General features: G+C 66.9%; 40 protein-coding genes and 1 pseudogene (2 of these 41 cut by a window edge). 16 read left to right on the forward strand and 25 right to left on the reverse strand.

What is annotated here, in order from left to right; translation table 11 throughout:
* A protein-coding gene (locus LKE50_09160; protein MCH3968756.1) for a hypothetical protein crosses the window boundary here: on the forward strand, positions 1 to 634 show its 3' portion. Its footprint begins 437 nt before the window's first position; the window shows 634 of its 1071 coding nt (coding positions 438-1071); its start codon lies beyond the left edge, outside the window; it ends in the stop codon at positions 632 to 634.
* Positions 635 to 690: 56 nt separating this feature from the next.
* Here the strand turns inward: LKE50_09160 and carB are convergent, their stop codons facing one another.
* Positions 691 to 3897 carry a carbamoyl-phosphate synthase large subunit gene (carB, locus tag LKE50_09165; protein ID MCH3968757.1) on the reverse strand — a complete coding sequence of 1069 codons (3207 nt, stop codon included), beginning with the start codon at positions 3895 to 3897 and terminating at the stop codon, positions 691 to 693.
* The gene (gene carA, locus LKE50_09170; protein ID MCH3968758.1) at positions 3898 to 5184 is read right to left on the reverse strand and encodes a glutamine-hydrolyzing carbamoyl-phosphate synthase small subunit; all 1287 of its coding nucleotides are present in this window, start codon (positions 5182 to 5184) and stop codon (positions 3898 to 3900) included.
* Positions 5185 to 5338: 154 nt separating this feature from the next.
* On the opposite strand from carA, the gene LKE50_09175 reads away from it, so the two are divergent.
* The gene (locus LKE50_09175) at positions 5339 to 6355 is read left to right on the forward strand and encodes a hypothetical protein (GenBank protein MCH3968759.1); all 1017 of its coding nucleotides are present in this window, start codon (positions 5339 to 5341) and stop codon (positions 6353 to 6355) included.
* A 52-nt stretch (positions 6356 to 6407) separates the two neighbouring features.
* Here LKE50_09175 and LKE50_09180 read toward each other — a convergent pair whose 3' ends face one another.
* From LKE50_09180 to LKE50_09195, 4 genes are all read right to left on the reverse strand, one after another.
* Positions 6408 to 6959, reverse strand: coding sequence for a YqhA family protein (locus LKE50_09180; GenBank protein ID MCH3968760.1), 552 nt, complete (start codon positions 6957 to 6959; stop codon positions 6408 to 6410).
* A gap of 146 nt (positions 6960 to 7105) precedes the next feature.
* Positions 7106 to 8128, reverse strand: a complete 1023-nt coding sequence (locus tag LKE50_09185) for an aspartate-semialdehyde dehydrogenase (protein MCH3968761.1) — start codon at positions 8126 to 8128, stop codon at positions 7106 to 7108.
* Positions 8129 to 9454 (reverse strand): aspartate kinase, encoded by a 1326-nt coding sequence (locus tag LKE50_09190; protein ID MCH3968762.1) that lies wholly within the window; start codon positions 9452 to 9454, stop codon positions 8129 to 8131.
* A gap of 8 nt (positions 9455 to 9462) precedes the next feature.
* Positions 9463 to 10596 carry a homoserine dehydrogenase gene (locus LKE50_09195; protein MCH3968763.1) on the reverse strand — a complete coding sequence of 378 codons (1134 nt, stop codon included), beginning with the start codon at positions 10594 to 10596 and terminating at the stop codon, positions 9463 to 9465.
* 108 nt (positions 10597 to 10704) lie between these two features.
* Between LKE50_09195 and thrC the strand changes: the two genes are divergently transcribed.
* Complete coding sequence (gene thrC, locus LKE50_09200) at positions 10705 to 12183, forward strand: threonine synthase (protein MCH3968764.1); 1479 nt, start codon at positions 10705 to 10707, stop codon at positions 12181 to 12183.
* Positions 12180 to 13094, forward strand: coding sequence for a homoserine kinase (gene thrB / locus LKE50_09205; protein ID MCH3968765.1), 915 nt, complete (start codon positions 12180 to 12182; stop codon positions 13092 to 13094). The genes thrC and thrB overlap by 4 nt, the downstream gene beginning before the upstream one ends.
* A gap of 58 nt (positions 13095 to 13152) precedes the next feature.
* Here the strand turns inward: thrB and LKE50_09210 are convergent, their stop codons facing one another.
* The 5 genes from LKE50_09210 to LKE50_09230 all read right to left on the reverse strand — a co-directional run bounded on the left by LKE50_09210 (position 13153) and on the right by LKE50_09230 (position 18222).
* A complete protein-coding gene (locus LKE50_09210; GenBank protein ID MCH3968766.1) occupies positions 13153 to 13536 on the reverse strand; it encodes a VanZ family protein in 384 nt (127 codons plus the stop codon).
* Between the two features lie 113 nt (positions 13537 to 13649).
* On the reverse strand, positions 13650 to 15092 hold the full coding sequence (locus LKE50_09215) for a hypothetical protein (GenBank protein MCH3968767.1): 1443 nt from the start codon (positions 15090 to 15092) through the stop codon (positions 13650 to 13652).
* A 394-nt stretch (positions 15093 to 15486) separates the two neighbouring features.
* Positions 15487 to 16326 (reverse strand): HAD hydrolase family protein, encoded by an 840-nt coding sequence (locus LKE50_09220; protein MCH3968768.1) that lies wholly within the window; start codon positions 16324 to 16326, stop codon positions 15487 to 15489.
* Positions 16327 to 16331: 5 nt separating this feature from the next.
* Positions 16332 to 17843 (reverse strand): citrate synthase, encoded by a 1512-nt coding sequence (locus LKE50_09225; GenBank protein ID MCH3968769.1) that lies wholly within the window; start codon positions 17841 to 17843, stop codon positions 16332 to 16334.
* 85 nt (positions 17844 to 17928) lie between these two features.
* Positions 17929 to 18222 carry an ACT domain-containing protein gene (locus LKE50_09230; GenBank protein MCH3968770.1) on the reverse strand — a complete coding sequence of 98 codons (294 nt, stop codon included), beginning with the start codon at positions 18220 to 18222 and terminating at the stop codon, positions 17929 to 17931.
* 161 nt (positions 18223 to 18383) lie between these two features.
* Here LKE50_09230 and LKE50_09235 point away from each other — a divergent pair, with 161 nt between their 5' ends.
* Positions 18384 to 19571 (forward strand): iron-containing alcohol dehydrogenase, encoded by a 1188-nt coding sequence (locus tag LKE50_09235; protein MCH3968771.1) that lies wholly within the window; start codon positions 18384 to 18386, stop codon positions 19569 to 19571.
* Between the two features lie 122 nt (positions 19572 to 19693).
* On the opposite strand, the gene LKE50_09240 is transcribed toward LKE50_09235, so the two are convergent.
* Positions 19694 to 20176, reverse strand: a complete 483-nt coding sequence (locus LKE50_09240) for a CarD family transcriptional regulator (GenBank protein ID MCH3968772.1) — start codon at positions 20174 to 20176, stop codon at positions 19694 to 19696.
* Positions 20177 to 20326: 150 nt separating this feature from the next.
* Complete coding sequence (locus LKE50_09245; GenBank protein MCH3968773.1) at positions 20327 to 21784, reverse strand: VanZ family protein; 1458 nt, start codon at positions 21782 to 21784, stop codon at positions 20327 to 20329.
* A gap of 767 nt (positions 21785 to 22551) precedes the next feature.
* Here LKE50_09245 and LKE50_09250 point away from each other — a divergent pair.
* Together LKE50_09250 and LKE50_09255 are read left to right on the forward strand one after the other, a co-directional pair.
* Entirely contained in the window at positions 22552 to 23790 is a 1239-nt protein-coding gene (locus LKE50_09250; GenBank protein ID MCH3968774.1) for a hypothetical protein, read from the forward strand.
* Positions 23791 to 23889: 99 nt separating this feature from the next.
* The gene (locus tag LKE50_09255) at positions 23890 to 24645 is read left to right on the forward strand and encodes a Fic family protein (GenBank protein ID MCH3968775.1); all 756 of its coding nucleotides are present in this window, start codon (positions 23890 to 23892) and stop codon (positions 24643 to 24645) included.
* Between the two features lie 241 nt (positions 24646 to 24886).
* Here LKE50_09255 and LKE50_09260 read toward each other — a convergent pair whose 3' ends face one another.
* The 6 genes from LKE50_09260 to LKE50_09285 form a co-directional block, all read right to left on the reverse strand.
* On the reverse strand, positions 24887 to 26143 hold the full coding sequence (locus LKE50_09260; GenBank protein ID MCH3968776.1) for a hypothetical protein: 1257 nt from the start codon (positions 26141 to 26143) through the stop codon (positions 24887 to 24889).
* A gap of 340 nt (positions 26144 to 26483) precedes the next feature.
* Positions 26484 to 27194 carry a metallophosphoesterase gene (locus LKE50_09265; GenBank protein ID MCH3968777.1) on the reverse strand — a complete coding sequence of 237 codons (711 nt, stop codon included), beginning with the start codon at positions 27192 to 27194 and terminating at the stop codon, positions 26484 to 26486.
* Positions 27195 to 28139 (reverse strand): DegV family protein, encoded by a 945-nt coding sequence (locus LKE50_09270; protein ID MCH3968778.1) that lies wholly within the window; start codon positions 28137 to 28139, stop codon positions 27195 to 27197.
* 165 nt (positions 28140 to 28304) lie between these two features.
* On the reverse strand, positions 28305 to 32201 hold the full coding sequence (locus tag LKE50_09275) for a S8 family serine peptidase (protein MCH3968779.1): 3897 nt from the start codon (positions 32199 to 32201) through the stop codon (positions 28305 to 28307).
* Between the two features lie 166 nt (positions 32202 to 32367).
* Positions 32368 to 35895, reverse strand: a complete 3528-nt coding sequence (locus LKE50_09280) for an FtsX-like permease family protein (protein ID MCH3968780.1) — start codon at positions 35893 to 35895, stop codon at positions 32368 to 32370.
* Between the two features lie 6 nt (positions 35896 to 35901).
* Entirely contained in the window at positions 35902 to 36603 is a 702-nt protein-coding gene (locus LKE50_09285; protein MCH3968781.1) for an ABC transporter ATP-binding protein, read from the reverse strand.
* A 193-nt stretch (positions 36604 to 36796) separates the two neighbouring features.
* Here LKE50_09285 and LKE50_09290 point away from each other — a divergent pair, with 193 nt between their 5' ends.
* Both LKE50_09290 and LKE50_09295 read left to right on the forward strand, forming a co-directional pair.
* Positions 36797 to 37378, forward strand: coding sequence for a DUF1003 domain-containing protein (locus LKE50_09290; protein ID MCH3968782.1), 582 nt, complete (start codon positions 36797 to 36799; stop codon positions 37376 to 37378).
* A gap of 7 nt (positions 37379 to 37385) precedes the next feature.
* Positions 37386 to 37775 carry an acylphosphatase gene (locus tag LKE50_09295; protein MCH3968783.1) on the forward strand — a complete coding sequence of 130 codons (390 nt, stop codon included), beginning with the start codon at positions 37386 to 37388 and terminating at the stop codon, positions 37773 to 37775.
* A gap of 133 nt (positions 37776 to 37908) precedes the next feature.
* Here the strand turns inward: LKE50_09295 and LKE50_09300 are convergent, their stop codons facing one another.
* Entirely contained in the window at positions 37909 to 41301 is a 3393-nt protein-coding gene (locus tag LKE50_09300; GenBank protein MCH3968784.1) for an ABC transporter ATP-binding protein/permease, read from the reverse strand.
* 651 nt (positions 41302 to 41952) lie between these two features.
* Here LKE50_09300 and lepB point away from each other — a divergent pair.
* From lepB to LKE50_09330, 6 genes and pseudogenes are all read left to right on the forward strand, one after another.
* A complete protein-coding gene (gene lepB, locus LKE50_09305) occupies positions 41953 to 42558 on the forward strand; it encodes a signal peptidase I (protein ID MCH3968785.1) in 606 nt (201 codons plus the stop codon).
* A 691-nt stretch (positions 42559 to 43249) separates the two neighbouring features.
* A pseudogene (locus tag LKE50_09310) lies at positions 43250 to 43447 on the forward strand (hypothetical protein).
* 4358 nt (positions 43448 to 47805) lie between these two features.
* Positions 47806 to 48819, forward strand: coding sequence for a hypothetical protein (locus LKE50_09315; protein MCH3968786.1), 1014 nt, complete (start codon positions 47806 to 47808; stop codon positions 48817 to 48819).
* A 180-nt stretch (positions 48820 to 48999) separates the two neighbouring features.
* Positions 49000 to 50277: a hypothetical protein gene (locus LKE50_09320; protein ID MCH3968787.1), complete on the forward strand. Its 1278-nt coding sequence runs from the start codon at positions 49000 to 49002 to the stop codon at positions 50275 to 50277.
* A gap of 153 nt (positions 50278 to 50430) precedes the next feature.
* Positions 50431 to 51387, forward strand: coding sequence for a class B sortase (gene srtB / locus LKE50_09325; GenBank protein ID MCH3968788.1), 957 nt, complete (start codon positions 50431 to 50433; stop codon positions 51385 to 51387).
* A complete protein-coding gene (locus LKE50_09330; GenBank protein ID MCH3968789.1) occupies positions 51384 to 52946 on the forward strand; it encodes an ATP-dependent DNA helicase in 1563 nt (520 codons plus the stop codon). Before srtB ends, LKE50_09330 begins: the two co-directional genes overlap by 4 nt.
* On the opposite strand, the gene LKE50_09335 is transcribed toward LKE50_09330, so the two are convergent.
* Positions 52943 to 53272 carry a type II toxin-antitoxin system PemK/MazF family toxin gene (locus LKE50_09335; GenBank protein MCH3968790.1) on the reverse strand — a complete coding sequence of 110 codons (330 nt, stop codon included), beginning with the start codon at positions 53270 to 53272 and terminating at the stop codon, positions 52943 to 52945. The two genes, LKE50_09330 and LKE50_09335, sit on opposite strands and share 4 nt — an antisense overlap.
* The gene (locus LKE50_09340) at positions 53272 to 53565 is read right to left on the reverse strand and encodes an AbrB/MazE/SpoVT family DNA-binding domain-containing protein (GenBank protein ID MCH3968791.1); all 294 of its coding nucleotides are present in this window, start codon (positions 53563 to 53565) and stop codon (positions 53272 to 53274) included. Before LKE50_09340 ends, LKE50_09335 begins: the two co-directional genes overlap by 1 nt.
* Before the next feature lie 194 nt (positions 53566 to 53759).
* On the opposite strand from LKE50_09340, the gene LKE50_09345 reads away from it, so the two are divergent.
* Positions 53760 to 54362, forward strand: a complete 603-nt coding sequence (locus tag LKE50_09345; protein MCH3968792.1) for a hydrolase — start codon at positions 53760 to 53762, stop codon at positions 54360 to 54362.
* A 64-nt stretch (positions 54363 to 54426) separates the two neighbouring features.
* On the opposite strand, the gene LKE50_09350 is transcribed toward LKE50_09345, so the two are convergent.
* From LKE50_09350 to LKE50_09360, 3 genes are all read right to left on the reverse strand, one after another.
* Positions 54427 to 55356, reverse strand: a complete 930-nt coding sequence (locus tag LKE50_09350; protein ID MCH3968793.1) for an HAD family hydrolase — start codon at positions 55354 to 55356, stop codon at positions 54427 to 54429.
* Between the two features lie 77 nt (positions 55357 to 55433).
* Positions 55434 to 56171 (reverse strand): response regulator transcription factor, encoded by a 738-nt coding sequence (locus LKE50_09355; protein ID MCH3968794.1) that lies wholly within the window; start codon positions 56169 to 56171, stop codon positions 55434 to 55436.
* On the reverse strand, positions 56056 to 57671 hold the 3' portion of the coding sequence (locus LKE50_09360; GenBank protein MCH3968795.1) for a sensor histidine kinase KdpD. Its footprint extends 1327 nt past the window's final position; 1616 of the gene's 2943 nt are visible here — the last part of the coding sequence; its start codon lies beyond the right edge, outside the window — the gene reads right to left on this strand; it ends in the stop codon at positions 56056 to 56058. Before LKE50_09360 ends, LKE50_09355 begins: the two co-directional genes overlap by 116 nt.

The raw sequence follows: 57671 nt of genomic DNA on the forward strand, positions 1-57671 counted from the left end.
GGAGCTACACGTCGATGACTGCGTTGCAACGGTCTGGGACGGCCTGCCCTCAGCCCAGGAGGCATTCACAAAGTCGTTCTATGCAAGAGTGGACACGCCTGTTTATGAGGTCTACCGCAATGGAATCATGCATGGGATGATTACCGACTATGACAATGTCATAGTCGCCTCTAAGGCCTGGTGCATGCTCTTTGCCATCGGAGACTGGGTCGATGCCAAGACCATCAAACAAGAGAATAGTAAGAAGGAACCTCGGACTCCGACTCAAGTGCTCAAGGGCCTCTCGGAAGCACGGAACCGCAAAGCTGACACCGACAAGAAGCTCGCTGCCTGGAAGAAACACCGTGTGAAACTCGAAAGCCCAATTGGACCTGACATCGAGCTTATCAAGGACTGCAACGCCTTCTTTGCAGCCTGGCAATCGAAAAACTACGGATCGCTCGGCTCCTATCTCACGAATTCCGATTCCAGAACACCTGGCAAGCAGGCAGGTGAGGCAAAGAACTGCTATCACCTCCATCCGATTGAGAGATTCGAGGTCGAGGAGATTGACAGGCAGGCCCCTGAGACATCTGGTAATCGATGTCGGCACAGGTCGAACTGGCTCACGCGTACGCACGGACACCTGATATGACGACGGGCCGCCGGCATCGCTGCCGACGGCCCGTCCATTTGGTTGTTCTCCCCGCCTTACAGGTCCTGCAGGGCCACCACGTCGAGGTCGCCCTCACGGGCGGTACGGATGGCCTCCACCATGGCCTGCGCGCACGAGAGCGTCGTGGCGTTGGTCACACGGTAGCGCACGGCCAGGCTGCGCAGGCGATAGAAGTCCTCGCGCGTGCCGGCACCTCCGGGGATGTTGATGATGAGGGAGATGTCCCCCGCCGAGACCATCGTGGCGATGTTGGGGCGCATCTCGCAGGCGCGCCTCACGCTCGTGCAGTCCAGCCCCGCAGACCTCAGCGACTTGGCGGTGCCGCTCGTGCCCACCAGCTTGAAGCCCATCTGGGCCAGGTCGCGGGCGATCGAGACGACGGCGCGCTTGTCGCGGTCGATGACCGAGACGAAGACCGTGCCCTTGAGCGGCAGGCCATACGAGATGGCGAGCTGCGTCTTGGCATAGGCTGCCGGGAATGTCTTGGCAACGCCCATGACCTCGCCCGTCGACTTCATCTCGGGGCCCAGCGTCATGTCCGCGCCCGGGAAGCGGTCGAACGGGAGGACGGCCTCCTTGCAGGCGAAGTAGTCGAACGTGCGGTCCTCGGGAGGCAGGTCGAGGTCGGCGATCTTCTCGCCCGACATGATGCGGGCCGCCATGCGGGCCAGGGGCACGCCCGTGGACTTGCTCGAGAAGGGCACCGTGCGGCTCGCGCGGGGGTTGAGCTCGATGACGTAGAGGCGGCCGTTGTGGACGGCGTACTGCACGTTCAGGGCACCCACCACGTGGTTGGCCACGGCGAGCTTGTGCGTGGTCTCGCGGATCTCCTGGACCATGCCGTCCGCGAGCGAGTACGGCGGCATGCAGCAGGCGGAGTCACCGGAGTGGATGCCGGCCTCCTCGATCTGCTCGAGGACGCTTCCCACGTAGCAGGTCTCGCCGTCGCAGAGCGCGTCGACGTCGAGCTCCACGGCGGAGTCGAGGAAGCTGTCGAGGTAGATGGGATGGTCGGACGAGACGCGCGTGGCCTCCTCCATGTAGCTCTTGAGATGCTTGGCGTCGTAGGCAATGACCATGCCGCGACCGCCCAGGACATAGCTCGGACGGACGAGCAGCGGGAAGCCGATCTGGTCGGCCACCTTGAGCGCCTGCTCGTAGGTGTTGGCCACGCCGCTGCGGGGATAGCTGATGTTGAGGTCGTCGAGCAGGCTCGAGAACCGGTCGCGGTCCTCGGCCAGGTCGATGGCGTCAGGCTGGGTCCCCATGATGGGCACGCCGGCCGCCTGGAGCCTCGCGGCGAGGTTGATGGGAGTCTGCCCGCCCAGGCTGCAGATGACGCCCTCGGGGGCCTCCACGTCGACGATGTCCATGACGTCCTCGAACGTGAGGGGCTCGAAGTAGAGGCGGTCGGAGGTGTCGTAGTCGGTCGAGACCGTCTCGGGGTTGCAGTTCACCATGACCGTCTCGTAGCCCTTGTCGTGCAGGGCGTAGGCGGCGTGGCAGCAGCAGTAGTCGAACTCGATGCCCTGGCCGATGCGGTTGGGGCCGGCCGAGAGGATCATGGCGCGGGGCCGGTCGGTGTCGCGGCGCTCGGAGGGACCCTCGTCGTAGCACTTGTAGTGGTAGGCCGTGCGGGCCGGGAACTCGCCGCCGCAGGTGTCGACCGTCTTCACGCACGGGGTGACGCCGAGGGCCTTGCGATAAGCGCGGACCTCGAGCTCCGTGGAGCCCACGAAGTGCGCGACCTGCTCGTCCGAGAAGCCCATCTGCTTGACGGCGCGCATCTCGGGCGCGGTGATGGCATCGAGCTGACGCTCGGCGAGCCACCCCTCCACGGCCACGATGTCCGAGAGGCGCATGAGGTACCAGTCGTCGATGCCCGTAAGCTCGTGGATGTCGTCGATGGACCAGCCGCGGCGCAGGGCCTCGACCACATAGAAGATGCGCTCGGGCGTGGGCACCGAGACGCGCTGGCGGAAGTTGTCCTCGTCGAAGAGGTCGGGGTCGTCGGCGCCGAGCATGTTCTCGCCGATCTCGAGCGAGCGGGCTGCCTTGTTGAAGCTCTCCTCGAAGGTGCGGCCGATGGCCATGACCTCGCCGACGGCCTTCATGCGGGTGGAGAGGACGTCAGAGGTCCCCTTGAACTTCTCGAAGGCGAAGCGCGGGATCTTGACCACGCAGTAGTCGATGGAGGGCTCGAAGCAGGCAGGCGTCGCACCCGTGATGTCGTTGGTGATCTCATCCAGGGTGAGGCCCACGGCGAGGCGTGCCGCCACCTTGGCGATCGGGAAGCCCGTGGCCTTGGAGGCGAGTGCCGAACTGCGGCTCACGCGAGGGTTCATCTCGACCACGATGACGCGGCCGTCGTCGGGGTTCACGGCGAACTGGACGTTGGAGCCGCCCGTGGCCACGCCGACCTTCTCGAGGATGGCGAGGCTGTAGTCGCGCAGGCGCTGGAGCTCGGTGTCAGAGAGGGTCTGGGCCGGTGCCACGGTGATGGAGTCGCCGGTGTGGACGCCCATGGGGTCGAGGTTCTCGATGGAGCAGATCACGATGCCGTTGCCCGCGGCGTCGCGCATGACCTCCATCTCGATCTCCTTCCAGCCTTGGATGGACTCCTCCACCAGGACCTCGGAGTTGGCCGAGAGGTCGAGCCCTTGGGCCACGATGGAGCGCAGGTCGTCCATGTCGTAGGCGATGCCGCCACCGGCACCTCCCAGCGTGAAGCTCGGGCGGATGATGACCGGGAAGCCCAACTCGCCCACGATGCGCTCGGCGTCCGCCACGGAGTAGGCGAAGCCGCTCTTGCAGATCGAGAGGCCGATCTCGGACATGGCCTGGGCGAAGAGCTTGCGGTCCTCGCCCACGCGGATGGAGTCGATGTTGCAGCCGATGACCTCGACGCCGTACTTGTCGAGGACGCCCGCCTCGTCGAGCTCGATGGCACAGTTGAGGCCCGTCTGGCCGCCCATGTTGGGGAGGAGGGCGTCAGGCCGCTCGCAGGCGATGACCTTGGCCACGGCGTCGGCCGTGATGGGCTCGACGTAGGTGCGGTCGGCCACGGAGGTGTCGGTCATGATGGTGGCCGGGTTGGAGTTCACGAGCACGACCTCGTAGCCGAGGGCCTTGAGGCTCTCGCAGGCCTGGGTGCCCGAGTAGTCGAACTCGCAGGCCTGGCCGATGACGATGGGGCCGCTTCCGATGACCAGGATCTTGTGCAGGTCGTTACGCTTCGGCATCTAGAAGCGCCTCCCCTCTCGGACGTCGATGGCAAGGTAGTCGGGCACGCCCTCCATGAGGCGACGGAAGGCCTCGAAGAGGTAGACGGCATCGTGCGGGCCGGGGCTCGCCTCGGGGTGGTACTGCACGCAGAAGCAGGGGACGTCGAGGAACTGGATGCCCTCGGGCGTGCCGTCGTTGAGGTTCACGTGGGTGAGGCGGATGCGGCCGAAGCGGTCGTTCGCCACGACCGGCGCGATGCGGCGCTCGCTCCAGAAGCGGAGGTCGCAAGGATCGGCCGCAGCCCAGGCGGAGGCCACGTCGGCCCCGCCGGACTCCTCGGCGACGAGCGTGCCCAAGGTCGAGAAGTCCAGGCCGTAGTTGTGGTTCTGGGCCGTGACCTCGACCATGCCCGAGAGGAGGTTCATGACGGGCTGGTTGCCGCCGTGATGGCCGTACGGGAGCTTGTCGATGGTGGCGCCCGTGGCCTGGCAGATCATCTGGTGGCCCAGGCAGATGCCGAACAGGGGCACCTTGCCGATGAGCGAGGCCGCCACGGCCGCAGGCTCGGGGACCTCACGAGGGTCGCCAGGGCCGTTCGAGAGGAAGACGCCGTCGGGCTCGAGCGACATGATCTCCTCCGCGGAGGTGTCCCAGGGGACGACCGTCACGTCCAGGCCGGCGTTGGCCAGGCCGTGCACGATGCCGCGCTTCTCGCCGCAGTCGAGCGCGACCACATGGAGGCGCTTGCGAGGGTTGTCGGGGTCGAGGCGGGGGTCCACGTCATAGCGGTCGGCGCACGAGACGTCGGCCACCCAGTTGTGCGAGGAGATCGAGGGGCTGGTGCGCACACGCTCGACGAGGTGGGCGGGATCGAGGTCCACCGTGGATATCGCGGCGCGCATGGTACCCTGCTCGCGCACGCGGAGCACGAGCTCGCGGGTGTCGACGCCCTCGATGGCCACGATGCCGGCCTTCTCGAGGAAGTCGGGGAGGCTCTGCTCGGACTGCCAGTTGTTGGGGGTGTGGCACATGTCGCGCACGACCACGCCCGCCAGCGCCGGGCGCTCGGCCTGCATGTCGGCCGCGCAGACGCCGTAGTTGCCGATCTGTGGATAGGTGAAGAGCACGATCTGTCCGGCATAGGAGGGGTCGGTGATGACCTCCTGGTAGCCGGAGAGGCTCGTGTTGAATACGATCTCGCCAAAGGTCTCGCCCTGGGCGCCTACCGAGAGGCCCTCCAGGCAGGTGCCATCCTCCAGGGCTATGAGCGCGTGGGGGGTGTCGTGCGCCAACAGTGAATTCACGGGTTTTGTCCCTCTCTTCCCTTGCAGGTATCCCGTACCGGCTTAAAGGTCTGGGACAGTATACGCGCATCTGCATGGCGGCGGGGCCCTCCTTCGTAAGGCCGACACAACGAGTCCGTATACTGCCCAAGAAAAGCGTCCATAAGGAGACCCAGTGCCGACAGACCATCTTGACCAGACCGACCACACGAGCGATTCGTCAGCGGATGCGGCACGGCAGGCAGCGGGGTCGCAGGACGCCCGTGCCACCGATGCGGCCGACACCACCCAGGTGCCGGTGCAGAAGGTCATCATCAAGGAGGTCCCCAAGAAGGAGACGGGCCTTTCGGTCTCGCAGATCGTGGCGCCGGCGCTGGCGGCCCTCACGAGCTTCCTCATGTCGTCGCAGATCGGCATCGCCGGCTCGGTCATCGGCGTGGTCGTGGGCTCCATCGTGGCCACGGTCTCGTCCCAGGTCTACAAGCACGTGCTCAACGCCTCGGCCGAGAAGATCCGCGACATCGCCTCGACCGACGACGCTGGCACCCCCGACGTCACCACGCGCCTGGCCGACGCCGCCCACGAGACGGACGCGTCGCAGTCCCCCTATGTCACGGCATCCGCCGACCAGACCACCAGGCTCAAGCGCGCCGACCCCTCCCGGATCGCCTCGGAGGCCGATGCGACCCAGGTCGCCGCGGAGAACGGCGCGACGCGCGTGGCACCGGCCAGCGTCCGTGCCGCCGCCGCGACGCGCGAGAGCAAGGCCACGACCCGCAAGGTCATGATCGTGGGCATCATCGTGGCCATCGTGGCCGTCCTGGCCACGGCACTCGTCATCAACCTCGCCACCTCGGGCGAGGGCATCGGCACCAAGACCGACCCGATCTTCTCGCCCGCGTCCACGACGGCCCAGACGGCGGCGGCCAGCACCGACCATGCCGCCGCCACGAAGGGCGCGCCCTCGGCGAGCGCCTCGGCGACCTCGCAGGAGGCGGCCACCGGCTCTCAGACCCAGGAGGCGGCGACGGGCTCGCGGGATGACTCCACGACGGGCTCCTCGGCGCAGACGCAGGGCACGACGGCCAAGACCCAGGAGTCAGCGACCACCTCGGCGGCCAGCACCGCGGCCGCGTCCACATCCGTATCGAAGACGGCGTCGGGAGCCGCAGCCGAGACGTCCTCGAACTAGTCGAGAAGGGCCTCCCGGCCGGCCCTGCGTGCCCCTCGGGCGAAACGTGTCCCTATCGCTCGGCCTTGAAGACGAACTTCACGAAGAACGTGAGCGCGAAGATGATGACCCCGATCGCAAGCCCGAGGACGAGCAGGTCCTGGACGGGCTCACCCTTGAGCACGAGGCCCAGGAAGTAGACGGCCAGCATGACCACGATGACGGCGATGAGACGCTCCTTGAGGTCGTCGAAGTCATGGAACTCGAGCCAGCTGGGCAGGGGCACCTTGTCGGTCACGAAGAGCGTGAACATGCCCAGCGACAGGATGTAGAGCGCCACGGCGAGCAGGAACAGGTCGGCGTACTCCACGTACTCGGTGGCCAGCACGACCGGTCCCTCGGCCTCGGCCACGACCTCGATCGTCGAGACCATGACGTCGAGGAACGTCTCTACGGCGAGCACGACCGCGCAGATGAACAGGCCCACGGCCGGCACGCCCGCGATGAAGCGGGTCCAGCCGGCGACCTTGCGGGCGACCTTCTTGGCCTCGGGGTCGTTGCCGGCATCCCCCTGCAGGACCTCGTCGCTCGGCTCGGGGTTGATGTCGTCGTCGTTCTCTACCATGAGGGCTCCCATCGGTGATATCCCAGAAACGCACCCATCCTACCCCTTGCCGGGGCCGGACGGGTGCGTCATGAGGCTGTTTCTCTTGCCTGGGCCGGCGTGCGGCGACTCGCGGGGGCGAGGCGCGCCCACAGGTAGACCGGGTCCTAGACCAGGTACTCGGCGATCTGGACGGCGTTGGTGGCGGCGCCCTTCCTGATCTGGTCGCCGCAGCACCAGAACGTGAGGCTGCTCACGCCCTCGGGGGCCGAGATGTCCTCGCGGATGCGCCCCACGTAGACGAGGTCCTGGTCAGAGGTGTCGAGCGGCATGGGATAGGCGAGACGGGCCGGGTCGTCGACGACCTTCACGCCCGGGGCCGCCTCGAGCGCGGCACGTGCCTGGTCGGGGGTGATCGGACGGTCGAACTCGCAGGTGATCGACTCGGAGTGCGACCTCATCACGGGGACGCGCACGCAGGTGCAGTTGACCGCGAGGTCGGGCAGGTGCATGATCTTGCGCCCCTCGTTGCCCATCTTCATCTCCTCGGAGGTGTAGGCGTTGTCGCCGAAGCCCCCGATCTGCGGGATGACGTTGCAGGCGAGCTGGTAGGAGAACGCCTTGGGGGCATCGACCTCACGCCCCTCGCCGATGGCGGCCGTCTGGGCCTGGAGCTCGCGGAGGCCCGGGATGCCGGCGCCCGATGCGGCCTGGTACGTCGAGACGATCATGCGCCTGAGGCCCGCCACCTGGTGCAGCGGCCAGGCGCAGACCAGCCCGATGATGGTGGCGCAGTTGGGGTTGGCGATGATGCCGTGGTGACCCGCGATGTCCGCGGCGTTGATCTCGGGGATGACGAGGGGGACGTCCGCGTCGAGGCGGAACGCGTGCGAGTTGTCGACCACGGTGGCGCCCGCCGCCACGGCCTGGGGCAGGAGCTCCTTGGCGAGGTCGTCGCCCACGGCGCCCAGCACGATGTCCATGCCCTCGAAGGCGGCAGGGGTCGCCTCCTGGATGGTGACGTCCTCGCCGCGGAAGCGCACCGTCTTGCCGGCGGAGTGGGCCGACGCGAGCGGCACGAGCCTGGCGACCGGGAAGTCCCTCTCCTCGAGGCAGGTGAGCATCTGGGTGCCCACGGCACCCGTGGCCCCCAGTATGGCGACGTTCACCTTGCGCGCTCCCTCGCTCATCTACTGCACCTTCTTCTCTTCGACAAACGCCCCATAGATGGCCTTGATCGCAGGCTCGAAGTTCTTGTTGTCCACGCCCAGGATGATGTTGATCTCCTGGGAGCTCTGCGTGATCATGCGCACGTTGATGCCGGCGTCGCCCAGGGTCTTGAAGAGGCGGCCCGACGTGCCGGGGCGTGCGCTCATGTTGCGGCCCACGACCGAGATGAGGGCGAGCTCGTCGATGACCTTGACCTCGTCGGGCTGGACCTCCTTCTGGATGTCGGCCACGATCGAGTAGATCTTGTCCTTGACGTCGGCGCCGTTGACCACGATGCCGAACGAGTCGATGCCCGTGGGGACGTGCTCGATCGAGATGCCGTAGCGCTCGAAGATCGAGAGGGTGCGCCTGAGCGTGCCCACGGCGTCCGACATGTGGGTCTTGGCCACGTGCACGGAGAGGAAGTCACGCTTGCCGGCGACGCCGGTGATGAGGGGCTCGTCCTCCCCCTCCTCGGCCGTCTCGCGGATGATCGTACCCTCGGCCTCGGGATGGTTGGTGTTGAGGATCGCGATGGGGATGTTGGCCTCCCTCACGGGGAAGACCGCCTCCTCGTGGAGGACGTTGGCGCCCATGTAGGACAGCTCGCGCATCTCGTCGAAGGTGATGCGCCTGATGGCGCGCGGATGGTCGACGATGTGCGGGTCTGCCGAGAGGAACCCCGAGACGTCGGTCCAGTTCTCATAGAGGTCGGCGTCGAGGGCGCGGGCGATGATGGAGCCCGTGATGTCGCCTCCCCCGCGTGAGAGCAGGCGGATCTCGCCGTCGACGGTGGCTCCGTAGAAGCCGGGCATGACGAACTCGCCGGCGCGGACCACGGCCTCCTGGACCCGGTCGACCGTGCGGGACATGTCGATGGTCCCGTCATGGTGGAAGACCACCACGTCAGCCGCGTCCACGAAGGGAAGCCCCAGGTACTCGCTCATGAGCTGGGCGGTGAACCACTCGCCGCGGCTCACGATGTACTCCTTGGACCAGCCCTTGATGCCAGCCGCGAACTCGTCGAAGCGCTCGGACATGGGATACGACAGCCCGAGGTCGTCCGCGATGTCCACGAAGCGCTTCTTGATGTCGTTCAGCAGCGGCTCGCAGTCCACGTGGTAGGTGCGGTGCGCCACCACGAGGTAGAGCAGGTCGGTGATCTTGTTGTCCTGGGAGTCGCGCTTGCCCACGGCCGACACCACCACGAAGCGACGCGAGGGGTCAGCCTCGATGATGGCCTTGACCTTTCTGAACTGGTCCGCGCTTGCGACGGAGGAGCCGCCGAACTTGGTGATCTTGATCATGTTGTCCCCTAGAGAGTCGTCGGAATGCAGGCCATGAACGCCGACGGGTCGTCGGCGACGATCGTTCGCATGAGCTTGTGGGCGGCATCGGCCGTGAGTCCCTTGTAGCGCTTCGAGCCGATGCCGAAGGCGGTGCCCCCCTGCGGGAAGGCGGCCGTGGTGCGGATGACGTAGTCGCCCGTGAGCAGCTCCGGGTCATACGTGATGGAGGGGTCGAGGTCGAAGGTGAGCTGGTTGCCGTCCCTGCAGTCCAGGAGGTCCTGCACGCAGGCGTTGCCCGTGGGCAGGCTCCCCGCGCCCTGGCCGTAGAACTTGAGCGGCCCCACCGTGGCGCCCTCGAGCGTGGCGATGTTGAAGTTGTCGGGGACGTTCGCCTCGAGCGAGTCCGACGGCACGAGCACCGGCTCGACGGCCACGGCATAACGCCCGTCCCGGCAGATGCCGCGCGCGAGCAGCTTCACGCCGTAGCCCTCGTAGGCATAGTGGGCGAGGTCGGCGGCCGTGAGGTTGCGGATCCCGAAGACGGGCAGGTCGCGAATGCAGTCGCAGCCGAAGGCGAGGCTCGCCGTGATGATGCACTTGTTCGCGACGTCGATGCCGTCGATGTCGGCCGAGGGGTCGCGCTCGGCATAGCCGAGCTCCTGCGCGCGTGAGAGGGCCTCCGAGAAGTCCTCGTCGTTCTTCTTCATCTGGTCGATGATGAAGTTGGTCGTTCCGTTGAGGATCCCCGAGAAGGAGTCGATGGCGTCGATGCGCTTGACCTTGGCGATGCTCGCGAGCCAGGGGATGCCGCCGCCGCAGCTGGCCTCGACGTACAGGCCGGCGCCGGACGCCTTGGCGGCGCCCACGAACTCGCCCAGGTGGGCGGCGACGACGGCCTTGTTGGCGGTGACCACCGAGATGCCCCGCTCGAGTGCCTGCATGATGAAGGTATGTGCCGGCTCCTGGCCGCCCATCGCCTCCACGATGACGTCGAGGCCGGGCTCGGCAAGGATCTCGTCGTAGGACGAGGTCTTGCGAGGCTCGTCACATTCCTTGGGAAGACAGAGGATCTTGGCGATCTCTATCCCGAGGTCGTGGGTCTCGACGATGCGGCCGATGCCGCTGCCGACGGTGCCATAGCCAAGGAGTGCGATGCGCATGCTGTGCCTTTCGGTACGGGTCTGGACTTGCCGGTTCGTGACGTGCGGGTATCATGAGTGCAAATTGGGCGTTCCTGCGCCCCCGTGACGAGGAGCGGACAGGTGACAATGTTCTACCACAGCACACGGTCGTGCAACCAGAACGTAACAAGCAAGAAAGCTATCCTCACAGGCATCGCGCCGGACGGCGGCCTCTATGTGAGCGACGCCGTGGGAGAGGTGCGCCTCGACCTCGCCGCCGTGTGCGCCCAGGGCTTCCACGCCAACGCCCGTCTCGTGCTGGGCACCCTCCTTCCCGACTACACGGCCGACGAGCTTGCCACCTGCGTCGACGCCGCCTATGGCGACCAATGGTCTGCGCCCGAGATCACGCCGGTCACGCCTCTGGGTCCCGACTGGCTCCTCGAGCTCTACCACGGTCCCACGAGCGCCTTCAAGGACGTGGCGCTCCAGATGCTCCCCCAGCTCATGCGCGTGGCACGTCCCACGGACGGCCCGCAGGTCATGATCGTGACCGCCACCTCCGGAGACACCGGCAAGGCGGCGCTCGCGGGCTTCGCCGACGTCGACGGCTTCGGGGTCACCGTGTTCTACCCGGCCGGCAAGGTCTCCGACATCCAGCACCTCCAGATGGTCACCCAGCCGGGCTCCAACGTGTCGGTCTGCGCCGTCACGGGCACGTTCGACGACGCCCAGACGGCCGTCAAGCGCTGCTTCGCCGACCGTGACCTGGCCGGGCGCCTGGCAGGGACGGGCGTGGCCCTCTCGTCAGCCAACTCGATCAACGTCGGCCGCCTGGTACCCCAGGTGACCTACTACTTCGACGCCTACGCGCAGCTCGTCCGCTCGGGAGCCGTGAGGCCCGGCGACGACGTCGACTTCTTCGTGCCCACCGGCAACTTCGGTGATGTGCTCGCCGGCTTCTACGCCAAGCGCATGGGCCTTCCCGTGCGCCGCCTCGAGGTCGCCTCGAACGCCAACGACGTCCTCTACGACTTCATCCGCACCGGCATCTACGACCGCCGCCGCCCCTTCGTGAAGACCATCTCGCCCTCGATGGACATCCTCGTGTCGTCCAACCTCGAGCGCCTGCTCTACTACGTGTCCGACGGTGACGCGGAGCTCGTGTGCCACCTCATGTCCGACCTGTCCGAGAAGGGCGCCTACACGGTGCCGTCACATGTCATGGACCGCCTCCGCGAGACCTTCGGCTGCGGACGGGCCGACGACCAGGCCACCGAGCGGACCATCCGCTCCACCTGGGCCGACGAGCACGTCCTCATCGACCCGCACACCGCCGTGGCAAAGACCGTGCTCGATGCCACGCCGGCCGGCGACTGCGCCCGCGTGTGCCTCTCGACGGCAAGCCCGTACAAGTTCTCGGCCGACGTGGCGTCGGCCCTCGGCGTCGACACGCAGGGCATGGACGGGTTCGCCTGCATGGACGCCCTGGCGGAGCTCACCGGCATCACGCCGCCGGCCGCCCTGTCGCAGCTGCGCGACGCGCACGCGCGCTTCTCGGACACCTGCGCCGCCGACGGCGTCGCCTCCTACGTGGAGTCCGCCTGCGCAAGGACGTTCGCATGACCCCTGGGAACGACGGCACGACAGAGGCTCCCCTCCAAGGCCTGCGCGTGGGCGTGCCCGCCACGTCGGCCAACCTCGGCGTCGGGTATGACTGCCTGGGCATGGCCCTCGACCTGGTGGCCACCTTCTCGTTCGAGCGCGCCGGCGAGGTCGCCATCACGGGCTGCGAGGAGCGCTTCCGTGGCACGGATAACCTCGTCTGGACCACGATGCTCACGACCTATGCGGCGCTTGCGGCCGACCCGGTGCCCGCGCACATCGACATCGACTCCCCCATCCCGCTCTCGGGCGGCCTAGGCTCGTCTGCCACCTGCGTCGTTGCCGGCGTGATGGCCGCCATGGAGCTCTGCGGCTCAGGCTACGACCGCATCCGTGCGCTCGACATCGCCACCCAGATCGAGGGGCATCCCGACAACGTGGCCCCGGCCGTCCTCGGTGGGCTCGTCAGCTCGTTCGTGGACGACGGCGACGTCTGCTCCACGCGCTATGACGTGGCACCAGAGCTCCGCTTCGTCGCTATCGCGCCCCCCTACGAGGTCCGCACCGATGACGCACGTCGCGTCGTGCCCACCACCGTCGACACGTCCACGGCCGTCTGGCAGATGGGCCGCTGCGTGGCCACCGTCCATGCGCTCGAGACGGGCGATGCGGCCCTTTTGGGCCATGCCTGCGCCGACCGGCTCCACGAGCCCTACCGCGCGCGGCTCATCCCCGACTACGACGTGCTCCGCACCACGGCCCTCGAGGCCGGCGCATCCGCGTTCTTCATCTCGGGCTCGGGCTCGACCTGCATCGCCGCATGCGACGGGGACACCGAGGCCACGTCCGTCAGCCAGGCGTTCGCGGCCTGCCGTCCCGGCTTCTGGTGTGCCACGCTGCACGCCGCCAACGAGGGCGCACGGATCCTCTAGGCTGGCGCCTGCACCCACCGGCTCGCACGCGGGGCCCTGGACCCCACGAGGCCTAGCCTTAGCCTGCCGCCTGCGCCCTCCGCCGGGCCCTCAGGGCCCTCACGCCGCACGCGATGGCCACGCCGCAGCAGGCACCGCTGATGTCCAGGAGCACGTCGGCGACCTGGCCGGCCCTTCCCGCCACCGACAGCTGGATCGTCTCGTCGATGGAAGGCGTCCCCACCACGAGCACGGCGAGGCCCACGATGCTGCGCGGGCTCACGCGGCTCGGCCTGAGCGCGACCGTGCCGAGGATGCCCAGGACGAGGTACTCCGTGAAGTGCGCGGTCTTCCTCACGATGAAGTCCATGGTGGAGACGTCGGTCACGCCGAGGCCGGCGAACAGCCCCGACAGCACGCGCACGAAGGCGAGGCTCTCGGCATCCGAGTCCGGGCCGCTCACGAGCGAATGTCCCCATATGAAGCAGACCCACAGCACGACGAGGGCCACCCGCACGATGCGGATGGCCCTGGAGCGTGTGGGGTCCTTCTCGGTGGTGTCCGTGGTGCCCTCCCCTAGGCCTGCTGGGCGATTTCCTCGTCATCGAACCCAAGCTCGACGAGGGTCTCCTCGGAGAAGTGCGCGGGCACGTACCCAGGCCGGGCATGCCGCGGCATCATGCGCGTCGGGCGTCTGATCTCGGCGGCCGTGCCTCCCTCGATGACATGCAGGTACTCGCGTGCGTTGGCGCGGACGGCATGCGAGGAGTTGCGCGAGAACTCGTCGTCGATGAGGTAGTCCACGTAGGAGTCGGTGTCGGTCACGTCAGGCCTGCCCGCAGGCACCCTGAACGGGATGAACTGGGTCTCGGACTCGAGGTCGTCGGGCTCGTCGATGGCATTGGCCTCTGAGTCGTCGGTGAAGTCGATGACGTCCTCGGCAGAGGCGCCCTTCTGCGCCTGCTCGACCTTCTCGTCCAGGGCGGAGAGCGCCGACTCCCAGGCGTCCTCCTTGGCGTCGTTCCAGACGCGCTCCTCCGGGAAGACCGACTCGTCGATGTCGGAGAGGCGACTCTGGATGCCGGCGGCACGGTCGTGCGCGATGCGGGCGGCGCCGGCGATGTCGGGGTTCACCACGTCGGCGTGCTCGAAGGTCACGGGTGGCTGCGCGGGGGTGGCGGTCGTGCCGAGGAGGTCCTCGCCGGGCAGCGTCGAGGCCTCGACGCCGAGGCCGGGGATGAGCTCGGCGATCATGCCGGCACGCGACTCGGCACGCGAGAGGCCCGTCTTGGAGTCATGGTCGAGGGCATCGTCCCACCAGCTGGTCCCCACGTCACCCACGCTGCCGTCGGCACGCTCGATGACGGGCAGGCCGTCCATCTTGTCCTGCTCGATATGGCTCGACAGGACGTCTGCCACGCGCGTGGCGATGCTGGCACGCCGCGCGCGATGGCTCGACGCGTCGTCGCGGCTCGACGGCGAGTAGGGCATGTCAGCGGCCGGGACGGCTGCGGGACGCGAGGTCGAATAGGGTGTGCCGGCTGCTGGTGCGTATGCAGGCTGCGATGCCGAGGCAGGTGCGGGACGTGTCGCGGGAGCCTGTGCGGGCACCTGCGCCACGCGGATTGAGCCCGTGGCCTCCCAGTCGGCGGTGGACGCATGGCTCGGGGCGGACGACGTCCGGGCGACCCTCGCGTGGGCCGGACGAGGCGTGGCCTGCGCATGTGCGGCACGGCCGCCGGTGACGGGAAGGGCGTTCGTCGCGTCCTCGTCGGGCGACACGGCATGCTCGCCCGGGTGCTGGGCCTTGGCAGCCCTCCCGACCACGAACACCACGCCGGCCGACACGATCGCGCCGGCACCGCAGCCGATGGCGAAGGGGGCCACCGCTCCCATGACGTCCGAGACGACGCTCGTAGCGGGCTCGGTCGCGGCGTAGGCGACGGTCGGCCACGCAAGCGCGGCACCGGCACCAAGAAGACCTGCATATGTCGCGGGACGCCTAGGCGTATCGCTCATGTCTCGTTCCTCCTCCTACGCACGGCCGAAAGTCCGTACAAGCGGAACGTAGATGGCATACGACACGTCTGTTGTTTCCTGTGGGTGTCCCACGTGGAGAGGTGCCAACGGTCTGGTGTGTGTCATCTGCGTGTACCGTTGAAGCTGATAATCCCGAAGCGGCGATTACTTCTGTAGTCTACCCAAACCTGCAGGATATTCAAGTGGGAATCCGCAAACGTGCAGCATTCGGCTCTGCTGCGTCACGCTGCGATGGCCATGTCCCTTCGCGGCCGGTTCTTCTCGCCTGCGTTCGGCAGGAGCGAGCCCCCCCCTGCTCGGAGAGGGGCCGGCGGATCGCCGCAGGGAGGTGGCCCGACTTGCCCGAAGGTCTGCGCCGACCGGCACGCAGCACCTAGCCGAGAAGGGCCTCGAGGTAGCGGCCGACCCCTGCCTCGCCGCAGGGGTCGCAGACGTGGTCTGACGCGGCCATGGCCTCGGCCGTCGCGTTGCCCATGGCCACGCCGTCACCGGCGGCCTCGAGCATGGACACGTCGTTGGACGAGTCACCGAAGGCCACCGACTCGCCCACCGGGATGCCCAGGTGCCCGCAGAGCCACACGAGCGCAGAGCCCTTGGTGGCAGCGGCATCGGTGACCTCGATGTTGACGGGGCACGAGCTCACGCGCACCAGCGACGGGTCGGCGTCGACCACCTGCTCCACGAGCGCACGGTCGGCCGGGTCCCTCCAATAGATGGTCACGCGCTGCACGTCATGGGCCTGCTCCAGGATCTGGGGGACCGAGATGTCGACCGGGGTGCGCATGGCACGCAGGGCCGCCAGGAAGGCGGGGTCGAGGTCGAACAGGCCGAGCCGGTCGTAGCGCGAGCGCTCAGAGAAGACATGGTCGTCCGCGAACACGTCGAAGGTGATGTCGAGGTCCTTGACCCTCTCGTAGAGCGCGAGCGTGCGGGAGGCACCCAGCAGCTGCCTGTGGATGGTACGGACGGGGCGCGCTCCCCCAGCCGCGCGCTCGCCGAGCTCGTAGACGACAGCGCCCCCGCCGCCCACCACATGCCCCACCGAGGGGTGGTCGAGAAGCACCTGCGGCACGCCCACAAGGGGACGTCCCGTGCATGGGACGAACTCGAGGCCGCGCGCCGCCATGCGGTCGAGGGCCTCGAGGTTCCTCTTCGGTATGGACTTGTCCGGCGCGAGGAAGGTGTCGTCGAGGTCCGCGAAGGCGATGCGCATGGGCACTAGCCTTCCCCCTCGACGCCCGTCCCCGACTCGTCCGTCGGGCACGGCTGGTCGTTGGTGCAGACATGACCACGCTCCGCGAGCGGGACGTAGGTACGGCCCTCCATGACGGAGCGATACGCGGGCCGGATGATCCTGCTCGCGCCGTAGAGCTCCTCGAGGCGATGGGCCGTCCAGCCCGAGAGCCGCGCGATGGCGAAGATGGGCGTGAAGAGGTCCTGCGGGATGCCCAGCATGGAGTAGACGAACCCCGTGTAGAGGTCGATGTTGGCGCACATGGGCTTGGAGGTGCCGCGGACGTCGGACACGATGCCCGGGGCCAGGCGCTCGATGCCCTCGATGAGGTCGAGCCGGTCGTCCATGCCCTTCTCGCGGGCGAGCTTCCGGGCGTAGCGCTTGATGAGACGGGCGCGCGGGTCGCTCAGGGTGTAGACGGCATGCCCCATGCCATAGACGAGGCCCGTGTGGTCGAAGGCCTCGCCACGGGCGATCTGGTAGAGGTAGTCGGAGAGCTTGGTCTCGTCGGACCAGTCGCTGACGTGGTCCGCCACGTCGTCGATCATGGCGCCGACCTTGGCGTTGGCACCCCCGTGCTTGGGACCCTTGAGCGAGCCCATGGCGGCCGCGTAGGCCGAGTAGGCGTCGGTGCCCGAGCTCGAGAGCACGCGGCAGGCGAAGGTCGAGTTGTTGCCGCCGCCGTGCTCGGCGTGGAGCATCAGCATGACGTCGAGCATCATGGCCTCGTCGCGCGTGAAGCCGGCATCGCCGCGGAGCACGTCGAGGACCGTCTCGGCCATGGAGTAGCCGTCACAGACCGGGGGGATGCGCAGCTCGGTCTGGTTGTCGTCGGCGACCTTGGCGGCGTGGGCGATGGCGGCGATGCGGGGCAGACGCCCCAGGAGCGAGATCGCGACGTCGATCTCGTGCGTGGGCGAGGTGTCGTCGGGGGTCTCGTCGAAGGCGTAGAGCAGGAGCGTCGAGCGCGCGAGCACGTTCATGATCGAGCTCGAAGCCGTGGTGCGCGGGAAGAGGCCGAGGTAGCCCACGGGCAGCGCACGCCTCGCGTCGATGCGGGCGTTGTAGTCGTTCAGCTGCTCGGTGGTGGGAAGGCTGCCCGTCACCAGGAGGTACGAGACCTCCTCGTAGCCGAACCTGCCCTCCGACTGCGCCGCGTCCACGAGGTCGCGCAGCTTGTAGCCGCGCATGGTGAGCGTGCCCTCGTCGGGCAGGGTCTTGCCGTCGACCACCTTGTAGCCATGGACGTTCGAGATGGTGGTGAGTCCCACCAGGACGCCGGAGCCGTCGGCGTTCCTGAGGCCGCGCTTGACGTCGTACTCGGAGAAGAGCTCGGGCGGGACCTTCTCGACCTCGGCGGAATAGAGTCGCTCGGCCTCGGGAGGAATCCCCAGCGCCTTCGACGGCATGGGGCTCACGTCGAGGGCGTGGCCGAGTGCCGACGTGTCAATGGACTTGAGGACTGCGTCGAAGCGCCGCTTGCGGCTGATCGCCATGGAACCTCCTCCGGCTTGTCGATTCCCCCATACATACCCATCCGCCTGCCACCCAACCAGATGGGGAGGGGTGGGAGGAGATGCGCTAGAGGCGGTACATGAACTTGAAGACTTCCTCGCGCTGGAGCGTGATCTGGACCCCGAGCTCGCCCGATAGCGCTTCCGTGCCCGAGTGGAGGTCGGCGAAGCTGGCGTCGGCCGCCGAGAGGTCCACGAGCATGGTCATCGTGAAGGTACCTTGGAGGATGGTCTGCGAGATGTCGAGGATGTTGACGTCGTGCTCGGCGAGGAGCCCGCACACGGCAGCGACGATGCCCGGACGGTCACCTCCGAGGACGGTGATGATGGCACGGTCCTTGCTGGCATCGCTTGAAGCCATTGATCCTCCTGCGACGATCGCACCGCCGCACCTGGGCGGCATCATGGTGCGCGGACAATGTGGCAATGATAGCCTATTGATAAGAACAGCGGGTAAACGTGGCGCCGTTATACATCGAGACGAAACATCGGTGTGGATGGCGCATGTCAGGGGGGACGCGCATGGATACGTTCGAGTGGGTCGTGCCGACGCGGTTCGTGTTCGGGCGCGGGGTCGAGGACGGGGTCGGTGCCTGGGCGACGCGGACCGGGCACACCTCGGCGCTCCTCGTCTACGGCGGGCACCATGCCCAGGCGGAGGGCCTCGTCGCGCGCGTGCGCTCCTCCCTGGAGGGTGCGGGTCTCGCATGCTGCGAGCACGGCGGCGTCCGTCCCAACCCCGAGGTCGGCTCCGTGCGCGAGGCCGTGCGCCTGGCCCGCCTCCACCATGTCGACCTCGTGGTGGCGCTCGGGGGCGGCTCGGTCATCGACTGCTCGAAGGCCTGCGCCATGGGGGTCCTCCACGACGGCGACGTATGGGACCTCTTCGACAAGCCCCATCCCGCCGCGCCCACGGGTGCGCTCGACGTGGCCGCCATCCCGACCATCCCCGCCTCTGGCTCCGAGGCGAGCGACTCCTGCGTCATCTCGTGCGACGAGCGGGGCCTCAAGAGCTCCTGCCACGGGGACCTCATCCGTCCCAAGGTCGCCTTCCTCGACCCCGAGCTCACGCTCGAACTGCCGCCCTACCAGACGGCGGCAGGCATCACGGACATATGCGCCCACATCTTCGAGAGGTTCTTCTCGGCCACGGGAGAGGTCGCCACGACCGACGGCATCTCGCTGTCGCTGCTGAGGTCCGTGCGCGCGGCAGCCTTCCGCGTGATGCGAGACCCGCACGACTACGACGCGCGCGCCCAGGTCATGTGGGCAGGCACCCTCGCACACGACGGCCTGTGCTCGGCGGGGCGCGCGCAGGACTGGGCGAGCCACGGCCTGGAGCACGAGCTCTCGGCGATGAGGCCCGAGGTGACCCATGGCGCGGGACTGGCCGTGATCTTCCCCGCCTGGATGCGCTACTGCGCCAGCGAGCACCCGGAGCGCCTCTGCGAGCTGGGCCGCGAGGTCTTCGGGCTCGTGCCCACGGGCGACGCGGCCGCGGACGCAGCTTCGGCCATCGACGCCACGCAGGACTTCTTCTGCTCGCTTGGCATGCCACGCTACCTGGATGACCTCGGCTTCGTTCCCGACGACGTCGAGCGGTTCCTGCCCGGGCTCGCCATCAACAAGGGGACGGAGTTCGGCAGCTTCAGGCGGCTCGGCGCCGAGGACGCCCGCAGGATCTACCTCTCGGCGTTCAGGCCCTGCTAGCGGCTGGACCTCCGCCGGCGTCGACATTCGCGCAGCGCCCGAGGCCCGAAGGACATGAGAGGACCCCGCACGGCGGCGGGGTCCTCGGACCTTGCACTATGGGAGGGATGCGAGCGAAGCCCCTAGGCCTCTTCCTGCTCGAAGCGCTGCTCGACGTCCTCGGGGGTGACCTCGAGGGCCACGGCAAGCTCCGAGAGCGAGCGCTCGCGGGCCTCCTTGAGGATGCGCTCGTAGACCACGGGCGGCTTCTTGTTGTTTGCCTTGACCTCGTCGATGCGGTGACGGAACGTCTTCACGATGCGGACTGAGTCACGGCAGCTGCCACGCTTGATCTCTGACTTGAAGTGCTCCTCCTCGAGCGCGTTGGACTTGTCGCGGAACTCGTCCAGGCCCATGGAGGGGTAGTCCTCGATGAGGGCCGTGGCCTCCTCGGCAGAGAGGATGGGACGGAGGCGCTGCTCGTTCGAGACCGGGAAGCTGATGAGCATGGGATTGCGCCCGCGCACGGGCATGAGCTTGTAGACGGCCATGGGATCATCCTCGACCGCCTCGACCTTGCAGACGCCCTGACCGGGATGGACGATGTACTCACCAACTGAAAACATGCATGCTCCTCTCAGACGCGTGTGTAGATTGTAGCACGATTGGCTCGTTTTTCGCCCCTTCGCCGACTGGGGGGTTGCGAAATCCACACGTTGATGCATAGTGAGTAGTTTTGCTCATGCCCACGGGCAACCGAGAAGAACGACCCGCCCCTACCGCTTGGCGTAGGGGTCGTCCGCCGAGCGAGGCCCGAAGGCATCGTCCGCGGCAGGGGGAGCCGCCTGCGGAGGGGCCGCGACGGGCCCGCCTGAAGGACGCGAGGCCGCTGGCACGGCGGACGCTCCCCCATCCCCGACGTAGGGCGCGCGACGGCCACGGAGGCCATAGGGGTCGTCGTCGGCAGGCGCGACCGGCGCCTGGACCTGCTGCCGGGGCGCCTGGGACTGCGGCGTCTGGGACACCTGGGCCCGGGGCTCGGGCTCCTGGGACTGCCGCCCCTCCCGCAGCTCGTCGACCATCGCGCAGGACATGACGCACGTCCCCGAGAAGGTGCCGCAGAGCAGCTTGAAGGCATGCCCCGAGAGGCGCGCCGCCACGGCGCGCAGCAGGACCAGGCCCATCCACACCATCTGCAGGGCCCATGCGAGCGAGACGATGTCGTCGCCGCTCACGCCCTCGACGCCCGACGAGGGGGCCAGGGCGGTGACCCAGAGCGGCCCCATCAGCGCGAACCAGACGAGCAGCCCGTAGCGTCCCACGAGGCAGTACCAGGGCGCCCGCGACCCGTCCGTGCGCACCACGCGCATCCGCAGGAGCCGCTGCCCCAGCGTCTGGCCTCCTGTGACGGCAGGGACCAGCATGAACTCCACGCCCACGCAGGCAGCGAGCACCAGCAGGGACGAGACGTCCGACAGGCTGGGCATCTGCTCCACGGCCACGCCTGCACGCGTGTATGCCACGAGGGCCCAGACGCCCACGAGGATCCCCACCACCAGGAAGTCGAGGCAGAAGGCGAGGAGGCGACGCGTGAACGACGGCAGCATCCCACGCTCGGTCGCCCGCTCGTTGACCTCACGGATGTCCGGCAGCAGGTGGCACAGCGGCAGCGCCAGCTGGAAGCCCAGCAGCGCCCCCGTGGTGTTGCAGATGAGGTCGTCCACGTCGAAGAGGCGGTACGGGTGGTCGTAGATGCCGTAGAGGCCGCTGTACTGCGTGAGCTCGAAGAAGAGAGACACGGCGAAGCCCAGCGCGATGACCTGCCACCACCTGCGATGGAAGAGGTAGTGCGCGAACGCCCCCAGCGGCATCAGGAGGGCGACGTTGAAGAGGATCTGGTAGACGTACGAGGTCCTGAGTGCCGAGAGGAGCCCGCGCTTGGTCGTCCAGTCGACGTTCACGTAGGCAAGGACGTCATGCAGCTCCTTGAAGGGGACGAGCTGCGGGGTCGCGGCCGTCGCCACATAGGCGGTATGGTCGGCAGGCAGAGGCAGGATGATGAGGTAGTAGGCACAGATCGCATACAGGATGAACGAGAAGACCACGAAGGTCTTCCAGAGCGGGATCGACCCGTAGCGACGGTACTCGAAGACCATGTACGGCACGAGGCAGGCGAGCGCGATGGCAGGGAACGCCAGGAAGCCCGACTTGATGACGGCAAGGTACGAGGACAAGCAGACCCCCGGTTGACGTGGACGGCGAGACCTACGACGCGAGTCCCGGTGGCAGAGGCCACGCCTTGATTATACGACCGCTCCCCCATGCCCACCCGAACCCGACGGACGACCACCTGTCTGCCTGGGTTTTCAGCTCACCTGCGACCTTATGCTGGTTGCGTCATGGCCATTCGGCCACGCTTGTGCTTCAGATTACTTAAAACTGCTGTTAGTACCCTGTTTTTAGCGTTACTGGAAGATGGTGTCGCAGCAGCGAGAGGAGCCCTGATGAGAACCACTGTCACGGGAGGGGCCAAGACACCCCGAATGGCTCACGACCGTCTGCGCATCGCCGCGGCACTCGTCATGTCAGGCGCGCTCGTGCTCGCGCAGTGCCCCGCCATCGCCTACGCCGACGAGGGCGGTGGCAGCCAGGGCCAGGCGTCAGGCGGTGCCCCTCCCGACATGCCCTCCGGCCAGGGTGGCTCGGGTGGAGGCGCCAACACGATGGCGTTCGACTACTCGGGCACCTACTCGGGCGCCAAGACGGCCGACGGCCAGGACGTGTCCTCGTCCGACGAGGCCATCGATGCGACCACGGCCGGTCAGAACACGGCCCTTGCCCAGAACGGCGGGACGCTCGACCTCTCGGGCGACACGCTCACCAAGTCGGGCGACGACTCCGACAGCGACACCTGCAACTTCTATGGCGCCAACTCCATCGTCCTCGCCGTGGGCGACAAGAGCACAGGCCTACCTCACGGACTGCCAGCTCTCGGCCTCGAGTGCCGGGTCGAACGGGCTCTTCTCGACCGATCGGCGCCACCCTCTATTCACAGGGCGGCACGATCTCGACGACCGCGGACAACTCGCGCGGCCTCGACGCCACCTACGGGGGCAGCATCGTCGCCGACGACCTGGACGTCTCGACCCAGGGCGGCCACAGCGCCAGCGTGGCGACGGACCGCGGCGGCGGCGACGTCTCGCTCACGGACTCGACCATCTCGACCGCGGGCGACGGCAGCCCGCTGCTCTACTCCACCGGCGACATCGAGGTCTCGGGCGTCACCGGCACGGCCAGCGACAGCCAGATCTGCGCCATGGAGGGCCTCAACACCGTCCTGGTGAACGACTCCACCCTCGAGAGCACCCATGACGGCACGTCCGGCTCGGACCCCATGGCCGACGGCATCATCATCTACCAGTCGACCTCGGGTGACGCCGCCTCGACCACCGGCGAGGCCGCCACGTTCTGTGCCACCGGGTCCACGCTCAAGAGCGCCATCACGTCGGGCTCGATGTTCTACCTCACCAACACGACGGCGAACATCGTGCTCAAGGGCACCACGATCGACTTCGACTCCTCCGCGGCGAACCTCCTCACGGCCGAGGGCAACGACTCCAACAGCTGGGGAACGGCAGGCTCCAACGGTGCCACGGTGAACTTCACCGGCATCGGCGAGACGCTCGCGGGCACCATCTCGGCGGACACCATCTCGACGGCGAACGTCTACCTGCTCAAGGGAACCACCTGGACGGGCGCCACGAGCATCACGCAGAACGCCGCCGGCTCCGCCTCCAAGGCCCCGATCACGGTCAACGTCGACGGCAGCTCGACCTGGGTCGTCACGGCGGACTCGACCGTCTCCAACCTCAACGTGGCCTCGGGCGGCGCCATCGTGGACGAGGACGGCAACACCGTCTCCATCGTGGTCAACGGCGAGACCCTGGTGCAGGGCACGGGCTCGACCACGGTGACGGTCACCGGAAGCTACTCCGCCAGCGTCAGCACGGGCTCTGCCAACGAGGTCACCTCCTGCAGCATCGACCGCTCGGGCTTCGACGAGCACTACGGGACCTCGACGACCTTCGAGATGGGTTCGGGCACGGCCGCGACCACCCAGGCAGCCACGACCACCCAGACGCCCGCCACGGCTGCGACCACCACCTCCACCGAGGCTGGCACGGGCTCGTGGTGGGACGGCGTCGTGAGCTGGTTCCAGGGGCTGTTCGGCCTCTCGTAGGGAGGCTGCCCGCCCGTCCTTCTCGACTGGTCGATTGTGGCCCCACCGCCCCCGCCATAAGGGTACGATGGGGCCACACAACACACGAAAGGGGACGTCATGGAACTCGTTGAACTCTACCAGGGCATCTGCGAATGGTGGGGCGAGCTCGGCGAGGAGAAGCGCAATCGCGAGGTCAAGGGCTTCGCTCCCAACTTCGCCTACAACTCCGCCCGCATCGAGGACGAGGCCGTCGAGAAGGACACGGTGGCAGAGGTCTTCTCGTCAGAGTCCGTGACCGACTACTCCGGCAGGCTCTCCACGATCAACCTCATCCAGGACCAGCTCGACGCCCTCTCGCGCCTGCGCGGCGACGTCGACCGCGAGCGCGCCTTCGACGAGTCGCTCGTGCTCGAGGCCCACGCGTCACTCACCTGGGGCACCTACTCCCCCACGCAGCTCGCCGACGGCGAGCGTCCCGGCACCTACAAGCTCGGCGACTACCTCGTGCCGGGGGCGCCTGAGGTGGGAGCTGCCGCAGAGGACGTCCCCGGGCTCGTCTCCGACCTGTGCCATGAGGTCAACGACACCCTCCCCGACCTCACCCGCGGCAAGGCGCTCACGGTCGCGAGCTACTTCCACTGCTCGTTCGAGACGATCCATCCCTTCTCGGACGGCAACGGCCTCACGGGCCGCGAGCTCATGAACTACGTGCTGCTTGCCGGCGGACATCCGCCCGTGATCATCTACGAGGGCGACAAGGGTGCCTACTTCGAGGCCCTCGAGGCCTTCAACGCCCAGGGGGACCTGAAGCCGTTCAAGCGCTTCCTCATGGCCGAGGCCATCAAGACCTGGCGCGAGCGCGTGAAGGCATAGGCGTCACCGAGAAGGACGTTCGACGACGGAATGGCATCTACCATGAGCGACCCTGGTGGGCAAGCGCCTCCAGGGTCGCTTTTGACAGGCAACGTCGGCCGCGTCACGCATTGCCTGTCGATAGCGACCCGACTGCGTGGCTGGCGGCCCCTCCAGGGTCGTTTTTGACAGGCAACGTCGGCCGCATCACGTATTGCCTGTCGATAGCGACTCGACTGCGTGGCCCAGCCGCAACCAAGGCCTATTGCACTAAGTAGGCGAGCACATTGACGACAGAGCATGATGCCAGCGCACCCAAGGCTACAAGCACCGTAGATTTCTGATTTCGGGTCAACTCGTCCGAAGAGCGTCCGACCGCATAGAGTATGGCCATGATTATGGCGAAGTCCATGAAGATGAACGTTCTGCTGCTGGATGCAAACAGTGATGGAGAGAATCCCAAGCAGACTCTCGATCCCAAGCCTCCACCGAGTATCACGAGGTTGATGAATGAGTCCCAGGTCCATCCATAGATAATCAGTACACTGACGGCAAGTGCGACCACGACCAGTACTTGCAGACCCAGCGAGCCCATGCTCCTCTCCCCGATCTGTAGATTCTGACACATAAACGTTGAAACGGCGAGATAAGGCCAACTCACAGTCGCCGCGGACGTCATCCAACTGGAAATGACCTCGGCACCAAGGGGAACAAGCGAGATAAGCCGCGCAACGGGCGATTGGGTCTTTCGAAAGACAAGTATGACTACCATCACGCAAAGAATGAGAAACAAGATATTGCCCTCATAGACATATCGGTTCATCGTACTGGCGAATCCCAGGTACAGTTTATGAAGTGTAGAGAACGAAGAAAACTCAGGAAGCCAATAGGCTGTGTTTGCGGCCGTACGAGCTGCGTTTCCGGGACAGGTCAGCGCCACCACGCACTCCAACATTGCTATCCCTGTCTCACAGGCGACGAGTGCCGATGCCCTATGTCTGCGGACCGTCTCGAGGAATACGATTAGTCCACCCACAGCCATTATCGCCCCAAGCTGCTCCTCGTTCGATGCGAACAAGGTCGCGATGATACAGAGAGAGGATTTCCAGAGTGAGGTCTTATGGCCCAGCAGGGCATCCCTGTAAGACACAAAGACGTAAAGCCCACACGAGAGCGTCCACGTATAAGGAATAGTCGTAGGTATCCAGCCTGCAGTATCCATGTCGACATAGGAGTAACAAAGGATAAGGATTACAATGACCCATGAGATATAGCTCTTGTGACTTGCGTTGAACAGACTCGAGAGGGAGGTATAGATGAACACAGCAACCATTATGTCGAGCATGGCCCAAAGCAGCGGGACATGCACCAATGTCACGGTAAAAAGTTCGATAATGCTGCGCGACGTCCAAGTCGAGAAACGCATAGCGGTAAATTCTATGATGTTCTGATTGTCCAAGAACCCAAGGAAGTCACCAGAATCACCCGTCGTAGTATTCATCATGAGGTGAAGTACCACCGACACTCCGACCAGTAAACACAGGGGTGCCGACACATGGGACCTGCTTACTAGGGAAGACTTTGCTATATGGTTTGGCAACTGATAGCACACCTTTCATATGATGTATGAATCCCAGAAAGGCAAAACCGCATGAGCCATGGTTCCTGTAAAACTCATTGTCGTGGGACCCCATAACGGGCATTAAACAGGAATGATATCATCACGTCCAGCATATTGTCATGTCAACCGAGGCGGCCCATAGGCCCCTCGACGGCCACGAGACATGAAGAGGAGCACCTGCACGTGGCAACGTCGGCCGCGTCACGTATTGCCTGTCGATAGCGACCCGCGGCAGGACCTACCGCACGGCCTCCACGCCGCCCAGGGGCACGACGTCCCAGAACAGGGCTCGATGGTCGGGCGGGATCACGGCATCGAGGTGGTGGTGGCCGAAGTACCACTGCCGATACTGCAGGCGATGCTCGAGGCCGTCGAACCAGTCCGTGAGCGCGTCCGGTCCCTGCCAGACCGGGCCCTCGGGATAGATCGCGCCGAGCACCCTCGTGGCACAGCAGTGGGTGATGACGTAGTCCACCGTCCAGGCATGCTCGGCGAGGCTCGCCGTGGCAAGGTCGTACTCCTCCTCGCTCGGCAGCTCGCCCGGCCACCAGCTCTGCCCCTCGACGCGGTACTGTCGGTCGATGGAGGTGGCACCACCCATCACGAAGACCGAGCTCCCGCAGATGTCATAGACCTGGCCGCGCTCGAGGTGGAGGACGCTCGGTGAGAGCACGTGCACCGGGGCGCCATGCCAGAGGCGCTCGGGAAGCTCGGCGATGGCAGGGTGGTTCTCGTGGTTGCCGTCGACGAAGAGCGTGGTCCAGGGGCGAGCCTCGAGCCACTCGCGCCAGTAGAGCTCCTCCGGGGTGAAGTCCCACACCAGGCCGAAGTCACCGGCGATGATGAGGTAGTCGTCCTTGGTGAGGGTGCGCCCCAGCGGGAACTCCTCCGAGCCGAGCCTGTGGATGTCGACGCCCCCGTGGAGGTCACCTGTGACGAAGGCGGCCACCTAGTTGCTTCGGACCGTGGCCGCGATCTTGTCGGACACCGAGGCGCCCTCGCGGCGGTCGGGTCCCCAGAAGCAGCACGAGACCATGCCGGCGCCCACGTGGCAGCCGATGGTGGGACCGATGTTGGTCTGGAGGAACATCGTGGACTCGTCGTAGTGCTTGATGAGGTCGATGAGACGCTCGGCGTCGTGCGGGCAGTCGGCGTTGCCGATGGCCGCGATGGCCGAGAACATGTCGGTGTTGTGGGTCTTCTCGTAGAACTCGGCCATGCGGCGCAGGCCCTTCTTGCGGCCGCGCGCGAGGCCCGCCATGGCGAGCTTGCCGTCGAGGTCAAAGGTGAGCAGCGGCTTCACGTCGAGCTTGGCGCCGACCACGGCCACGCCCGCAGGGATGCGCCCACCGCGGCGCAGGGCCGAGAGGTCCTCGACCATGAACATGGTGTGCACGTAGTAGCGGGCCTCCTCGGCCCACGCGACCATCTCCTGGGCGGTGAGGCCCTTGTCGCGCTGGCGCAGCGCCTCGGCGATGACGAGGCCCTGGGGGGTGGAGCCGATCCTGAGGTCGACCACGTGGATGTCCACGTCACCGCCACGCTCCTCGCGCACACGGTCGAGCGCCGTGCATGCCCCCTCGTAGCAGCCCGAGATGCCGCTCGAGAAGGCCAGGTAGACCGTGGGGACGCCGGAGTCGGCGGCAGTGTTGAAGGCCTCCTCGAACTCGAGCTGGGAGGGCTGGCTCGTCATGGGAGTGGCACCGTGGCGCACGGCCTCATAGAACTCGTGGGCGCTCTTGGCCTCGAACATGTCGTCCGTGCCGTGGAGCCCGCCGTCCTCCTTGCCCTCCTCGGTGTACGAGAAGTTGAGGACGGTGAGGTCGTTCTCCTTGCAGTAGTCCTCGCCGAGCTCGCAGCACGAGTCGACGATGAGGTTGCACTTGGAAGCCATGAGGTGCCTTTCTCGAGGTCGGACGACTGTCAGGGCAGCGGATGGCCTTCCGGCGCCCGGCGGGTCCTTTGCGGCCCATTGTAGGCGAGGATGGTCAGGAGAGAAAGTACGGCCCCCTCGAGAAGGACATCCGGGAGGGGGCCGTGCGAGCGGACGGGATGGGGATCAGTAGATCAGGCCATCGTTGTTGGCACGGTAGGTATGACCAGAGGTGGTGTACTGGCCTCGGAGGACGTAGCCGGCGGGCATGGTGTAATGGGCCCAGCCTGCGGTCGAGTAGCCCACGATGCAGGCGTGCGTCGTCCCGTCGACCCAGTAGCGCTGGAGGCCCTGGCCATAGGCAGACGACACGACCCAGCCCGACGAGGGGACGAGGCCATCGTTGTTGGCGATGTAGACCTTGTTGCCCGTGGCATAGGTGCCACGCAGGACGTAGCCGGCAGGCACGGTGTAATGGGCCCAGCCTGCGGTCGAGTAGCCCACGATGCAGGCGTGCGTCGCCCCGTCGACCCAGTAGCGCTGGAGGCCCTGGCCATAGGCGGATGACACGACCCAGCCGCCGTTGGGCAGGCGACCATCGTTGTCGGCGATGTAGACCTTGCTGCCCGTGGCGTAAGTGCCGCGCACCACGTAGCCGGCGCTGGTGGCGTAGGCATAGTAGCCGGAGGCGTCCCCCGCGCCGGGGCCGATCAGCCTGCTCGTGGCGACCGCACCGCCCGAGACCCAGTAGCGCTGGAGCCCCTGGCCGAACGCGGTCGTCACGAGCCAGCCATCGGTGATCCTTCCATCGTTGTCGGCGAGTCGCATCTTGCCGTCAGAGCACGTCGCCGCCCCTCGCAGCACATAGCCGGCGGCAGTGGTGTAATGGCCATAGCCATCGGTCGAGTAACCCTCCACGCAGGCATGGGTCGTGGCGTCTATCCAATAGCGCTGGAGGCCCTGGCCATAGGAGGACGAGACGTGCCAACCGACGTTGGGTATGCGCCCGTCATTGTCGGCGAGGTAGACCTTGTTGCCCGTGGCATAGCGGCCGCGCACCACATAGCCGTTGCTGGTGGCGTAGGCATAGTAGCCGGCGCCCTCGGAGGTGGTGACCAGCCTCGAGACGGCAAGGCTGCCGTCCTTGCCGATCCAGTAGCGCTGGTAGCCCGAGGCGCCCCCAAGGGGTGACGTGGTGCGAGTGACGACCCAGCAGCCCGAGACCCTGTAGCCGCTGGCGTTGTAGTAGCGCACCACCCCGTCCTCGGACGACCAGCCGCTCTTGTGGAGGACGTTGACCTTCTTGGTGATCGAGATGGAGGTGTCGGAGGCGAGCGTCGCCGTGACGGTGACCGTCCCGTACGACACACCCGTGAGCGTACCGCTCGAGTCGATGGTCGCGATCGACGAGTCGGACGTGCTCCAGGTCCAGGAGCCGACGGAGGGGGTCGCCGAGACCGAGAGCGAGGTCGTGCTGCCGGCCCGTACCGTGGAGGAGCCCGCGACAGACGCGGTGAAGACGGTGACCGTCTTGGTGAGGGCATAGCTTCCGTTCTCGGTGCTGGTGGCCGTGACCTTGACCTTTCCGGTGCTGCCGGCGACGAGACGCCCCGTCGACGAATCGATGGTCGCCGTGCCTCCGAGGGACGTGACCGACCACGTCCAGGCATGGCCGCTGGCCCCCGTGACCGAGTAGCTCGCGGCGCCTCCCTTGGTGACCGTCGCGGCCCCCGATATGGAGGCATCGACGACCGCGACCTGCTTGGTCAGCTTGACGGTGGGATGCGCCACCGAGGTGGCCGTGATGGTGACGGTGCCGACGGTGCTTGCGGTGAGGACCCCGGAGGCCGCACCGATGGCGGCCACGCCCGGGTCGGAGCTCGAGTAGGACCATGCGAGACCAGAGGGGGTGCTCGAGACGGCATAGGTGGTCGAGGACCCCTTGCCTACGAGCGAGACCCCGGTGATGGAGGCATCGATGACGGTGACGGACCTGGTGCCCGAGACGGTGCTGCCGTCCGAGAGCGTGGCCGTCGCGGTGATGTTGGCCGTGCCTGCCCTGCTGCCCGTGACGACACCGGTCGAGCCCACCGAGGCGACGGCTGTGTCGTCCGACGACCACGACCATGACGTGGGCGTGCCCTTGGTGGTGCTTGCGCCAAGGGCGAGGGTGGAGCCGAGAAGGACCCCGTCGTCGCCAGAGATGATGACCGAGCTCTGGACGGCTGCATCGGCATCGACCTCGCCGTAGCCGTACTCCTCGTCCCAGCCAGCCTCGCCCAGGTCGGTCGCCGTGGCCTCGAGCGTGCCCATGGCCTGCGTGGGGGTGAGCGAGTCGTTCTCGGCGAAGAGCAGCGCCGCGATGCCCGCCACGCAGGGGCTCGCCATGGAGGTGCCGCTCATGTAGGTATAGGTGCTCGTGCTGGAATAGTACGTGCTGTAATAGGAAGTCCCCGGCGCGGAGACGTCCTTCGTGCAGTCGCTGTCCTTCGTGGTGCCCGCGACGTTGTAGTTTGAGGAACTGGAGCGGGTGGGCGGCGTGCCGGACTGGAGGTTGATGACCGAGAGGACGGACTCGTAGTCGCCAGGCCACTCCTCGTAGGGAACGTAGAGGCCTTGGCTCACCGCTTGATTGCCTGCCGCGCAGACGGTGAGGATGCCGTCGGCCTCGGCGGCATCGATCTGCTTCATGAGGTCTTGATCGGAGGTGGGCGTGCCACCGCCACCCAGGCTCATGTTGATGACCTTGATGTCGTATGTCGACCGGTTCGCGATGAGCCACTGGTAGGCTCTGACGAGCGAGTCCGAGGTGAAGCCGCCGCTGGAGTTGGATGCCTTCACGATGACGAGGTCGGCGTTGTAGGACGTGCCCGAGGTACCAATGCCATTGTTGGTCTCGGCCGAGACGATGCCCGCCACGTGGGTGCCGTGACCATAGTCGTCTGTCGCGTCGCTGCCGCCAGGGTAGGAGTTGTACGTGGCCACGATGTTGTCGGCGAGGTCCTCGTGGGTGGTGAGGGCACCGGTGTCGATGACGGCGACGGCCACCTGGTGATTGGCCTTCGAGGTAGCCCATGCCTGGTAGACCTTCGTGCTGGAGAGGGCCCACTGGCGAGAGGCGTACGGGTCATTGATCGTGACGGCCTGCACCGTGGCCTCGAGCGCCTCGGCACCCGTGGTGGCACTGGCGGTGGCCGCCGTGCTCGCGGCCTCGGCCGCCGTCTGGGCGGACGTCTTGGCGGCCTCGTCGGTGGCGGCAGCCTCCGTGGCGGCGTCGGTCGTCGCGGTGTCGGTCGTGGGGGCGTCGGTCGTGGGGGCGTCGGTCGTGGGGGCGTCGGTCGTCGCGGCGTCGGCGGCAGTGTCCTTCTCGGCAGTGGTGGTCGTCGTGTCGGAGGTGGCCTCCGCCTCGGCCAGGGGCTCTATCGCCGTGGTCGGGCTCGTGGCAGCCGTGAGGTCCGACGCCGTGCCGATCTGCTCGTCCATGACCTGGTAGAGATAGTTGGGTTGGGCGCCGGCTACGACGTCAGACTCCTCGAGCTCGGCGGTGGCGGCCTCGACGCTGCTCGTGGGGGCGACGTCGACCAGGAGGTAGCCGCTCGAGATGTCGTCGGCGGTCACGGTCTTGGTCGTGACGCCGTCCATGGTGGCGAGCATGGCGTTGACCTGGTCGACCGTGACGCCATCGGCCAGGCTGACCAGGGCCTTGCCGGCCTCGAACGAGGTGCCGGAACCCGCTGCCTCGTCTGCCGCCTGGGCGTCGTCGACGCGCTGCTGGTAGTCCTCGTCGACGACCGTGGCGGCCGCGTCGGCATCGTCGTCGACCCCCACGACGTTGCCGTCACCCGTGCCGTCGTCCACGATCACGGGCGCGGAGTCGCCCGTCGAGGCGGCCTCGGACGACTGGTCGGCCGCCTCGGTGGAGTCGTCAGTGGCGGCCTGCTCGGTGGTGGCCTGCGTGGAGGCGGAGGTCGAGCCAGCGGTGGGACGTCCCATGAGCTGCCACGCTCCGACCACGACGACGCAGGCGACGACGACCAGCAGGGCGACGAGGAGGTTGCGGTTCTTGGGGCGTCGTTCCTTCATGGGAGCCTCCAAGGGTCTGAGGTCGGTCTCGAACGGAGACGGTTTTCGCTCCTATAGTAGGCAACCTTCGCTTCAGGTACCTCGATGGTGACTGCGAACGGTAGGTGATGCCCCAGGAAGGCGGCGGGACCTTCCGGCAGGAGGGACCCCGGTCTCAGGCCCGGACCTAGTCGACCGACTTCAGGCTCTCCACCATGTCGATGGCCTTGAGCTTGCGGCGCATCGCGAGCATCACGATCACGGCGAAGACGAGCGTGAGCACGAAGGCCACCACGTAGCTCGCCGGGTGGATGGTCCGCCCGAACATGATGCGGTCGACCTCGGCCGTCACCACCACGAAGCCCTCCATGGCGGTGCCCACGGGCATCCCTACCACGGCCCCCAGCAGGGTGAGCAGGATCGTCTCGCGGAAGATGTAGGAGTTGACCTCGCGCGGCGTGAAGCCCAGCACCTTCAGGCTCGCGATCTCGCGGGAGCGCTCCTCCACGTTGATGTTGGTGAGGTCGAACAGGACGATGAAGGCGAGCGCCGCCGCCGAGACCACGAGCACCACCATCACGATGTCCATGCTCCTGAGCATCGTGCGGTAGGACTCTATCGTCTCGTCGATGTAGCTCACGGTGCTCACGCCGGACTCGTCATGGAGGTCGGACGTGATCTGGTCGCGCGCCGTGGCGTCGTCGGTCACCGAGGCATAGACCGTGGTGTAGGCGGGTGCGGCCTCGCCCGTGGACGCGTAGGCGTCCTTGCCGAGGTAGAGCAGGTCACCCACGTAGTTCTCGGTCACGCCCGTCACCGTGAGCTCGTGGGCCTGGCCGGTGGCGTTGCCCACGTCGTCCTGGTCGAAGAGCTCGACCGTGTCTCCCACGCCCACCCCCAGCGTCGTGGCGAGCTTCTCCGAGAGGATCACCGACGAGTCGTCGAGCGTGATGGGGTCATGGGTGAGACGGTCCCGGAAGGTGACCATGCCCGTGAAGGCGTCGCAGTCCTGCGGGATGGTGACCTGCACCACCGTCGAGTCATGGGTGGCCGAGCCCAGCTGCTTGTTGAGCGACTGCGTGCGGGCGTGGCCGTCGACGTCGCCCGTCCCGTCGAGGTACGTCACGACCGACTGGACGTCGTCCTCGCTCGCGTCGTCGTCCAGGCCGATGGTGCAGTCGTAGTGCGAGATCTGGCCGAACTGGTTGTCGATGATGTCGTTGATGGCGTCGCGCACGCCCAAGCCCGTGAGCAGCAGGGCCGTGCATCCCGCGATGCCGATCACGCACATGAGGAGGCGCCGCTTGTAGCGGAAGAGGTTGCGGAAGGTGACCTTCCAGGTGAACGACGTGCGCCGCCACAGGGGACCGATGCGCTCGAGCAGGATCCGCTTGCCTGCCTTGGGGGCCTTGGGCTGCATGAGGGCGGCCGGGGTCTCGCGCAGGGTCGCGACCACGGCGACCCAGGTGGCCAGCAGCGTGATGCCGACGCCCGCGGCGAGCGAGAGGCCACCGAGGACGGGGTCGATGCCCAGCGGGAAGGGCTGGCTCGGGACGTTGTAGATGATGCCGTAGGCGTTCATCACGACCATGGGCAGGACCTGCGACAGCACGAAGATGCCCACGATGCCGCCGACCACGCTCGCGACGGCGGCATAGACCAGGTACTTCGACGAGATGCGCGCGGTGGAGTAGCCGAGGGCCTTGTAGCAGCCGATCTGCGTGCGGTCGGACTCGACCATGCGGGTCATGGTGGTGAGCGCCACGAGCGCCGCCACGATGAAGAAGAACAGCGGGAAGATGGCCGCGATGTTGTCCATGCGCCTGGAGTCCGAGATGTACGACTCGGCCCCGTAGTTCTGCGTGCGGTCGAGGGTGTAGATGTCAGGCTGCGAGATGTCGTCGATCTGCGCCTGGGCGTCATCGATCTTGGCCTGGGCGTCGGCCAGCTGCGCGTCGGCCTCGTCACGGCTGGCCTGCCACTCCGCGAGGCCGGAGTCGTAGTCGGCCTGCCCGCTCGCGAGCTGGTCCCAGCCGTCGTCGAGCTGGGCGCGGGAGGAGTCGAGCGTGGCCTGCGCCTCGTCGAGCTGGGCGGTGGCGCTGGAGCGCTGTGCGTCGAGCGTGGACTGCGCGGAGGAGACCTGGGCACGGCCGTCGTCGATGGTCGCCTGCGCGGAGGAGAGCTCCGACTCGGCCTCCGTGATGCCCGACGTCAGGCTGGCGATGCCCGAGTCGAGCTGCGAGATGCCGTCGGTGAGCTTCGTCTCGGCGGAGATGGCCTCCGTGACGTCCTCGAGCTGCTCCTTGGCCGCCTCGAGCTGGGCCTCGACGGCCGCATACTCGGGCGTCCCCTCCGTCAGCGTCGCGAGCTGTGCCTCGAGCTGCGAGATCGCCGCGTCCAGCTTGGCCTTGCTGGCATCGAGCGCGTCGAGCGTGCCGGCCTGCCCCACCAACGCGTCGAGCTGCGCCTGGTAGGTGTCGCGCTGGCCCTGCAGCTCCTGCCGCTTCTGCTCGAGGCCCGCCTTGTTGGAGTTCTCCTGGTCGTCGGCATCGTAGCTCGGCGTCGAGGAGTTCCAGGACGCGAGCTGGGCGTCGAGCGTGGTCTGTGCCTCGTCGAGCTGCTCGTTCTTCTCGTCGATCGTGGCCTGGCCGCTCGCCAGCTGGTCTGCGGCCTCGGTGCGCTTCTCGGCCAGCTGGGAGACGCCGTCCGCATAGGAGGCCTCGCCGTCCTCGAGGGTCGCCTTGCTGTCCGCGAGGGTCGCCGCCGCATCGTCGAGCTGGGACTTCGCGTCATCGAGCTGCGCGTCGGCATCGGCCTTCTCCGACTCGAAGCTCGCCTTCTGGTCGTCGAGCTGCGTCTGGGCGTCGGCCTTGAGCTCGTCCTGCCGCTCCTGCTTGATCTGCGGGAGCGCGGCCTCGATGTTGTCCTTGGTCGCGTCGACCTTGTCCTGGTAGGCATCGGACCAGGCGACCTCGTCCTGGGCGCCCGCCGCCTTGACGTAGACCTCGGTGTAGGGGCAGGCGTCGGAGAAGTTGTCGTCGGTCACGTAGAGGTACTGGCCCAGGAGGCCGCTGCCCAGGGTGGTCGATCCCATGCTCGTGGACGAGATGTAGTTGGACGAGCTCACGAAGCCGACCACGGTGTACTCGCGCACGTCGAGGACGTCCGTGAGGTCGGAGGCGCCGTAGAGCACCGTGACCGTGTCGCCGATGCCCACGGAGCTGTCGGTGACGCGGTCGGCCGAGAGCACGCACTCCCCCTTCGCGGTCGGGAGCCGCCCGCTCTTCAGGGTCACGCGGTTGAGGTAGGAGGAGTCGGACGACTCGACCGAGAAGCCGTCGTCGCTCACGGTGGAGTCCGTGGCCGCGTCGGACGGCAGCGTGCTGATGCGCACGGCGTACTGCTCGCTGCCCAGGCTCGCCATGACGTCGGTGGAGCGGCCCGGCATGACGGCCTCGACGCCGTCGATGCCCGAGATGTCGTCCACCAGGTTGTCCGAGAAGCCCAGGGTGGAGACGAGGCGTATGTCGTAGAGGTTCGTGCCGTCGGTGAACTCGTCGCCGGCCGAGCGCATGTCGGGGCCGCACATGCGCAGGCCCGCATAGAAGCCGCAGCCCAGGGCCACGATGCCCGCGATGGCCAGGAAGCGGCCGAGCGAGTCCGTGATCGAGCGGCGGATCTCGGTGGAGAAGACGCTATGTGGACGGCGGCCCATCGGGCGCTACCACTCGACCGTGGAGGCGTCGACGGGGCTCGCGTTGGTCTCGACGCTCGTGGCACGACCCTCGTGGATGTGGATCACGCGGTCGGCGATGTCGCAGAAGGCCTGGTTGTGGGTCACGATGGCGACGGTGCGCCCCGTCTGGTGGCAGGTGTCCTGCAGCAGCTGCAGGATCTGCTTGCCGGTGCGGTAGTCGAGCGCGCCCGTGGGCTCGTCGCACAGGAGCAGCTTGGGGTTCTTGGCGAGCGCGCGGGCGATGGCCACGCGCTGCTGCTCGCCGCCCGAGAGCTGCGCCGGGAAGTTGTCCTTGCGCTCCGAGAGGCCCACCTCGTCGAGCACCGTGCCCGCGTCGAGCGGATCCTTGCAGATCTGGCTCGCGAGCTCGACGTTCTCGAGCGCGGTGAGGTTCTGGACGAGGTTGTAGAACTGGAAGACGAAGCCGATGTCGTAGCGGCGGTACATCGTGAGCTCGCGCTCGGAGTAGTCGCTCACGACGCTCCCGTCGAGCTCGATGGCACCGCTCGTGCACGAGTCCATGCCGCCGAGCATGTTGAGGACGGTCGTCTTGCCGGCGCCGGAGGGGCCCACGATGACCACGAGCTCGCCGGCCTCCATCGTGAAGTCCATGCCGTCCACCGCGGCGACCTCGACCTCGCCCATGTGGTAGACCTTGCGGACGTCCTTGAACTCGACGAAGGCCATGCCGCCCCCCAAGCCGTGACGCGTCGCCGCCCTGCGCGACGTCTGTCGGATGGAACCGTTGTCATGATTGTGCCCGTTCGCAAGGGCTTTCCCGACGAGAAGGCCGAGCGGGGCCGCGAATCCGCATGTGCTTCTCGACATTGGGCATAAACCGCACGTATGCAGACGGGCTCGACATGGGGGCGGACGCACGATGGACAGCAAGAGGCTCACCAGGAAGAAGGTCATGCATGCCGTGCTTGACGAGGTCGACGAGGACCTCGGCGACGAGCAGGCGATCCATGACCTTCTCGACAGCAGCATCGCGCACGACACCTCGAAGAGCGCGAGCAGCTCCTACGGGCTCGGCGAGCGCCTGGCCGACAAGGTGACGAGGTTCGCCGGCAGCTGGAAGTTCATCATCTCGTTCACCGGGGTGCTCATCGCATGGATGGTCGTGAACACGGTGCTGGCCGCCAACGCCTTCGACGCGTTCCCGTTCATCCTGCTGAACCTCGTGCTGTCGTGCATCGCCGCGCTGCAGTCGCCGTTCATCATGATGAGCCAGAACCGCCAGGAGGAGAAGGACCGACTGCGCTCCGAGAACGACTACAAGGTGAACCTGAAAAGCGAGTTCGTCCTGCGTGACCTGCACAAGAAGATGGACCACGTCCTGGGCGAGCAGAAGAGGATCGAGCAGATGCTCGAGAACATGGGAGGCGACACGAGCGATGGCACCATTTCAGCTGCCGGGACTGCACCGGAAGGCGGCCAAGGGAACACCGACGAGGGCTGAGGACGACGTGGCCGCGGAGAAGGACCGCGTGGCCGTGGAGAAGGACCGCGTGGCTGCGGACGCGGCGCAGGCTGCGGACGCGGCACAGGACGCGGACGACGCCTCCGGCGAGGGACACGTCCGCCGCATGCACCTGATCTACGGCGGCGACTGCCAGGGTGTCGGCTTCCGCTGGAACTCGCAGCGCGTGGCCGTGGGGCTCGGGCTCACCGGCTGGGTGCGCAACCTCGACGACGGCTCGACCGAGGTCGAGATCCAGGGGCCGGACGCCAAGATCGGGCAGTTCTACACCGGCGTCGCCAAGGAGTACCAGCGGTTCAACATGTCCCCTGTCATCAAGGAGTCCGTCGAGGTGCGGCCCGTGTCGGGCGAGACCACCTACGACATCAGGTTCTAGCGGGCACCACAGGCAGTCGGCGACGTGCGGGCAAGCGAGGCGGCAGGCTCCCACATGCCGGAGCCTGCCGCCCTGCCGCCGCGTCGCGTCACGGGCGTCCCGCTGCCCTGCCACCCCACCGCCCCACGCCCTCCTACTCGCTGCGCAGCGCCACCGCCGGGTCCTTCTTGGAGGCGATCCGGCTGGGGATGAGGCCGGCGATCAGCGTGAGCGCGACCGACAGGCCGATGAGCACCGCCGCGTTGGCAGGCGTGAGCTGCGAGATGTTGGCAACGTTAAGCTGGCTCTCGACCACCGCGTTGATGGGGATCGAGAGGAGCAGCGTCACGCCGATGCCCAGCAGGCCCGAGATGAGCCCCTCGATGAACGTCTCGGCATTGAAGATCTTGGACACGTCGCCCTTGGACGCGCCGAGGGCGCGCAGCACGCCGATCTCCTTGGTGCGCTCGAGCACCGAGATGTAGGTGATGATGGCGATCATGATGGACGAGACCACGAGCGAGATCGCGACGAAGGCGATGAGGACCGTCGAGATCGTGTCCACGATCTCGGTCACGGACGAGGTCATGGTCCCCACCAGGTCGGTGTAGGTGACCTTGTCGTCCGCGCTCGAGACCTGGGCGTTGTAGGCGTCGATGAGGTCCGAGACCTGCTCCTTGCCGTCGAAGTCGGTGGGATAGATCGAGATCTCGCTGGGCTGGGCCCGGTCGACATACCCCAGCGCGGAGAGCACGTCGTCGTAGGAGCTGGGCGTGGTGTCGGAGTACTGGGCCACGAGGGCCTCGAGCTGGTCCTGCGACAGGGCGAGGCTCGACAGCCCCGAGGCGCTCGAGAGGTCGAGCGCGCTGCCGCCCATGAGGGCCGCGATCTCGGCGTCCGAGAGGCTCGAGAGGTACTGCTGCATGAGCTCGGAGGCATGCTCGCTCACGTACTGCTCGGCATACTGCTGGGCGTACTGCTCGATGGCGCTCGTGTCGGTCGACGAGCCGCCGTACTGCTCGATGAGGGCGGCCTTCTCCTCGTCGCTCATGCTCGCCATCATCTGGGCGAGAAGGGCCTGCCTCTGCGCGTCGGTGAGCGACGAGACGTCCGCCGACGAGCCACCGTACTGCTTGACGAGCTCGGCCTTCTGGTCGTCGGTCATGCCCGACAGGAGACTCGTGAGCAGGGTCTGCCTCTGGGCTGCGGTGAGCTCCGAGATGACCTGCGCGAGCTCGGCGTCGGAGATGCCCGTCGTCGCGGTGCCCGGGGACGTGACAGCGCTCCCCGTCGTGGCGGCGGTCCCGGTGCTGGCGGCGGTCCCGGTGCTGGCGGCGCCGGTGGTCGCAGCAGCGGAGCCCGTGGCCGCGGCGGTTCCCGCACTGCTGCCGACCTCGTCGACGACCTGGCCCATCGTGCTGCCGGAGGCGGTCGCCCGCTCGGCGTGCATGAGCTGGTTGTCGCTGGGGTGGTACGTCCCCACGGCGGTGGCGGCCACGGTCTCTGCGGCCTCCTCGCTCACGAAGGCCGACTGCGTGGTCGTGCCCGTCTCGGCGGTCGTGGCGTTGGCCCCGGCCGTGGAGCCGTCGTCCGAGGTGCTGGAGTCGTCGCTGGTGAACGCCTTGCCCGTGAGCACGTTCACGGAGGGGTCCGCCACCTGCTGCCTCACCACGTCGGTCGAGGCGGCCTCGTCGATGAGGTCGTCCACCAGCGCGCCCGTGTAGGCCACGCCGCTCGAGACCTGCGCGGAGTCGTTGGCCTGGAGCACGGCCGTCACATGCACCGCCACGCCCTTGTCCTCGTCATAGAGGGTGGCCACGTAACCGTCGTCGCTCGACTTGTCCACCCAGATGGGCTGGCCGGTGTCGCCCGTCTCGCCCGTGTCCCCGTAGAAGTCGGCCTTCGAGAAGACCCGATACTCTCGCCCGAGCGCCTCGTCGTAGGTGAAGGTGTGCTCGGAGTCGTCGTAGGACTCGTCGTTGTTGACCGCGTCCTGCAACGTCGTCATGTCGTCGATGTTGAGCAGGCCCATCGTGTAGAGGTCGAAGTCGGAGACCTTGCCGTTGGACGAGACCACGAGCGCGACCTCGTCGGCCTGGGTGGGCCAGTCGCCGGCCAGCAGCTGGTACTGGCTGTTGCGCAGGTCGTCGTCGTCCACGAGCTGGCTCCACTTGGAGGTGGTCGACGCGTTGATGCCCATCGACGAGTACATGCTGCTCACCGTGGAGTCCGACCAGGTCTTCATCGTGGAGTCGTCCGTGAGGTCGGCCGGGCTCACCTGCACGTAGCCCGCGTCGGCGTCGGAGTCGTCCTTGGTGCGGTAGACCTGGGGCTCCACGTCGTAGCTGGTCTCGACCGCCGTCACGGAGCCGTCGAGGTCTGAGATGTGGTCGTCGAGATAGGCCTTGAAGGCGCCGAGGTTGTTGGTCACCTGGAGCGAGTTCACGGTGCTCGTCGCCTTGGCCACGACGTTCTTCGACGTGAAGGTTCCCTCGGCGTCGCCGGTCGCGGCGGCGTCCGAGGTCGTGGCGGCGTCCGACGACCCCAGCGACAGGCCGGAGTCGTCCGACGTCATGGCGTCGTCCTTCTCGTCCATCATCGACGAGAGGTCGATCGTGGTGCGCTCGAGCTCGATGGGATAGTCGCCCATCGTGTCGGTCTCCATCTTCTTGATGTAGTCGTTGGTGCCGTTGGAGATCGAGAGGATGAGCGCGATGCCGATGATGCCGATGGCGCCGGCGAAGGCCGTGAGCAGCGTGCGGCCCTTCTTGGTGCGCAGGTTGTTGGCCGAGAGCTCGAGCGCGGCGAGGAACCCCAGCCGCACGTGCTTGGGACGGGCCTGCTCGCCCACGGGGAGCTCGGAGGCCGCGACGGGGTTGGAGTCCGAGACGACCTCGCCGTCCTGCAGGCGGACGATGCGGGTGGCGTACTCGTCGGCAAGCTCGGGGTTGTGCGTGACCATGACCACGAGGCGGTCGGCGGCGACCTCCTTCAGCAGGTCCATGATCTGGACGCTGGTCTTGGAGTCGAGGGCACCGGTGGGCTCGTCGGCCAGGATGATGGCCGGGTCGTTCACGAGGGCGCGCGCGATGGCCACGCGCTGCATCTGGCCGCCGCTCATCATGCCCGGCTTCTTGTGGATCTGGTCGCCCAGCCCCACGCGCTCGAGCGCCGCCACCGCGCGGGCACGGCGGTCCTCCTTGGAGCAGCCCGAGATCTTGAGCGCGAGCTCCACGTTGGAGAGGACGCTCTGGTGCATGATGAGGTTGTAGCTCTGGAACACGAACCCCACGGAGCTGTTGCGGTAGGCATCCCAGTCGGCCGCCTTGTACTCCTTGGTGGAGCGGCCGTTGATCACGAGGTCGCCCGAGGTGTACGAGTCGAGGCCACCCACGATGTTGAGCAGGGTGGTCTTGCCGCAGCCGGACTGGCCCAGGATGGCGACGAACTCGTTGTCACGGAAGTCGACCGAGACGCCGCGCAGGGCATGGACCGACTCGCCTCCGGCGGTCGGGTATTCCTTGGTGATGTCCTTGAGCTGCAGCATCTTGGCTCCGGGTCCGTATGGGTGCGCCGGCATGGGAATGCCAGCAGGTTGCTTTTAGTATGGCTTCAACAATCTACCCGAGAAGGGCCCGCTTAGCCCTGCCCACACGGCATACATGGACTTGAAAGTCGAGACGGACGAGAGGGGCGGGGCAGGGTCAGGGCGGGGTCGGGGCGAGGCGGGACCGCGCCGGGGTCACCCGGGGCAGGCAATGCGGGACGGCACGCACGTTGCCTGGCGACAGTGACCCGCGGCGGCGACCCGGGGGCCCACCAGGGTCACCCGGGGCAGGCAACGCGGGGCGGCACGCACGTTGCCTGGCGACAGTGACCCGCGGCGGCGACCCGGGGGCCCGCTCAGGGTCACCCGGGGCAGGCAACGCGGGGCGGCACGCACGTTGCCTGGCGACAGTGACCCGCGACGGCGACCCGGGGCCCGCTCAGGGTCACCCGGGGCAGGCAACGCGGGGCGGCACGCACGTTGCCTGGCGACAGTGACCCGCGGCGGCGACCCGGGGGCCCACCAGGGTCACCCGGGGCAGGCAACGCGGGCCGGCACGCACGTTGCCTGGCGATAGTGACCCGCGACGGCCGTCCGACCGCCCGCACCCGCGCCCCAGACCCCACCTGCACCCCTGCTATACTCGCCCGTATGAACACGTCGAGACACACATCGGGCAGGCATGCCAGCCACGCCGCGGGTCAGGTGCCCGTCACCGCGACCGACCCCGCCACGCCGCAGGCGCCCAACCGCCCAGAGCCCTCGCACCCGCTGCTCCGCGACATCGGGGCGCTCGTCATCAAGGTCGCCGTCATCGCCGCCATGTTCGTGGCCCTGTTCACCTTCGTCTTCGGGTTCTTCCGCTACGACGACGTCTCGATGAAGCCGTCCGTCAAGGCAGGCGACGCCGTGCTCTACTACCGCCTCGACCGCGACTACATCGCCGAGGACGTCTGCGTCTTCACCTACCAGGACAAGCTCACCTGCGGACGCGTGGTGGCCGTGGCCGGCGACACCGTGGACATCCGCGACAACCAACTGCTGGTCAACGGCTCCTATCAGCAGGAGACCGACATCTACTCGGACACGACGCAGTTCGAGGGCGGCCCCGAGATGCCGCTCACCGTACCCGAGGGCTCCGTCTTCGTCCTGGGTGACAACCGCTCCACGGCCACCGACAGCCGCATCATCGGCTGCATCTCGACCGACGACACCCAGGGCACCGTGATCGCGGTCATCCGTCGACGGGGAATCTGACCCCGGACGCATCCACTGAGAGGCACCCGTCAGCGCCTCAGACTGTTTTGGATACCGCACACCGATGAGCTCACGATAAAACCCCGGAATTGTGGCCTTATAGATACCAAAGGGTAGAATCTTGTTGCTAGGAAGCCGTCATTTCACGAGGGAGCGACCGAAGGCCACCGATATACCATGAGAAGGTCATCCATAAAGAACCGTCTCATCCTCACGACCAAGCGATTCGGCTTGGGCGTGATGGCCCTTCTCGTGCTGATCTCCTGCACGCTTGGGTACCCCACAAGGAGCTACGCCGCGGCCACCGGGTCGGGCACGATCCATCTGGTAGACGGTACCAACGGCGGAGCCGAGGTCGCCACTGACGCGGACCTCGCATCGGCGAACGAGGTGCCGGCCTTACAGGCCGGGTGGGGATGGTCGTCAGCCGCCGGTACGGTCGGTGGCATGGCGCCGACCAACGCATGCGCCGTCGATGCGGTCACGCTCGACCCGGGCTCACTCAGCAAGTGGTTCTACACAGCCGGTACCACCACGACCACGACCCCGGCAAAGCAGTCCCTCACGTTCTCGGGAGCATCGTCGGTCTCGTCGGGCACAGGCACCACCACCTTCACCAACATGACCATCAACCTCACCGGCGGCAGCCACCTGGACTGCTCGAGCGGCGGCAGCCTCGTCTTCAAGAACTGCACCATCACCATCGACGGCACCAGCTACATCACGAGCGCCGGCAGCCTCTCCCTCGACGGGTGCTCCGTCACCGGGTCCAAGGGGTCGGCGACCGACATCCAGCTCACGGGTGGCACCTGCGCCCTCACGGGCACGGACGCCTTCACCGGCTGCAGCATCGACACGGCCAAGGCCGCCTCCATCACCACCTCCGGCACTACGACGCTCACCGACTGCGCGCTCACCGGCACCACGGACCGGACCACCCCGCTCTTCTCGGTCACCGGCGGCACCACCGAGGTGGCCGGAACCACCACCATCACCGGCATCACCAACACCAATGGCGGGTCGAAGCCCGGTGGCGTCTTCAACGTGAGCGCCGGCACGCTCAAGCTGACCGGCGGGACCATCTCAGGCTGCAACATCACCGCCCCCGGAAGCATGTCAGGCGGTGGGGCCGTCGCCTATGCGTCAGGTGGCACCATCAGCCTCACCGGCACCACCGTGAGCACCTGTGGGAGCGGTACGGCAGGGCAGTGGACCTGTGGCTCCTTCGTCCTCGGCGGGGGGTCCATGAGCATGTCCGGCGGCACCATCACTGGCTGCAAGGGCTCTCACGGCGGAGCGATCAGCATCGTCTCCGGCTCCTCCGCCTTCAGCATGTCCGGTGGCACCATCACGGGCTGCACCGCCGCCTATGACGGCGGTGCAGTGTTCGGGTACAACGGCCCCACCATAACCATGAGCGGAGGCAGTATCACCGGATGCTCGGCCGAGCGCACGGGCAGTGCCATCAGCACGCGAACCGGTGCCACGGTCAAGATCACCGGAGGATCGATCACCGGTAACACGACATACACGGGCGGCGACGCAAACGACAACGGCAAGGCCGCGATCGCTGGCTACTCCAGCGGTAACACTGGCACATACACTATCTCCGGCAACACGACCATATCGGGTAACAAGAACGCCTCGGGCGCAGCCGCGGACGTGATGGCATACTCCGCGACGTCCCTGAAGATCGACAACCTCGGGGTCTCTGCCCGGGTAGGCGTCACCTCCTCCACCGCCTCGCTGCTCACAAGCGGAGCCCAGTTCGCCGTCGCATCGTCTGGTACGGCCAGCTCGACCACCAACCTCGGCATGCTCTTCAACGACTCGGACGCCACCCTGGTAGGGACCGCAGGAACCGAGAGCATCGTAAAGTGGGACGCCCAGGCCGTCTGCAAGATCGTCGACAACGACACCACATACACATATTCGACGCTCCAAGCCGCCATCGACGCGGTCGGCAACGGCACGATCCCCACCACCGCCACCATCCAGATGCTGGTCGAGAACTACCCCATGACCACCACCCATATCATCGACAGCACCAAGGACATCACCATCACCACCGCCGCCGAGGGCGCCACGGACGGTTACCCCTATCGAGGCACCTCGGGCACCAAGGCCACGCTCACGCGCTCCTCTACGGGCAGCCTGACGGGTTCCCTCTTCGCGATAGGCGGCTCCACCGCCGGAGCGCTCACCCTCACCGGCATCACCGTGAGTGGGGACAGTGTCGCCGGCGTGACAGCCTTGGGAGGCCTTGCCAACCTAAGTAGCGGCGGAATCCTGAACTGTGCCTCTGGTTCGACGTTCCGCGACTCCACGGTCATCGGCAGTGGTCATACCGGGGCAATCTACAATTATGGGGGAACGGTCAACCTCTCTGACGGCTCGACGATATCCAACTGCGGCGCAGCATCACCTACCGGCGCCGGAGCCATACTCACCGCGGCATCAGGCACCCTCAACATGGGGGGCGGCACCATCACCGACTGCGGGAGCTCGACCTCGGCCGCCGTAATGCTCATGTCCCTGAATGGCACACCTTCCACCATGACCATGAGCGGCGGCACCATCACCGGCACACCGGCCAACCCCTACGGCGCGGTGTATGCGAACACGTACCGAGGCACCGGCACGGCCACCTTGAACCTGAGCGGCGGCACCATCACCGGCAACGGCAGTGCGGGCGTGGTGCTTGGGACGAACGGCAAGCTCGCCATGACCGGTGGCAGCATCACCACCAACACAGGCGTCGGCGTGGACATCCAGTCGACTTCCTCGGCCACCATGAGCGCCGGCTCCGTCACCGGCAACAAGGCCGGCGGCGTGACCATAGAGAGCGGCGGCACCATGGCCGTCTCGGGCGCGCCTCAGGTCACGGGCAACACCGTCACGTCCTCGGGCACGACCACCAACCAGAACGTCTACCTGGCAGCCGCGGCAAGCGGCAAGCAGCTCACCGTGACCGCCGACCTCAGCGGTGCCGACCTCGGTATCTCCGTTCAGGCCGCCGACCATGCGGACGGCACGGACTTCGCCTTCGGCTCGTCCCACACCGTCACCGCCAATGAAGCCTCGCAGTTCTCGGATGACACCGGCACCCTGGCGGTCTCCCTGGACTCCACCACCAACGCCGTCCAGTTCGACGCGAGCAACACCTATGTCTGCAAGATCGTGGACACCTCAGGCAAAGCCACCGGCTACACGACGCTCCAAGGCGCCATAGATGCCGTGGGCACGGGAGGCACCGCCACCATCCAGATGCTGGTGGAGAGCTACGACATATCCGCCATCCACACCATCGCCAACTCGAGGAACGTCACCATCACCACCGCCAAGACCGTGGCAGAGGGCTGCACCGACGGCTTCCCCTACCGTGGCACGGCAGGCACCACGGCCACGCTCAGGTCGACCAAGGCGAATCCCATGTTCTCCATGAATGACTCGAACTCGACCTTGGGCTTCTCCGACATCATGGTGGACGGGAACGACATCGGTCGTATCGTCACCGTCACGGCCGGCACCCTCGACCTCGGGGATGGCACCACCTTCACCAGAGGTCGCGCCACCCAGGGATCCGCCATCTGCGCCTCGGGAGCCTCCACCAGCGTCACGATGAGCGGCAATGCCACCATCACCGGTTGCACCAGCACCGACGCAGGAGCGATCGACCTCTTCGGCGGGTCGACCTTCACCATGAAGGACTCGAGCAGCATCCAGAACAACACGGGCAGCCTGCACGCCTCAGCCATGTTCATCCGCAACAGCACCCTCTGCAACGTCTACCTCCAGGACGATGCCACCATCAAGGGCAACACGTGCACGAACGCCAGCGCGAACTGCGCGGCCATCAACACCCATCCGGGAAGCGCGGCCATCCACCTCTCGGGCAATGCCTCGATAACCGGGAACAGCACCGCCAGTAGTGCCTCCTCTGCCAGTGCCATCTGGCTCAGGGAGAACTGCAGCCTCGACATCACCGGCAACGCATCGATCACAGGCAACACCGCCACGGCCTCGGCCACCACGGGCGGCGTGTACGCCTCGAGCAGCGCCACCATCAGCGTCCAGGGCAACGCGGTGGTCGATGACAACACCAACACGTCAGTCGAGCGCAACCTCTACACCGCCAACAACACCGCCATCAAGGTCACGGGAAACCTCGGCACCGACGCCAAGGTCGGCGTCTACTGCACGGGCAAGACGGCGGCAGGAGACCAGTTCGGGACCGCCACCAGCTCGGGTACGGAGGTCGCGGCGTCCACGTACGAGAACATCGACCACTTCGTGAACGACGCGAACCCCAACCTCTACGGCATGACGAAGGATGCCACGAGCTCCGCCGTCGTGTGGGGCAAGGGCACCTGCCAGATCATCCGCAACGGCGCGTACGTGGACTCCTACGAGACGCTCGCCGACGCCTGCGCAGCCGCGCAGACCGGCGACACCATCCAGATCTACCGCAGCCACGAGCTCACGACCGCGGCCACGTTCACCGCGGGGGTCACCGGCGTCACCATCACCACCGCCCCCACCACGCAGACGGTCGCAAGTGCCTATGCCTATGTGCCTGCCAAGGGCGACGACGCGACCACGGCCACCGTGCGACGCGCCTCCAGCTACACGGACGGGTCCCTCCTCACCATCAGCACGACCGGGGACTCGGTGGACAACGTGATCTTCGACAGCCAAGGGATATCGAGCTCTGCCAGCACCATCGCCGTGAACGAGGATGCCACGCTCACCGACGTGACCGTGACCAACTGCGTGAGCACAGGGACGTCCGCCGCCGTGGAGGTCGCCAGCGGAAAGAGCGTGGGCCTCGCCGGCAAGGTCAGCATCAGCAAGAACGTCGACGAGAACAAGCTCGCCGCCAACGTCAGGCTCGACAGCGAGAACAGCCCCACGTCGACGGGCCTCATCAAGGTCCTCGGTGACCTCGGCACGGGCTCCTCCGTCGGGGTCACCGTCATCGACGCCGACCATGTCTCCTACGTCCCCTGGGCGCAGGCATACACGAACTCGACCGCCACGGAGACGTCCATCACGGTGGCGGCCGACTCGACCAAGTACTTCTTCGACGACCTGGCCCCCAAGCTCAACATCGGCGCCAACAACACGGGCAGCCACACCACCTTGAACACCTATCTCTACTTCGAGCCGCCCATGGCCTTCTCGTTCAAGAAGGTCTCGAACAACCTCGAGCAGGACCCCATCGCAGGCGTGCAGTTCCACGTCTATATGTGGAAGGGAGCCAACTCCGCGTATAACAAGACCGACTACACCAGCCGCGACACCTACCTGACCGACGCGGCGCTCGCCGGTGACACCGCGGACTGGGAGCCCCTCACCACAGCGAACGGCAACACCAAGGTCTTCACGTCAGATGCGAGCGGCGTGGTCGACTTCGGCGACCCCACCGACGGCGGAGGCCTGCCGGACGGCATCTTCCGCGTGGTCGAGGTCTCCACGCCAGACAACCACACCAACATCACCAGCCTAGGCGGCTGGCACTTCGTGGCCGACTCGACCCAGGCCGACCCCTACAAGGTCACACTCCCAGGCACCTATTCCAACACCACGACCACCGACACCGACCCATGGGCCAACCCGCTCAAGGCGTCCACCGCGACCACCGGCGTCCTGGCCGCAAGCTACGACTCGGCTGCGGGCACCTGGGTGGTCGAGAACCAGTACGCGGACACAGTGGGCCAGCTCAAGGTCTTCGCACATGTGACCGGCGGCTACGCGGACATGAGCAAGGCGTTCTCGTTCACCGGCAAGCTCACCGACTCCACTTCTACCACCAGGACCTTCACGGGAACCATCCGCAACGCGAGCGGCGTGTCGACTGGCACCACCATCACCTTCACCTCGGGCGTCGAGAAGACCTTCACGCTCTCGGACGGGCAGTATCTGCAGCTCGACGGTCTCGCCGCATCGACCACCAGCTTCGAGATGGTCGAGGACGCCGCGACCAACTACACGCTCTCCTTCCCCACCACGGACGGCTGGAACTCCTTCCAGGACACCACTGCGACCCTCACCACCAACGCCGTCACTCGCACGGCCTCCGGCACCATCGGTACCGGCGAGACGCGCGTGGACTTCCAGAACACCTCTGCGGACGTGCCGGTGACAGGCGTCCGCGGGCTCGGAAATCCCCTGCTCCTGGCAGGCATCGTCGCAGGATGCGTCCTAGGCCTCGTGCTCGTGGCCTGGACGCGTAGGCGACGTGCCAAGAGGGGTTGGTGATGCCCTTGGATCCCCTCTTCGGACAGCATCGCCGCACACGCCCCGTACGACGACGCTCACATCAAATAACCTTGCCTTCTGATGCGAGGAAGGGGCATACTTCAATAAGCTATAAGGTATGGGAGTGCTATCTGAGAAGCACGAGCGTACACGCTCACAGAGTCGGACAGAGGAGCTCATATGGATATCAAACGTAAGAGGGGACTCAAGGGCCTGATGGCCGTGACCCTCGCAGCCGTCACGGCACTGACCATCGGCACGATGGCACCAGCCACGGCGAAGGCTGGGACAACAGGAAACACCTCGACAGAGGTCGCCATCTCCAAGGACTACAAGCTGCCTTCCAACCTCACGTCCGGTAGCGCCTTTGGCGCGACCTTCACGTATCAGTTCACGTCCACGAGCGTCAACGGTGTCGCCCCCGACACGAACAACACGATGCCCGACATCAGCGCCGTGACTATTACCCCGACCACGACGCCGGCCTTCTCCACCACTGCGAACGGCATCACGGAGTACGGCAAGAACGCGGCAGATTTCCTCCCGGTCGTTGGTACGGAAGCCACGAACTTCACTCACGCCGGTGAGTACGTCTATACCGTCTCCGAGAAAAATGGTGGCACGACGAGCACCGACGGTGTCGTGTACTCGGACGCCCAGTATCAGATTCATGTCTATGTCATCAACGATGACACCGTCGAAGGCACGCCTAAGCTCAAGATCAGCGATGTGTCTGTCTACAAGACGGCCACGGATGACGGCACGGCTCAAAGCGGCACAGACGTGGCGAACAAGGTCGACCCAGTCCCTGGGTCAAGCACGACCCTCGGCGGCATGGTGTTCAACAACACGTACAAGAAGGACACCAACCTCACCATCTCTAAGGCAGTCGCTGGCGCTGAGGGCGACAAGACGCACGACTTCACCTATACCGGCTTGACCCTCACCGTGCCGACGGGTGTCACTGCCCCCACAACCGTCTACCTGAAGAAGTCGGACGGCACCTATCTGACCGGAGCCGTCTCGGGCCAGAAGATTACGTTTGCTGACTTCACCCTCTCAGATGGTGAGAGCGTGACCTTCACCGATAACAAGACCACCGTCAAGGATGTCCTCCCGGTCGGTACCACTTACACCTTCACAGAAAGTGCCACCTCCGGCTATACGCCGGTGGGCGTCGTGAGCACCGACGTCAACGGAACGGCCTCCACCCAGACGACCACGGTCGGAGCGGTTGGCACCACGTTGCCCATCGATGCCACGGCCGCGAGCGCCAATGGCAAGAACACCTTGGGCATCACGGCCGCCAACAACTCGGTAGCGGTCACCAACACCTATAAGACCGTCTCCCCCACGGGCATCATCATCCAGAACCTGCCCTTCATCATCATGGGCATCGTCGCCGTGGGTGGCATCGCGCTGCTCGCCCTCTCGCGTCGTCGTAAGAACAACGCCTAGCACGTGAGTACCACTGCTCCAGACTCTGAGAACCGCCCGGACCTGACGAACGAAGTCGGTCCGGGCGGTTCGTTATACTCAGGTGCCATGAGACCAGATTCCACATCATCCCAGACCCCACCAGCCCGCACGCCACTCTCACCAGGGAGGCGCGTGGTTCGCTTCCTCGACAACGCCGTGGACGCCCTGGTGATGGTCGTGCTCCTGGCGCTGCTCGCGTTGGGTACCTATGCGATCTGGGACACCAACACGGTCTACGCGCAGGCGGACTCCGCCAACTACCGCGTCTTCAAGCCCACCTACCCACGCTCGCAGCCCTCCTTCGAGGACCTCCAGGGCATGAACCCCGACGTCTTCGGCTGGCTCGACGTCTATGGCACCAACATCGACTATCCCCTGGTGCAAGGCACGGACGACGACTACTACCTCACCCACGACGCGACCGGCGCCTACTCGCTCTCGGGGTCGCTGTTCCTCGACAGCCGCTGCGACACGTCCTTCTCGGGGTTCGATAACCTCATCTACGGCCACCACATGGATGCCAACGCCATGTTCGGCCAGGTCACGGACTTCCTCGACCCCACGTTCTTCAATGAGCACCAGTACGGCAACATCTACTACGACGGCGCCAACCACGGCATCCAGTTCATCGCCGTGATGGAGGCCGATGCCTACACCTGCGACCTCTACGACGTCCCCATCGAGGGCGAGGCCTGCACGAGTGCCTTGGCCGAGATCGAGTCATCGGCCACGAACAAGCGCGACGTCGAGGTCTCCGCGAGTGACCACCTGGTGCTCCTCTCGACCTGCGCGGACTCCAGCACCAACGGCCGCACCATCCTCATCGGCAAGATCTATGACCAGACCTTCGACAACCCCTTCCCCGACGAGGTAGCCACCGGCAGCGGCCTCGGCAACACGACCGAGGGGCTCCTCTCGTGGCTGCGTAGCCTGCCGTGCTGGGTATGGGTTATCATCGTCCTGCTGATACTCCTGCTCATCATCCTCATCGTCTGGCTCTGCCTGAGGCGCCGTCGCCGCAGGCGGCGTGAGCTTGCGCGCGCCAGCCGTGAGGAAGATGGGCCATCCGTCGGAGACCCTGATCGATGAGCGCTGCCACGATCGATGATGCACGTGCCGCCCTGCTGGGGCACTTTGGCTACCACGACTTCCGCCCTGGCCAGTCAGAGGTGGTCTCGGCCATCCTCGCCGGCCGGGATGCCCTGGCCGTGATGCCCACCGGCGCCGGCAAGTCGGCATGCTACCAGGTGCCCGCCGCGGTGCTGGGCGGCCTCACGCTCGTGATCTCTCCCCTCATCGCCCTCATGGGCGACCAGGTGCGGGCCCTGAAGGAGGCCGGCATCCGTGGTAGCTACCTCAACTCCACCTTGAACGCGCGCCAGCAGTCCATCGTGATGCAGCGGGCGCTCGATGGCTGGTACGACATCATGTACGTCGCCCCCGAGCGCCTGGGCGACTACCGCTTCCGGCAGTTCATCTCGCAGGCAAAGGTGCCGCTGCTGGCCATCGACGAGGCCCACTGCGTGAGCCAGTGGGGGCAGGACTTCCGCCCCGCCTACCGTGACATCGCCGACTTCGTGGGGTCACTCCCCGCCCGGCCCGTCGTGGCGGCCCTCACGGCCACCGCGACCGAGCGCGTGCGCGACGACATCACCGACCTCCTCGGCCTCTCTGACCCCCTGGTGGAGGTCTCGGGCTTCGACCGGCCCAACCTCTTCCTGGGCACGGCCGAGCTCTCCCGCCGCGAGAAGGACGCCTGGCTCGCCGGCTACGTGCGCCACCATGATGACGCCTCGGGGATCGTCTACATCGAGAGCCGAAAGGGGGTCGAGCGCGTCGCGTCGGACCTGGCCGACCGTGGCGTGGACGTGGTGCGCTACCACGCCGGCCTCAGCATCGAGGAGCGCTCCTCGGCCCGCATGCGCTTCGTGGCCGACGACGTCCGCGTGATGGTGGCGACCACGGCCTTCGGCATGGGCATCGACAAGCCCAACGTGCGCTGGGTCGTGAACATGGGCCTGCCCCTCTCACTCGAGGAGTACTACCAGCAGGCAGGACGTGCCGGACGCGACGGCGGGCCCGCCGAGTGCTGGCTGCTCTGGAACCGCGGCGACCTGCGCACCTGCCGCTTCCTCATAGACCACGCCGAGCCCGCCGAGGGGGTCACCGCAGACGAGGCCCGTGCCGCGCTGCGCAACCGTGGGCACCTGCTCGACGGGATGCTCGCCTATGCCGAGGACGAGGACTGCCTGCGCCGCCACATCCTCGCCTACTTCGGCGAGGACCTCGACGACGTTCCCGAGACCTGTGACAACTGCAGCTGCTGCACCGACACCGAGACGGGCGTGCTCGAGCGCACGGACGTGCGCCGCCGACCCACCGCCCGCAAGGTCGACCGCACCCGCGTGGCCGCTGCCGCCGCCGAGACGCCCGAGGCGTCCGAGACCTTCGACCGCCTGAGAGCCCTGCGCAAGCGCCTGGCATCGGAGGCGGGCGTGCCTCCCTACGTGGTCTTCTCGGATGCGACGTTGCACGCCATGGCAGCAGCGGCGCCCACCACGGCGGACGAGCTGCTGCAGGTCTCTGGCGTGGGCCCCATCAAGCTCGAGCGCTATGGGGACGCCTTCCTGGCCGAGCTGGCACGCTAGATGTCGAAGATGCCACCGATGATGTCGAGCACGGGACCCATCGTCTCCTGACCGGCACGCCCTATGACCGTATGCGGCCGAGCCTCGAGGTCGCAGGCCCTGATCTGCTCGACGCAGACCTGGCCATGGACCCCATCGCCTTCTGGCAGCGTGACATGCATGGGAAACGTGCTGATGGTGGACGTGATGGGACACAGCACCGTCATGCTCGACCTGAGGTTGCAGTCCAAGGTGCTCACGACCAAGGCAGGTCGCCTGTGCGCCGGCTCATGGCCCAACGACGGGCCGAAGCCGACCTCGATGATGTCACCCTGCGCGAGGGGCATCACCACACCTCCTTGCCGACCGGCTCTCCCCACTCGAGCTCATGGGGCCGATAGTCACCCGCATAACCCTCGAAGAGCTCCCCGATGGTCGTGCGCCTGGTCCTGTGGAAGCTCTCGTGACTCGGTCGGATCACGAGCGAGCCATCATCCTGGAGTGTGACCAGGAGCTCGTCCCCGATGTGGATTCCCATCTGGGAGCAGACCGTCTTGGGGATACGAAGCCCCTGCGAGGCACCCCATGCGGAAAGGTGGGTGTGGAGCACGCCCTCCTTGGGAACGTCCTGCCGTTGCATGGTCTGCGCCATCATCATCGCCTCCGGGCCATAGGTACCTCCATGTCCCTAGGATACCCTGACGCCCTCAGAGATATACGTAGGATATCCTACGTGGTCAAGAGCAGCTGCCGACCAGGGGAGTACAATCGCCCCAACGCGTGCCGCCCTCCCCTGCGGCTGACGACACCCTCACATCCGTCCCAGGAGGCACCATGGCAACGCACGTCCCCACACCGCAAGAGGCCCAGGCCATCGTCGAGAAGTATAACCAGGACCCGTTCCATCGCACGCACGCCCTCACCGTGGCCAACGTCATGCGCTGGTACGCGGCCAAGTACGACGCGGGCAACGAGGACCACTGGTACGTGGTGGGCATGCTCCACGACGTGGACTTCGAGCTCTACCCCACCGAGCACTGCGTGGCCGGCGAGCGCCTCCTCAAGGACGAGGGCGTCGACAAGGGCGTCATCCGCTCGGCGATGAGCCACGGCTGGGGCATGACCGACGTCACCTACGAGCCCGAGTCGCAGATGGAGAACATCCTCTTCGCGGCAGACGAGCTCACGGGCCTCATCTGGGCCTCGACCCTCATGCGCCCGAGCCGCTCCACCCTCGACATGAACCTCAAGAGCCTCAAGAAGAAGTTCAAGGACAAGAAGTTCGCCGCCGGCTGCTCGCGCGACACCATCCGCGAGGGTGCGGAGCGCCTGGGCTGGGAGCTTGACGACCTTCTTGGCCAGACCCTCGAGGCCATGCAGGCCTTCGAGCGCGCGCAGGGCGGCCTCCCGGGCGTGGAGAGGCCCACGGAGGAGTAGCCGTAGCACCGGGCACCGGGCCAGCGATGCAGGCATGGGGCATGGGCCGGACGGCCCCTCTCGGCTAGGCGAGCCGCGCCTCGAGCCATTGCGCCACGCCGTCGTCGCCGATCGAGGGGCATACCTCGTCCGCCGCGTCGCGGACCTGCTCGGTGCCGTTGGCGACCGCCACGAAGGTGCAGGCACGCCCCGTCATGGAGAGGTCGTTGCCCGAGTCACCGAAGGCCACGGCAGCCTGCTCGTCGACACCCAGGCGCTGGCAGAGCAGGTCGATGGCGCTCCCCTTGGTCACGCCGGCCCGCGTGAGCTCGAGCTCGTACGGGGTCATGCGGGCCACCTCGAGGTCGCCGCGGGCGAGCAGGAGCGTCTCGGCCTCGTCGCAGACAGCGACGTCCCGGAAGCTGCAGCCCAGCTTGTCCACCGGCTCATGCCGACGGGCGAGCTCCGCCGGTATGGAGTCGACGAAGTCCACGTCGCCGAGTATGTGCTTGAGCTCGGCCTCGTCCCCGGGGATCGGCACGTTGCCATCCCCCGGGGCAGTCTGGCCGGCCAGGTAGGTGAAGCTGCGGTTCTCGTAGAAGGTGACTTCGGGCACGAAGGCGTTCCAGGCTGGGTGGAGCCCCTTGACGCCATCGAGGACGTCCATGGCCTGGTCGAGCTCGATCGGACGGCGGAGCAGGACCTCACCGTCTGCGGCCCGGCTCACACAGGCGCCGTTGACCGTGATGCGCCAGTCGAGCCAAGGCGCGGACATGAGCATGGGGCCGAGCATGTTGATGGGGCGGCCGCTCACCACGCAGAGGAGCGAGCCTGCCGCATGCGCCGCCGTGAAGGCGTCCCGCACGCGCGGCGAGATGGTGCGCCTGACCGAGTCGAGCACCGTGCCGTCGAGGTCGAACGCCACGACGCTGGGGGCGCCGACCGAGGACGCGGATGCTGACGCGGGTATGGGTGCTGATACGACCTTGCCGGATGTCGATACGGGTGAGCCCACGATGCCCCTTCCTGACGGGACCATGCGTCCCATCGCAACGAGAGGCATTGTACCGCAGGGCATGTCAGGGCCGCGCGCTACGCCCGCAGCATCCGATACCCCACGCCCACGTGCGTCTGGATGAGGCGCGGATGGGCCGGGTCAGCCTCGACCTTCTTGCGCAGCGACCCCATGTGCACCCGCAGGCTCGCGAGGTCCTGCTCCTGGGTTGACCCCCATACCTCGCGCAGGATGAACTGGTGCGTGAGGACCTTGCCGACGTTCCTGGCCAGCACGCAGAGCAGCCGGTACTCGATGGGCGTGAGGTGCAGCTCGGTGCCGGCCAGCGTGGCCGTGCCGGCGGCATAGTCGATCGCAAGGTCACCGTCCTCGAAGGTCGACGACGACGTGGCACCCGTGGCCCCCGCGGCATCGGCCTCGGCCCGCTCCAGGCGCCTGAACGTCACGCGCAGCCGTGCCAGCAGCTCCTCCACCGAGAATGGCTTGGTGAGGTAGTCGTCCGCCCCGGCGTCGAGCGCGCAGATCTTGTCGGCATCGTCGGCCCGTGCCGAGATCACGATGATGGGGACCTGGGACCACGTGCGGACCTTGGTGATGACCTCGACGCCGTCCATGTCGGGGAGCCCCAGGTCGAGGAGGATGACGGCCGGGTCACAGCTCGCCGCCTGGGCGATCGCGGCGCGGCCCGTGGGCGCCACCTCATGGCGGTAGCCGTGCACGTCCAGCGTGGTCACGATGAGGTTGCGCACCGCCGGGTCGTCCTCGACCACCAGGAGCGTCGGCGCTGGCATGACCTGTGGGTTCCTCTCGTCCATCTATGCCTCCTCGAGCGGCAGCGTGAAGCTGAAGCGGGCACCGTGCGGCGCGTCCAGCGGTCAAGGCATGCGCGGCTCCTGCAGCAGGAGCGTGCGTGCCATCTGCCGCCGCGCCCACGTTCGATGCCTCGATGGTACCCCCGTGCGCCTCGACTATGGACCGGCAGAGCGCCAGGCCCAGGCCTGTGCCCCGGCGGGCGTCGGCACGACCGCTCCCCTCCTCGCCCTGGCCGCCCACGTAGAAGCGCTCGAAGAGGTGCGGCAGGTCGGCCGTGGCGATGCCGGGGCCGTCGTCGGTGACGTCAACGCGGGCCATGCGGCCGTCGCGCGTGCACGTCACCTGGATGCGGCTGCCGGCCGGCGTATGCTGCACGGCGTTGTTCACGAGGTTCACCAGCACCTGGACCACGAGGCGCGCGTCCATGCGGCAGACGAGCAGCTCGCCGTCGTCCACGGCAAGCTCGTGGGCGGCCACGTCCCTGCTCACATGGCGCATGGTCTCGTCGACCACGTCGCCGAGCAGCTCGGGCTCCAGGTGGAGCTCGACCTCCCCCTCCTCGATGCGCGTCATGGCCAGGAGGTTCTCGACGAGGTTGCCCAGCCAGAGCGAGTCGTCGTAGATGTCGCCCTCGAGGCGCGCCACCGCCTCAGGCGCGAGGTCGGCCCCGTCGGAGAGGAGCACGCTCGCGTTGCCGGTGATGGAGGTCAGGGGCGTCCTCAGGTCGTGCGAGACGGACCGCAGCAGGTTGGCGCGGAGCTGCTCGTTGCGAGCCACCACGGCCGCCTCCTCGCGCTCGGCCAGCGCCGCCTCGCGCTCGAGGGCCAGGGCCGTCTCGCCCAGGATCGAGAGCACGATGCCCTGCTCGGCGGGGGCGATGGCCTCGGTCCCCACCAGGATCCCCACCACACCGAAGACCTGCTCGTCCTTGCGGACGGCCAGGTAGAGGCAGGCGGCGCTGCCCAACGTGTCGGTGCCCGCGCCGGCGCGCTTGTTGTTCTTGAATACCCAGGCGGCCACGCCGCGCTCACGCTCGTCGAGGCAGGGGCTGTCAGCGTCGGTACCCGCGAGGTCCTGCGCCGTGGCCGCGGCGCCGTCGGCAGCAGCCAGGAAGAGGCGGCCCGGGCCCAGCACGCCCCTCTCGGCGGGGTAGTAGACCACGTCGCGCCGGAGCAGGCGGACGAGCTGTCGGCCCATGACGTCCACGTCCTCGGCGGCGTTCGAGGCACGCCCGAGCATCTGGTCGCACTCCAGCAGCACCTGCGTGCGCCAGGTCGAGGCCGCGGCGGCACGGGCCTGCCTGCGCACACGACGCGCCAGCGAGCTCGCGATGGTCGCGGTGAGGAAGATGATGGCGAAGGTCACGAAGTACTGCGGGTCGAACACCGTGAACGAGTAGCGCGGGTCGGTGAAGAGGAAGTTGAACATGAGGACGGCCGCGAGCGACATGACGACGCTCGAGACCACCCCCGGCACGACCACGGCCGTGAGCAGCACACCGA

Source organism: Atopobiaceae bacterium (assembly GCA_022483015.1).
Classification (GTDB): Bacteria; Actinomycetota; Coriobacteriia; order Coriobacteriales; family Atopobiaceae; genus JALCUE01.

Bases quoted from the DNA above. Each gene is read 5' to 3' on its own strand.
- carB (MCH3968757.1), bottom strand. From the start codon at position 3,897: ATGCCGAAGCGTAACGACCTGCACAAGATCCTGGTCATCGGAAGCGGC.
- LKE50_09180 (MCH3968760.1), bottom strand. From the start codon at position 6,959: ATGGTAGAGAACGACGACGACATCAACCCCGAGCCGAGCGACGAGGTC.
- LKE50_09185 (MCH3968761.1), bottom strand. From the start codon at position 8,128: ATGAGCGAGGGAGCGCGCAAGGTGAACGTCGCCATACTGGGGGCCACG.
- LKE50_09190 (MCH3968762.1), bottom strand. From the start codon at position 9,454: ATGATCAAGATCACCAAGTTCGGCGGCTCCTCCGTCGCAAGCGCGGAC.
- LKE50_09195 (MCH3968763.1), bottom strand. From the start codon at position 10,596: ATGCGCATCGCACTCCTTGGCTATGGCACCGTCGGCAGCGGCATCGGC.
- thrC (MCH3968764.1), top strand. From the start codon at position 10,705: ATGTTCTACCACAGCACACGGTCGTGCAACCAGAACGTAACAAGCAAG.
- thrB (MCH3968765.1), top strand. From the start codon at position 12,180: ATGACCCCTGGGAACGACGGCACGACAGAGGCTCCCCTCCAAGGCCTG.
- LKE50_09215 (MCH3968767.1), bottom strand. From the start codon at position 15,092: ATGAGCGATACGCCTAGGCGTCCCGCGACATATGCAGGTCTTCTTGGT.
- LKE50_09220 (MCH3968768.1), bottom strand. From the start codon at position 16,326: ATGCGCATCGCCTTCGCGGACCTCGACGACACCTTCCTCGCGCCGGAC.
- LKE50_09225 (MCH3968769.1), bottom strand. From the start codon at position 17,843: ATGGCGATCAGCCGCAAGCGGCGCTTCGACGCAGTCCTCAAGTCCATT.
- LKE50_09230 (MCH3968770.1), bottom strand. From the start codon at position 18,222: ATGGCTTCAAGCGATGCCAGCAAGGACCGTGCCATCATCACCGTCCTC.
- LKE50_09235 (MCH3968771.1), top strand. From the start codon at position 18,384: ATGGATACGTTCGAGTGGGTCGTGCCGACGCGGTTCGTGTTCGGGCGC.
- LKE50_09240 (MCH3968772.1), bottom strand. From the start codon at position 20,176: ATGTTTTCAGTTGGTGAGTACATCGTCCATCCCGGTCAGGGCGTCTGC.
- LKE50_09255 (MCH3968775.1), top strand. From the start codon at position 23,890: ATGGAACTCGTTGAACTCTACCAGGGCATCTGCGAATGGTGGGGCGAG.
- LKE50_09270 (MCH3968778.1), bottom strand. From the start codon at position 28,139: ATGGCTTCCAAGTGCAACCTCATCGTCGACTCGTGCTGCGAGCTCGGC.
- LKE50_09275 (MCH3968779.1), bottom strand. From the start codon at position 32,201: ATGAAGGAACGACGCCCCAAGAACCGCAACCTCCTCGTCGCCCTGCTG.
- LKE50_09280 (MCH3968780.1), bottom strand. From the start codon at position 35,895: ATGGGCCGCCGTCCACATAGCGTCTTCTCCACCGAGATCCGCCGCTCG.
- LKE50_09285 (MCH3968781.1), bottom strand. From the start codon at position 36,603: ATGGCCTTCGTCGAGTTCAAGGACGTCCGCAAGGTCTACCACATGGGC.
- LKE50_09290 (MCH3968782.1), top strand. From the start codon at position 36,797: ATGGACAGCAAGAGGCTCACCAGGAAGAAGGTCATGCATGCCGTGCTT.
- LKE50_09300 (MCH3968784.1), bottom strand. From the start codon at position 41,301: ATGCTGCAGCTCAAGGACATCACCAAGGAATACCCGACCGCCGGAGGC.
- lepB (MCH3968785.1), top strand. From the start codon at position 41,953: ATGAACACGTCGAGACACACATCGGGCAGGCATGCCAGCCACGCCGCG.
- LKE50_09315 (MCH3968786.1), top strand. From the start codon at position 47,806: ATGTGGAAGGGAGCCAACTCCGCGTATAACAAGACCGACTACACCAGC.
- LKE50_09320 (MCH3968787.1), top strand. From the start codon at position 49,000: ATGGATATCAAACGTAAGAGGGGACTCAAGGGCCTGATGGCCGTGACC.
- LKE50_09330 (MCH3968789.1), top strand. From the start codon at position 51,384: ATGAGCGCTGCCACGATCGATGATGCACGTGCCGCCCTGCTGGGGCAC.
- LKE50_09335 (MCH3968790.1), bottom strand. From the start codon at position 53,272: ATGCCCCTCGCGCAGGGTGACATCATCGAGGTCGGCTTCGGCCCGTCG.
- LKE50_09340 (MCH3968791.1), bottom strand. From the start codon at position 53,565: ATGCAACGGCAGGACGTTCCCAAGGAGGGCGTGCTCCACACCCACCTT.
- LKE50_09345 (MCH3968792.1), top strand. From the start codon at position 53,760: ATGGCAACGCACGTCCCCACACCGCAAGAGGCCCAGGCCATCGTCGAG.
- LKE50_09355 (MCH3968794.1), bottom strand. From the start codon at position 56,171: ATGGACGAGAGGAACCCACAGGTCATGCCAGCGCCGACGCTCCTGGTG.